The 56,437-nt window shown below is 64.2% G+C and carries 53 protein-coding genes (1 of these 53 cut by a window edge); 32 read left to right on the top strand and 21 right to left on the bottom strand.

All coding sequences use genetic code 11. The features are described 5' to 3' along the window. The 3 genes from AC13GI_RS16185 to AC13GI_RS16175 form a co-directional block, all read left to right on the top strand. Positions 1-266, top strand: the final stretch of a protein-coding gene (locus AC13GI_RS16185) for a hypothetical protein (protein WP_482996830.1). It extends 1,180 nt beyond the left edge of the window; only the last 266 of its 1,446 coding nucleotides appear in the window; the start codon falls outside the window, past its left edge; it ends in the stop codon at positions 264-266. A gap of 123 nt (positions 267-389) precedes the next feature. Next, entirely contained in the window at positions 390-3,512 is a 3,123-nt protein-coding gene (locus tag AC13GI_RS16180) for a hypothetical protein (protein WP_482996829.1), read from the top strand. Between the two features lie 240 nt (positions 3,513-3,752). Next, the gene (locus AC13GI_RS16175) at positions 3,753-5,405 is read left to right on the top strand and encodes a hypothetical protein (RefSeq protein WP_482996828.1); all 1,653 of its coding nucleotides are present in this window, start codon (positions 3,753-3,755) and stop codon (positions 5,403-5,405) included. Positions 5,406-5,732: 327 nt separating this feature from the next. Here AC13GI_RS16175 and AC13GI_RS16170 read toward each other — a convergent pair whose 3' ends face one another. From AC13GI_RS16170 to AC13GI_RS16155, 4 genes are all read right to left on the bottom strand, one after another. Next, a complete protein-coding gene (locus AC13GI_RS16170) occupies positions 5,733-6,461 on the bottom strand; it encodes a hypothetical protein (protein WP_482996827.1) in 729 nt (242 codons plus the stop codon). Between the two features lie 118 nt (positions 6,462-6,579). Then, on the bottom strand, positions 6,580-6,933 hold the full coding sequence (locus AC13GI_RS16165) for an AAA family ATPase (RefSeq protein ID WP_312660139.1): 354 nt from the start codon (positions 6,931-6,933) through the stop codon (positions 6,580-6,582). 248 nt (positions 6,934-7,181) lie between these two features. Beyond that, the gene (locus AC13GI_RS16160; RefSeq protein ID WP_482996826.1) at positions 7,182-7,538 is read right to left on the bottom strand and encodes a hypothetical protein; all 357 of its coding nucleotides are present in this window, start codon (positions 7,536-7,538) and stop codon (positions 7,182-7,184) included. Between the two features lie 553 nt (positions 7,539-8,091). Continuing rightward, the gene (locus AC13GI_RS16155) at positions 8,092-9,009 is read right to left on the bottom strand and encodes a LysR family transcriptional regulator (RefSeq protein WP_482996825.1); all 918 of its coding nucleotides are present in this window, start codon (positions 9,007-9,009) and stop codon (positions 8,092-8,094) included. A gap of 96 nt (positions 9,010-9,105) precedes the next feature. On the opposite strand from AC13GI_RS16155, the gene AC13GI_RS16150 reads away from it, so the two are divergent. From AC13GI_RS16150 to AC13GI_RS16125, 6 genes are all read left to right on the top strand, one after another. Further along, positions 9,106-9,945 (top strand): type 1 glutamine amidotransferase domain-containing protein, encoded by an 840-nt coding sequence (locus tag AC13GI_RS16150; protein WP_482996824.1) that lies wholly within the window; start codon positions 9,106-9,108, stop codon positions 9,943-9,945. Between the two features lie 853 nt (positions 9,946-10,798). Beyond that, positions 10,799-11,440, top strand: a complete 642-nt coding sequence (locus AC13GI_RS16145; protein WP_482996823.1) for a DUF1629 domain-containing protein — start codon at positions 10,799-10,801, stop codon at positions 11,438-11,440. Between the two features lie 139 nt (positions 11,441-11,579). After that, the gene (locus AC13GI_RS16140) at positions 11,580-12,221 is read left to right on the top strand and encodes a DUF1629 domain-containing protein (protein ID WP_482996822.1); all 642 of its coding nucleotides are present in this window, start codon (positions 11,580-11,582) and stop codon (positions 12,219-12,221) included. A gap of 35 nt (positions 12,222-12,256) precedes the next feature. Beyond that, positions 12,257-15,667 (top strand): XVIPCD domain-containing protein, encoded by a 3,411-nt coding sequence (locus tag AC13GI_RS16135; RefSeq protein WP_482996821.1) that lies wholly within the window; start codon positions 12,257-12,259, stop codon positions 15,665-15,667. Positions 15,668-15,834: 167 nt separating this feature from the next. Next, positions 15,835-16,245: a hypothetical protein gene (locus tag AC13GI_RS16130; RefSeq protein WP_482996820.1), complete on the top strand. Its 411-nt coding sequence runs from the start codon at positions 15,835-15,837 to the stop codon at positions 16,243-16,245. 88 nt (positions 16,246-16,333) lie between these two features. Beyond that, positions 16,334-17,116 (top strand): 3-hydroxybutyrate dehydrogenase, encoded by a 783-nt coding sequence (locus AC13GI_RS16125; RefSeq protein ID WP_482996819.1) that lies wholly within the window; start codon positions 16,334-16,336, stop codon positions 17,114-17,116. Here AC13GI_RS16125 and AC13GI_RS16120 read toward each other — a convergent pair. The 6 genes from AC13GI_RS16120 to AC13GI_RS16095 form a co-directional block, all read right to left on the bottom strand. Beyond that, positions 17,113-17,877: a COG4705 family protein gene (locus AC13GI_RS16120; protein ID WP_482996818.1), complete on the bottom strand. Its 765-nt coding sequence runs from the start codon at positions 17,875-17,877 to the stop codon at positions 17,113-17,115. The two genes, AC13GI_RS16125 and AC13GI_RS16120, sit on opposite strands and share 4 nt — an antisense overlap. 189 nt (positions 17,878-18,066) lie before the next feature. Next, positions 18,067-18,594, bottom strand: a complete 528-nt coding sequence (locus AC13GI_RS16115) for a hypothetical protein (protein WP_482996817.1) — start codon at positions 18,592-18,594, stop codon at positions 18,067-18,069. Between the two features lie 119 nt (positions 18,595-18,713). Further along, positions 18,714-19,154 (bottom strand): chemotaxis protein CheW, encoded by a 441-nt coding sequence (locus AC13GI_RS16110; protein ID WP_482996816.1) that lies wholly within the window; start codon positions 19,152-19,154, stop codon positions 18,714-18,716. Between the two features lie 171 nt (positions 19,155-19,325). Then, positions 19,326-19,784, bottom strand: a complete 459-nt coding sequence (locus AC13GI_RS16105; protein ID WP_482996815.1) for an SRPBCC family protein — start codon at positions 19,782-19,784, stop codon at positions 19,326-19,328. A gap of 2 nt (positions 19,785-19,786) precedes the next feature. Then, positions 19,787-20,101 (bottom strand): ArsR/SmtB family transcription factor, encoded by a 315-nt coding sequence (locus AC13GI_RS16100; protein WP_100436164.1) that lies wholly within the window; start codon positions 20,099-20,101, stop codon positions 19,787-19,789. Positions 20,102-20,109: 8 nt separating this feature from the next. Next, on the bottom strand, positions 20,110-20,565 hold the full coding sequence (locus tag AC13GI_RS16095) for an SRPBCC family protein (RefSeq protein ID WP_482996814.1): 456 nt from the start codon (positions 20,563-20,565) through the stop codon (positions 20,110-20,112). Positions 20,566-20,730: 165 nt separating this feature from the next. Here AC13GI_RS16095 and AC13GI_RS16090 point away from each other — a divergent pair, with 165 nt between their 5' ends. Further along, complete coding sequence (locus AC13GI_RS16090; RefSeq protein WP_482996813.1) at positions 20,731-21,255, top strand: GNAT family N-acetyltransferase; 525 nt, start codon at positions 20,731-20,733, stop codon at positions 21,253-21,255. A 12-nt stretch (positions 21,256-21,267) separates the two neighbouring features. Here the strand turns inward: AC13GI_RS16090 and AC13GI_RS16085 are convergent, their stop codons facing one another. Next, positions 21,268-21,723, bottom strand: coding sequence for a MarR family winged helix-turn-helix transcriptional regulator (locus tag AC13GI_RS16085; RefSeq protein WP_482996812.1), 456 nt, complete (start codon positions 21,721-21,723; stop codon positions 21,268-21,270). A 70-nt stretch (positions 21,724-21,793) separates the two neighbouring features. On the opposite strand from AC13GI_RS16085, the gene AC13GI_RS16080 reads away from it, so the two are divergent. After that, the gene (locus tag AC13GI_RS16080; protein ID WP_482996811.1) at positions 21,794-22,900 is read left to right on the top strand and encodes an FAD-dependent oxidoreductase; all 1,107 of its coding nucleotides are present in this window, start codon (positions 21,794-21,796) and stop codon (positions 22,898-22,900) included. 118 nt (positions 22,901-23,018) lie between these two features. Next, positions 23,019-24,788: an oleate hydratase gene (locus AC13GI_RS16075; RefSeq protein WP_482996810.1), complete on the top strand. Its 1,770-nt coding sequence runs from the start codon at positions 23,019-23,021 to the stop codon at positions 24,786-24,788. Positions 24,789-24,881: 93 nt separating this feature from the next. Here AC13GI_RS16075 and AC13GI_RS16070 read toward each other — a convergent pair whose 3' ends face one another. Then, positions 24,882-25,721 (bottom strand): oxidoreductase, encoded by an 840-nt coding sequence (locus tag AC13GI_RS16070; RefSeq protein ID WP_482996809.1) that lies wholly within the window; start codon positions 25,719-25,721, stop codon positions 24,882-24,884. Positions 25,722-25,822: 101 nt separating this feature from the next. On the opposite strand from AC13GI_RS16070, the gene AC13GI_RS16065 reads away from it, so the two are divergent. From AC13GI_RS16065 to AC13GI_RS16055, 3 genes are all read left to right on the top strand, one after another. After that, the gene (locus AC13GI_RS16065; protein WP_482996808.1) at positions 25,823-26,776 is read left to right on the top strand and encodes an AraC family transcriptional regulator; all 954 of its coding nucleotides are present in this window, start codon (positions 25,823-25,825) and stop codon (positions 26,774-26,776) included. A 127-nt stretch (positions 26,777-26,903) separates the two neighbouring features. Beyond that, positions 26,904-27,491, top strand: a complete 588-nt coding sequence (locus AC13GI_RS16060; RefSeq protein WP_482996807.1) for a TetR/AcrR family transcriptional regulator — start codon at positions 26,904-26,906, stop codon at positions 27,489-27,491. A gap of 90 nt (positions 27,492-27,581) precedes the next feature. After that, entirely contained in the window at positions 27,582-28,085 is a 504-nt protein-coding gene (locus tag AC13GI_RS16055) for a hypothetical protein (protein ID WP_482996806.1), read from the top strand. 108 nt (positions 28,086-28,193) lie between these two features. On the opposite strand, the gene AC13GI_RS16050 is transcribed toward AC13GI_RS16055, so the two are convergent. The 3 genes from AC13GI_RS16050 to ftrA form a co-directional block, all read right to left on the bottom strand. Then, a complete protein-coding gene (locus AC13GI_RS16050; RefSeq protein WP_482996805.1) occupies positions 28,194-28,478 on the bottom strand; it encodes a type II toxin-antitoxin system RelE/ParE family toxin in 285 nt (94 codons plus the stop codon). Next, positions 28,475-28,759: a CopG family ribbon-helix-helix protein gene (locus AC13GI_RS16045; protein WP_380657856.1), complete on the bottom strand. Its 285-nt coding sequence runs from the start codon at positions 28,757-28,759 to the stop codon at positions 28,475-28,477. The genes AC13GI_RS16050 and AC13GI_RS16045 overlap by 4 nt, the downstream gene beginning before the upstream one ends. Positions 28,760-28,939: 180 nt before the next feature. After that, positions 28,940-29,941, bottom strand: coding sequence for a transcriptional regulator FtrA (gene ftrA, locus AC13GI_RS16040; RefSeq protein ID WP_100552342.1), 1,002 nt, complete (start codon positions 29,939-29,941; stop codon positions 28,940-28,942). A 340-nt stretch (positions 29,942-30,281) separates the two neighbouring features. On the opposite strand from ftrA, the gene AC13GI_RS16035 reads away from it, so the two are divergent. The 10 genes from AC13GI_RS16035 (at position 30,282) to AC13GI_RS15990 (ending at position 41,916) form a co-directional block, all read left to right on the top strand. Next, complete coding sequence (locus AC13GI_RS16035; protein ID WP_482996804.1) at positions 30,282-32,858, top strand: TonB-dependent receptor plug domain-containing protein; 2,577 nt, start codon at positions 30,282-30,284, stop codon at positions 32,856-32,858. Between the two features lie 52 nt (positions 32,859-32,910). Then, entirely contained in the window at positions 32,911-33,492 is a 582-nt protein-coding gene (gene msuE, locus AC13GI_RS16030) for an FMN reductase (protein WP_482996803.1), read from the top strand. A gap of 3 nt (positions 33,493-33,495) precedes the next feature. Then, on the top strand, positions 33,496-34,521 hold the full coding sequence (locus AC13GI_RS16025) for an LLM class flavin-dependent oxidoreductase (protein WP_482996802.1): 1,026 nt from the start codon (positions 33,496-33,498) through the stop codon (positions 34,519-34,521). Between the two features lie 166 nt (positions 34,522-34,687). After that, on the top strand, positions 34,688-35,050 hold the full coding sequence (locus AC13GI_RS16020; protein ID WP_191078940.1) for a DUF3088 family protein: 363 nt from the start codon (positions 34,688-34,690) through the stop codon (positions 35,048-35,050). Positions 35,051-35,064: 14 nt separating this feature from the next. After that, complete coding sequence (locus AC13GI_RS16015; RefSeq protein WP_251477910.1) at positions 35,065-36,042, top strand: LLM class flavin-dependent oxidoreductase; 978 nt, start codon at positions 35,065-35,067, stop codon at positions 36,040-36,042. A 16-nt stretch (positions 36,043-36,058) separates the two neighbouring features. Next, positions 36,059-37,402 carry an LLM class flavin-dependent oxidoreductase gene (locus tag AC13GI_RS16010; protein WP_482996801.1) on the top strand — a complete coding sequence of 448 codons (1,344 nt, stop codon included), beginning with the start codon at positions 36,059-36,061 and terminating at the stop codon, positions 37,400-37,402. 4 nt (positions 37,403-37,406) lie between these two features. Next, positions 37,407-38,627 (top strand): M20 aminoacylase family protein, encoded by a 1,221-nt coding sequence (locus tag AC13GI_RS16005; RefSeq protein WP_482996800.1) that lies wholly within the window; start codon positions 37,407-37,409, stop codon positions 38,625-38,627. Then, positions 38,624-39,184 (top strand): GNAT family N-acetyltransferase, encoded by a 561-nt coding sequence (locus tag AC13GI_RS16000; RefSeq protein ID WP_099821299.1) that lies wholly within the window; start codon positions 38,624-38,626, stop codon positions 39,182-39,184. The genes AC13GI_RS16005 and AC13GI_RS16000 overlap by 4 nt, the downstream gene beginning before the upstream one ends. After that, positions 39,181-40,923, top strand: coding sequence for an amino acid ABC transporter permease/ATP-binding protein (locus tag AC13GI_RS15995; protein ID WP_482996799.1), 1,743 nt, complete (start codon positions 39,181-39,183; stop codon positions 40,921-40,923). Before AC13GI_RS16000 ends, AC13GI_RS15995 begins: the two co-directional genes overlap by 4 nt. 18 nt (positions 40,924-40,941) lie before the next feature. Beyond that, positions 40,942-41,916 (top strand): ABC transporter substrate-binding protein, encoded by a 975-nt coding sequence (locus tag AC13GI_RS15990; RefSeq protein ID WP_099821301.1) that lies wholly within the window; start codon positions 40,942-40,944, stop codon positions 41,914-41,916. Positions 41,917-41,995: 79 nt separating this feature from the next. Here AC13GI_RS15990 and AC13GI_RS15985 read toward each other — a convergent pair whose 3' ends face one another. Both AC13GI_RS15985 and AC13GI_RS15980 read right to left on the bottom strand, forming a co-directional pair. Further along, positions 41,996-42,424, bottom strand: coding sequence for an Imm1 family immunity protein (locus tag AC13GI_RS15985; protein ID WP_482996798.1), 429 nt, complete (start codon positions 42,422-42,424; stop codon positions 41,996-41,998). Next, the gene (locus AC13GI_RS15980; protein ID WP_482996797.1) at positions 42,387-45,512 is read right to left on the bottom strand and encodes a discoidin domain-containing protein; all 3,126 of its coding nucleotides are present in this window, start codon (positions 45,510-45,512) and stop codon (positions 42,387-42,389) included. The genes AC13GI_RS15985 and AC13GI_RS15980 overlap by 38 nt, the downstream gene beginning before the upstream one ends. A 582-nt stretch (positions 45,513-46,094) precedes the next feature. Between AC13GI_RS15980 and AC13GI_RS15975 the strand changes: the two genes are divergently transcribed. Next, a complete protein-coding gene (locus AC13GI_RS15975) occupies positions 46,095-46,595 on the top strand; it encodes a helix-turn-helix transcriptional regulator (RefSeq protein ID WP_482996845.1) in 501 nt (166 codons plus the stop codon). Between the two features lie 21 nt (positions 46,596-46,616). Here the strand turns inward: AC13GI_RS15975 and AC13GI_RS15970 are convergent, their stop codons facing one another. After that, positions 46,617-47,693, bottom strand: a complete 1,077-nt coding sequence (locus AC13GI_RS15970; protein WP_099821305.1) for an MBL fold metallo-hydrolase — start codon at positions 47,691-47,693, stop codon at positions 46,617-46,619. A 103-nt stretch (positions 47,694-47,796) separates the two neighbouring features. Between AC13GI_RS15970 and AC13GI_RS15965 the strand changes: the two genes are divergently transcribed. Beyond that, the gene (locus AC13GI_RS15965; protein ID WP_099821306.1) at positions 47,797-48,408 is read left to right on the top strand and encodes a TetR/AcrR family transcriptional regulator; all 612 of its coding nucleotides are present in this window, start codon (positions 47,797-47,799) and stop codon (positions 48,406-48,408) included. Positions 48,409-48,424: 16 nt separating this feature from the next. Here the strand turns inward: AC13GI_RS15965 and AC13GI_RS15960 are convergent, their stop codons facing one another. Then, on the bottom strand, positions 48,425-49,057 hold the full coding sequence (locus tag AC13GI_RS15960) for a TetR/AcrR family transcriptional regulator (protein ID WP_482996796.1): 633 nt from the start codon (positions 49,055-49,057) through the stop codon (positions 48,425-48,427). Between the two features lie 103 nt (positions 49,058-49,160). Here AC13GI_RS15960 and AC13GI_RS15955 point away from each other — a divergent pair, with 103 nt between their 5' ends. Beyond that, positions 49,161-49,820 (top strand): O-methyltransferase, encoded by a 660-nt coding sequence (locus AC13GI_RS15955; RefSeq protein WP_482996795.1) that lies wholly within the window; start codon positions 49,161-49,163, stop codon positions 49,818-49,820. 7 nt (positions 49,821-49,827) lie between these two features. Here AC13GI_RS15955 and AC13GI_RS15950 read toward each other — a convergent pair whose 3' ends face one another. Beyond that, a complete protein-coding gene (locus AC13GI_RS15950; protein ID WP_482996844.1) occupies positions 49,828-51,768 on the bottom strand; it encodes an EAL domain-containing protein in 1,941 nt (646 codons plus the stop codon). A 99-nt stretch (positions 51,769-51,867) separates the two neighbouring features. Continuing rightward, a complete protein-coding gene (locus tag AC13GI_RS15945) occupies positions 51,868-52,584 on the bottom strand; it encodes an SDR family NAD(P)-dependent oxidoreductase (RefSeq protein WP_482996794.1) in 717 nt (238 codons plus the stop codon). 101 nt (positions 52,585-52,685) lie between these two features. Here AC13GI_RS15945 and AC13GI_RS15940 point away from each other — a divergent pair, with 101 nt between their 5' ends. The 4 genes from AC13GI_RS15940 to AC13GI_RS15925 all read left to right on the top strand — a co-directional run bounded on the left by AC13GI_RS15940 (position 52,686) and on the right by AC13GI_RS15925 (position 56,335). After that, positions 52,686-53,459, top strand: a complete 774-nt coding sequence (locus tag AC13GI_RS15940) for an APH(3')-II family aminoglycoside O-phosphotransferase (protein ID WP_482996843.1) — start codon at positions 52,686-52,688, stop codon at positions 53,457-53,459. A gap of 147 nt (positions 53,460-53,606) precedes the next feature. After that, positions 53,607-54,197, top strand: coding sequence for a TetR/AcrR family transcriptional regulator (locus tag AC13GI_RS15935; RefSeq protein ID WP_482996793.1), 591 nt, complete (start codon positions 53,607-53,609; stop codon positions 54,195-54,197). Next, on the top strand, positions 54,194-55,228 hold the full coding sequence (locus tag AC13GI_RS15930; protein ID WP_482996792.1) for a DUF418 domain-containing protein: 1,035 nt from the start codon (positions 54,194-54,196) through the stop codon (positions 55,226-55,228). Before AC13GI_RS15935 ends, AC13GI_RS15930 begins: the two co-directional genes overlap by 4 nt. Before the next feature lie 99 nt (positions 55,229-55,327). After that, on the top strand, positions 55,328-56,335 hold the full coding sequence (locus AC13GI_RS15925) for a phosphotransferase (RefSeq protein ID WP_482996791.1): 1,008 nt from the start codon (positions 55,328-55,330) through the stop codon (positions 56,333-56,335). Positions 56,336-56,437: the final 102 nt, after the last annotated feature.

Here is a 56,437-nt window from a genome sequence, read left to right as displayed (position 1 = left end):
ATGGGAAGCTCACTGTTGATGCTGCAGTCAATACTGTTTATCGCGAAGGGCGCAACAAGCTCGCGCATGGCGAGATGTCAGGGCTGCTAGAGGATCTTGCGGAGCCGCGCGCAGTCGGTGAAGCGCTACTGACAGCTCTGTTCGATGCTGTGACCCCGGTGCTCGCTGATCTCCTCAAGAACGAACCAAATCTGTTTAAGGTTGATGAGAAGCCTGCATATCGTCTGCTTGTGGCAAGACTGGCAGCGAAGAAAGCAACTGCTTGAGGGCTGATATCAACCTAGGCAAGTGGGAAAGGTGCGGTGCCGGGTACCAGGCACAGGCAGTCGAAGAGTCGACTGCAGTGACGCAGCGATTTCCTTCAAAGCACCAACAAAGCGACCTATGCAATGGACTTTATTGACAAACAGATTCCCCCGCCAAAGTCGTGGGAGAAATTCGAAGATTTGACTCGCGCACTGTTTGCCGCAGTGTGGAGGACGCCCCTCGCCCAAAAGAACGGTCGGTCTGGCCAACAACAGCACGGTGTTGATGTCTATGGAACGCCGCAGGCTACACCCGGAAAGAATTTTGGCGTGCAGTGCAAAGGGAAGAACGAAGGCTACGGAGCCAAAGCGACTATCGTGGAGTTCAATGCAGAACTCGCCAAGGCGGAGAAGTTCAAACCAACGCTTGGACATTGGACGTTTGCTACCACAGCGCCCAACGACGCACGACTTCAAGAACATGCCCGACTCGTGTCCGAGCAGCGCGTTAAGGAAGGGAAATTTCCTGTAGTTGCCATTGGATGGGACACGATTCAAGCGCTGCTGTCCAGTCATCAGGCAGTGGTCGAAGAAATCTATCCCGAGCATGCAGGCGATCTCCCAAAAATCATGGCAGCGCTGCGTGCGCTACCAGGAGCCGACGAACTCGATCAGATCCGTCGGAGCCTCATTGCGTTCGCGCCACGATCAGCAGCAGTCAATATTGAGGCGTCTGTGTGGTCCGAGGTTCAGTTCGAAATGGCACGTGATCTTGGGCCTGCACTGATGGGGCGTTCACTCGGGCCCGCAGATGTCGCGGCTTGTCCCACACTTCCGGAGGTAGCTCTGCTGACTGCCGACTTGGAGCGCGCCGGATCTGCTCGACTAGCGGGTGTGCCGGGAGCTGGGAAATCAATCTCAATCCTTCAAGTGGCACGCCAAATGCATGGCCGCGGATGGCGGGTTCTACGTTTAGCTGACCCGATTGGAAAGGTGCCTCCTTTTGACGAGAGCCCAAAACCGACCCTCTACATCGTTGATGACGCACACCTGACCCGCCCCGCATTGCTTAGTGAGTTGGAAGAGCGGGCCACTGCATCGCGATGGGTGTTGAGCGCGTACACGATCTCTGAAGACAAGGGCGGCTTTCCGGGTGCCATCCAGCTTGATGCTAAGCGCGCGGTCCGGGTTATTGCGGAGGGTTTGCGGGCTTCCCCCGAAGCGACGCTTGCCGCTGTTCGTCGCGCCGATGATCGGATCGGCGATCGTCCAGGAGATGAGCAGCTCGATCTGCGCCTCGAGCAGGCTGCGGAGCAAGCGCTCTATCCGTGGCAATTTTGTTTCATCCTCGGAGGAGGATGGCGGCGAGCGAGTGCATTGGCAAGTTCCGCGCGTGCAGCAGGAGCGGACTTGGTGCTCGCCGCTGCGGCAATTCGCCAGTTGGCAGCACGTGATGCGCATTGTTCGCGCGAAGCGTTGCTGCAATTGGTCGGGGACGCGTTGCCGAACTCTGATGGCAATGCCGCGATTGCTTGGCTTGTAGCGCAACGATTTTTACTAAGTGTCGATGATCTTCGCTGTCCACATCAGCGTCTCGCTAGCGTCCTCCTTGCACGTATTCTGGACGGTCAGACAGCCAAAGAGCGCCAGACGATTGCCACTATGCTCAGAACAGTGCTCGCCGACGTTGAGATGCCGCTCGGCGGCCTAGGTGTGCTGCTTGGCGAACTTTCGTCCGCTGGCGAATACGGTATGTGGCGTCGTCTTGTGCAGCCGGCATGGCTTACTCCCGTTCTAGAACGCTGCTGGGTAGCGACGGAACCACTTGGCATTCGGCATGCCTGTTGGTTACTCAGCAACTTGCATGGCTATCTGCCCGAAGAGATGAATGTGATTGCCGATCACAAGGAAACCCTTGCAGAGTGGATACAGGCGGCGCCCGAAGGCGCATGCTATGCGATTGGCCGCGTGATTAATCATGTGCTCAATACCAATAGGGCACTTGGCGAAAGCATCGTCGCGCTAGCTGATCCACGCACATTGGCGACGGCGATCAGTGTCGCAGCCCCGTTGCATGCTGGTGAGATCGCCAATTTGCTTTCGATGATGGGTGCTGGCAGGGATGATGTGTGGAAGGCCTGCTATCTTGAACACGTCGACCACGACGCGTGCCATCGTATCGTGTCAACATGGCCGCAGGACGCCTACCTGTCGGTCGTCGCCGATTTTTGCGAGCATTTCTGCTACTTCGAACCAGAATTCGGGTTCACGCTGATTGAAGCACTGATCCCGGCCATCGCCGATCGACTACGTGCCGCTCCACAAGACGCGTTCGACGAACTGCGCGATATCGTGTGGAACGCGTTGCGGCTTTACGATCCGCTTCACATCTATGTAGGCAAGTTGGCACCTTCTCGGCGAATGCGGCAGGTAGGGCGAAAGATCTGCAGGTGCTGGTCGCCGAATGATCTCGCAATGAGTTTGTCGCGTAGCACGCAACGAAACTTCCAAGCAGCCGCAGGGCTTCTTAGCTTCATGCATAGGGCGTCGCCAAAGCAGTTCGAGGCGACGGTATTAGCGCTCGATTGGGGCGAGATCGACCAAGCGATAGGCCCAGATTGGGCGGAAAATATTGGCGATGCAAGAATGCTGCTCGGGGTCGCGTACGCCGTACCTGCGGCGAGACTCGCAATCCAAGCGATGGTTAAATGCAATGAACCGCGTATCGTCAGCATGTCGACACATCTCGCAGCGATCGCTCCTGCTAGCGCGCTACGTCATATAGCGGCGGGCAAGCGCATTGCGCTCTGCCATTGGGGCCACGTCGATTGGCAACTGGGAGCATTAGTCCTGGCGAGGATGGTTCAGTCGGAGCCAGCACTAGTTTCCGCTTTACTCGAACCGCACTACGGTGGGTTGGCGGAGGCGTTGTCGCAGCCCAGCCCCACTTTCTACAATGAAGGACTATTGTTTCTACGCCTTCTCGCGCAGGTTGAGGCTAGTGGCCTAACTCGGGTGCTAGATCAAATCGATGTAAAAAGGGCAAAGCTGGGCTGGCGTGACGCGCTTCGCGGTCGGGAGAACAGTCGTGAGCCTGGCGCAAAGGCGCAGGCGCGGCAGGTTGCTTCTTTGCTGGTCCATCATGCGTTGGATCGCGGTGATGCAGTTGGCGAGCTTGCGCGCCAACTGCGGCACGACTTTCCCCGTCAATCTTTACCGGCTGCAAAGATTCTTGAGCCGATTGAATTGAGTGACATGAATGAATGACCCGTTGTGCCATTGCCTAACGATGGGGCTTCGGTGACGTGATGTCATGTTGCCGGCGGGCGAGGTGCCACGACAGCAAAGCCTGTATTTCTTGACCACTATTGAGACCTCCCAAGAAGAATCATGCCGTTTGACTATCTAGCAGCATTTCCCATCCCGGCTAACGTACTGCCCCCAAGGCTGCGCGGCCTGCTTGAGCCTGTCGGCTTGTCGCCAGACCAAGTCGTGGAGGTGGCCTCCATGCACGAATCCGATCCACATGGGGAGCAAGCCGAACACCTACATCTGCTAATGGCCGTGGTTCCCGGGGTGGATGAGGGGCCCATAGAAGTTCCATCTGAAGCCGGCAATGGTGTGGTCGAATATTCCGTTCCTGCAGGTGATAAGCGTGGTTGCTCCGCCAATTTCTCTCCGTCAGTATCGGGGTATGACTACATTGTTGCGGCGTGGGGTAACGGCTCTTTCTACACCTTCAATCTAGCTGAGAAAGTCTGGATGACGCTTGGACTGACACCCCGTTGTGTCGGGAATGATCAGCAACGTCTGGTCTACGACGACCTGGGCCTCCCAGAGATTGGTGTGGCAGAGGGAGAGGTGTCCAGTGACTATCACTGGAGCTTGAAGAGATCAGTCAGTTGGCGCATGTCGAATGAGTACCTTCGTCGCTACCTTTGGCTGCGTGGCGCCCGGGGCGTGCGGGTCTTCTACTACTCAGCCTTGCTACCAGACGTCCCCGAAGTCCGCGCAATCATGGGAGGAGAGTCTCATGTAGTTCGCAAGCCTGCCGAAGGGGTCGCTTGGCATGAATTGGACATCCGCGAGCACAGGGGCAGGCTTCTGCTTCAGCTATGGGCTTCGGTCGAGGCGGTGATGCCAGATCTCTGTCCAGAGCAGACCGCTGAAGGCATTCAGTGGCCTGGCGATGCTGAGCCCATGACTCACGCGCGCGCGAACGCCTTGGTGGGACACGATCCGGTCTATCTTGACGATCGGTTTCTCGAGAAGTACGAACAGAGTGTTTTCTACGACTCGACGCCAGCTTATGTCTGGGGTAGATGGTTCTGTAGCCCATCGTACCGGGGGCAGTGGAGTTTTACTGAATGCCGGCGAGTCGGAAGAAATCTCATTCAGGTGCCGATGCGGGAGTTGTATAAGCCAAAGCCAGATCGCGAAATCGTGCTTGCTCGATCATTTGCGATCGATCCGGCCGACTTGGCGCACGTGGATCTGGAAGAAGAGCATGTGGTCGCCAAGGTGCAGCGGCTGCTCGATGTGCTTCTACGATTGGGCGATGGCCTTTCCGCACTCGGTGTAACCGTGGGATTGAATAAGTCAGCAGTAGAGCTGACCGGCTTTGATCGTGCAGAGGTGGCAGCTAATGGTTGGCTGGCCTATCCGGCGCTCGGTCGGTTGGCCCAGGTTGCTCCGCTGAGCATGACGCAGCAGATGTTCCTCGCTCGCTGCAAAGGCTTGCACGAGGTGTGGCAGCGCGTTCCAAACGGCCACCTCAAGTCATTGTTGGAGCGAGCTGGGTGTCCGAAGGGGGCTGTCAAGGAGCTGGGAAGCCTTCGGTTGCTGCAGGCTCTTCTAAACATCATCGAAAGGCTGAACGCTCACGAGGAGGCAGGCGATGCCTTTGCCTCAGGCAAAGAGCCAGAGGGTTGGAACGACCGCAATGAAGCCATGGCCCCCTTGTTCTTGAACAACGATCTCAGAATCGCCGATGCGCACGAGGCAGTGGAGCAATGCTTGACGACCTTGCAGCGGCTAGGCTTCGACACAGCTAACGTCAACGCAGGCTACGGACGAGCGCTCGATTTCGTGTTGGACGGCGTCATCAATGCCTTGGGAGCAGTGGCCGCCGCTATCGAGAGGTTGTTAAGGCGAGCGTAGGCTGACCTGTAAAAAATCAGGGGAGGGGACAAGGCTCGCCGTCTCCTGTATTCTTGCTACGTGATCGATGATGCTGTTGCCAGAGTCGCCGCCCCGCAAATCGCTCCATCTCCCGCGCCAGCAAAAGATCTGCGCTTCTGACGGTAAAGGCGACGGTAAAGACCCATGTCCATCACAGCCAAGTCCTTTAATCATGCGGGTTTGGACGACCTGTTGATGATCGAGTGGGGATGAGTTGAAAGAACGAGGGCGCCGAAAGGCGCCCTTGTTGTTTGTGGGACGTCGCTGGGCCGCTGGGGCTCTCTCGATCCGTTTGTAAGCTCCAGCTCAACGATGGATGGTTTTTCTCTTTGTGGAATTGTAATTCAGGATTCCATTGGTGACCTGCGCGCCTTCGAAGAGGTGTGAAGTGCCCTTGTAGTGGATGAAGAGCTGGCGCGCGTCTTCCCTTCTCGCAGGATCCGGCTCCTCGAGAATTCCTTCAATGTGCATAAGAATCCATGTGCACAATCTGGCATCATCCATTGCGGTACGAAGGTTGGCGCTGGTGATCAGCTTTACGCTCCGAATAAATCGGATTGCGGCGTCATGAACTTCTTGGGCTGTTGCATCTGCCACGTGCCAAATCCGCCCAGTGGCCATTAATAGTCTCGCCTGTTCGTCCAGGCTGGAAAAGATGATGCCGTCGCCATAATCTTCGCTGGATGCCCATATTTCGTGCGAAAGCACGTTTCTGAGTTCGTATAATCCGCGAAATAATGATCTCGCATAATTGAATGCCGATAGTACAATTGGATCATGCTCGCTATAGGGGAACGAGCACAAGAAGTCTATTCTAGCCTTTGGGCTAGGGAATTCCTTAAGCGTACGCTTTGCCGCAAGAAGCTCGGACCCATGTGTCACGTAAATTATCTTTTGAAGAAGATGTTGCAATAGTGTGCATGACTGGATGACGGAGGAGCTTAGGTCGGTAAAATGGGAGGGAATATCGATGTCAGCGCCAGTGCGCAATGAGATTGTTGTCCTTTCGACGATCGATCCGTAGTAGCTTTTCATGATTTGCTGGCTGCTGTGGTCAGGGGGTGTTATGCCCCCGTTATGCCTTCTTATTAAAAAATCGAGCTAGACTGAATTCGTCAGCGATAAGATAATTCTGCAATCAGGCGGTGTTGGTTCAGAAGGCCACGTCGTATGAGAAGGTAAGATCCATTCGCATCCGAGGTGCGAGACGTCGGGCAATCGCGTACTTTCGCTCTGACTCGACCGTGGCCAGCAGTGCAGATTCGATCCGTTTGAAGTCTCTTTGACGAATCTGCGAGAGGTCGTGTAAGGAGATGCCCGACATCTTGGGTGTTGCCACACCTTCTGGTGTCCGAGGTTTCGTGAAGAGCCGAAGCGCATCCATGACGGACGTCTTGCCGCTGTTGTTAGGCCCAACGAGAATGGTCGTTGTGTCTTCGTCAGCCAGATTTATCGTCAATCGGTGAAGCACCCGAAAATTCCGGATCGATATGGTCTTCAGTCGCATAACAACGCCTTCCTTGGAGCGTGCTAGTCCGCCATCCAGAGTATAGGAGGCCTGATCCCGTGAGAACAGTCAGATTGCATATCGTCGGTATCGGTGTTTTTGGGGGTCTCACTTCGAACGCACCTATGTCACTTCATTCGCTCGGGCTTGGTTTGGAAATATGTTAAACAACGTATTTTCCCGAGGTGATTGATTACTAGTCAGTCAGAGGTTGCGGTGCATTTCTGGGCGGCTGGGGATGGCCGCGATCACTCCGGCCTCACCTCCCGACAAGCCCACTCAGCTAACCCTCGGCAAGCCAGGAACAGCCCATCAACCACCCCCTCATCCAGATGCCGCTCTGGCTCCGCTGCCACCCGACAGCGATCTGCCGAATGCAGCACCTCCAGCACTGTCAGCAGCCCCACCAACGCGCGCTCGGTCCTCGCCAGGCTCATGCGTCGCCCAGGTGACACATCGTTCTCCGGCCAGGGTAGTCCATCTGAGCCCTCGCAGCCGCGTATGCGCTTGAGGATGCCGAGCAGGGAGTTCAGGTCGGGCAGCGGGGTGTCGTCGTTGATGGGCTCAACGGCGGTGTACGAAGAGAAGGTGTCGGATTCGTTCATGGCGTCGGTTTCCTTGGCTGTGCTTAACAGCGCCACCGCGTAAGCGGGTGGCGGACGATGCGTGGCTGCAAACCGGGACGAAGTAGTGCCATGACCGGTGGGCCCGAAGACCCCCACGCACCGCCCGCCATAAAGGCCGACGGATTGCCCGCCGGCGCCGGTTAAGGACGGCGCCGACGGGCAAGCGTAAACAACAGGCACATCGAACGTCACGGGTTTGCAGACCCGGTGCCACCCGTTGTCGGTGGCGCGCCATGGTGTCTACGCGGTCGCTTCGAATGCAAATTGAAATTCGCGAGGAAATCGCGGGATTCGAGAGCGAAGAACTATTGTTGCACGCGCCAGTCGTGCAGCACGCGACGCCACGAGACGCATTCGCGCAGATGCCCTGCGGAGTACGAATCAAAGTGGCGTAATCGCCCATGCCGCAAGCGCATAGCGCGACGGCCTTCTTTACAACAGTTCTTAGTCAGCCTCGGCAGACAACGGCACGCGATTAGCCGCACACCACAAAAATCGGTTCAAACCCGACACCGTTAACAAGCTCACAGCTTCAACCAACGCCATCCTTAGCCGCATTCCCCACCAGCAACTCAATCATCGCCCGCGCCGCCGCCGACTGCCGCCGATGCGGCGCATAGATCACCGAGAACGGCCGCGATCTCCCGCGCAGCTGCGGCAGCACCTCCACCAGCTGCCCACGCCGCAACCGCTCGCGCACGATGAACTCATAGCTCTGGCAGATGCCGATGCCCTGTTCGGCCAGCGACACCACGCCCAGCACATCGTCGGAGGTCTCGATGGACGAACTCGGCAGCCAGTCCACGTCGCGCCCACCGTCGCGGAAGATCCAAGGCGCCAACCGCCCGGTGCGCGGCATCACGAAGGGCAGGCACAGGTGCTGCTGCAGATCCTCCAGCGTCTGCGGCGTGCCGCGGCGCTGCAGGTAGTCCGGCGCGGCCACCAGCAGCAGTGGGGCGTCTTCCAGCTTACGCGCCACCAGCCCGCTGTCCGGCAGCTGGCCCAGGCGGATGGCCAAGTCGAAGCCTTCGGCCACCAGGTCTACGTTGCGGTTGGTGATGTTCAGTTCCACCTGCACCTGCGGGTACTGCTGCGCAAAGCGCGCCAGCACGGGCGGCAGCCGATAGTGGCCATAGGTGGTGGGCACGCTCAGACGCACGCGGCCGGCCAGCGCGCCGTCCTGGCCCTGGACGGCGCGCTCGGCGTCGTCCAGCAGGCCGAAGGCGGTGCGGACCTGTTCCCGATAGAGCCGCCCGGCGTCGGTCAGGCCCACGCGGCGGGTGGTCCGCTGCAGCAGCTGCCGGCCCAGCCGCGCTTCCAGGCGGGTGACCGCGCGGCTCAGCACCGAGGGCGTGGTGGACAGCGCCACCGCGCCGGCCGTGAACGAGCCGTGCTCGACCACCGCCAGGAACACCTCCACATCGCCCAGGTAGTCGAACTTGCGGCTCATTTGGCTCTCCCGGGAACAGATGTTTTGCGATGGGGCCAATTTATCGCCGCTGGGGCGATGAATAAAGTGGCGGCCATTCCCCGATAGGAGCTCCCCATGAACCTGATGACCCGGCTGGCCGCAGCGCTGGCCCTGACCCTGGCCGCCAGCGGCGCGCAGGCCGCCAACGTGCTGGTGGTGCTGTCCGACGAAAACCACCTGGACCTGAAGGACGGCAAGGTGCTGTCCACCGGCTTCTATCTCAACGAGTTGATGCAGCCGGTCAAGCTGCTGCTGGACGCGGGCCACGAGGTGACCTTCGCCACGCCGCAGGGGCGGGCGCCGACGGTGGATGCGTCCTCGGTGACGCCGGCGTACTTCGGCAACGATGCCGCGCAGCTGACGCTGCACAAGGAGCTGCTGGAGAAGCTGGCGTTGACCTCGCCGACCGCCTCGCCGGTGGTCAGCCTGGCGCGCGTCGAGCAGCGGGGTTACGCGCGCTTCGATGCGGTCTACATTCCCGGTGGCCACGCGCCGATGCAGGACCTGCTGAAGAGCCCGGCGCTGGGCCGGTTGCTGGCCGACTTCCACCAGCGCAACAAGACCACCGCGCTGGTCTGCCACGGGCCGATCGCGCTGCTGTCCACGTTGCCGGATGCTGCGGGTTTCGTGGCGACGCTGGATGCGGGTGTGATGCCGGCCACGCCGAAGTGGATCTACAGCGGCTACCAGATGACGGTGATCAGCAACCAGGAAGAAGAGCAGGCCAAGCCGCTGCTGGGCGGCGGTGAGATGAAGTTCTACCCGCAAACCGCGTTGGTGCGGGCGGGTGCGCGGTTCAGTGGCAACGCCACGCCGTGGACCGGGCATGTGGTGGTGGATCGTGAGCTGATTACCGGGCAGAACCCGGCTTCGGCGCTGGAGGTGGGGCAGCGGTTGGTGGAGCGGTTGAAGTAGGGCGGGGTCTTACCGTGGATCTTTCACAGGCCCATCTCTACCGTCGATGATCACTACGAGCTGCGGATGTTCCTGCTCAAAATCTCTCTTCTCCCTTTCTGCTTCTCTTGAATTCTCATAGTCCGCAATGGACCGGATCCCGCTCTCACCATAAGCTTTGGCGTTTTCCTCTTTCGCAGTACAAAGCCTTTTGTACTGCCAGATGAGCCTTTCAAGGTCCTCGTCGGAGTACAGACGGCGCAGGTCGTAGAAAGCGGGGTCTCTACCGGGCAGGTGTCAATCATCCTTGCGTTTGTGAGTGTCTTGGGGCGGTGCTAACGGCTGCACGAGCTGGAGGTATCCAATCTCGCAAAGCCGGAAGTGACCACCGCCATGCCGGGGGCAGGATACGTCGGTGTGATCACGATATGCATGACGACAATCGCGACGTCTCCAGTGAAGGGGAGGTCCAAACCGCCTGCCTCAACGCCGGGGCGGGCGTCATTTCCTTCGTTACGAATCGCCAACCAATGGACACCTATTGCCAAACATTCTGGGCAATGACGCCAACTGAATTGGACACGTCCGCCAGACGGAACAACAGAGCGAGCCGGGATTGGAGGTGAGACGGCGCTCGTATCGCGCTGATCTAGTCAGGGGCTGATGTCGTGATCGGCGCGCGTTGAATAGGATCTCCGTCACGCTGGCATTTCCAGTGTCTGGCCCACGGTTGCTTTGGTTCCTGGCCAAAGCCCATGGGCCCCACGCATTGCTTCACCTTGCCTACCGAGATGCAACTTGGCCCGCCAGTGGGTGGAGGGGTAGGCTACCCAAGACACTTCCGAAGACGCAGCCAAAGGGCAGGACGCAAAGAATGGAATCGACAATCACCAATCCACCTCGTAAGGGCGAGTTCTTCCAGCTGCAGCCAGATGTCCGACGAGGCGGAAAGGGCCACGGGGTGGTCTTTGAGAACGAGGACGCCCTACTTACCCCTCCCAGACTCATTTTGTTGCCTAAGACAGGTGGCTTCCCAGTGTTGCGCGAAACCCCGCGCTTGGTCTATCACCCTCGCGAAGGTGTACTCCCCGAGGATCTGGAAGGCGGGATGAGTGGCTATTGGCTGGTCTCCGAGCGCCTGCGTCAAGTGATGGAAGCGGTCGACCCTGATGCATTCGCCTTCGCCGATGTCGACTATCGCTTGGTCGACGGTTCAAAGGGGCCGACCTACTACCTCTGCGATGTGGTGCGTACGTTGGATGCCTTGGATGAGGAGGCATCTACACTCGACATCGAGATTAGTGATGAGTTTGAAGCCGGTAAGTATTACGGGCTCACGGGTGATGTCCGGCTGGCCTTCAAGCGTGAGGTTCTGGATTCGGCCCACGTGTTCAGATTGGCGTTCCATGGAGGGGTCTTCTGCGATCGCACATTCAAAGATGCCGTGGAGGCCGCCGGAATCGTCACGCCCAGGAAGTCCAACGGCCTCTGGTTCGAAGACGTTGTGAACTGCTGAGCCGGTGACATCGGCGACAGGGAAGGAACCTGGCCATGCCCACCTACCGTAGGTAGATGCAATCTTGGTCGTCAGTGGGTGAAGGGTTAGGCTACCTAGGACACTTTTGATAACGCAACGGCAAGGCAGGACGCATAGCATGGAATCAACATCCATCAATCAACCGCGTAAGGGCGAGTTCTTCCAGTTGCAGCCGGATGTTTGCCGAGGCGGCAAGGGGCATGGAGTGGTCTTTGAGAACGAGGACGCGCTACTTATCCCGCCCAGGCTCATTTTGTTGCCCAAGGCCGGTGGTTTCCCACCGCTGCGCGAAACCCCGCGCTTGGTCTATCACCCTCGTGAAGGTGTACTCCCCGAGGATCTGGAAGGCGGGATGAGTGGGTATTGGCTGGTCTCCGACCGCCTGCGTCAAGTGATGGAAGCGGTTGACCCCGACGCGTTCGCCTTCGCCGATACCGACTATCGCTTGGCCGATGGTTCCAAGGGGCCTACTTATTTTCTTTGCGATGTGGTGCGGACGTTGGATGCCCTGGATGAGGATGCCTCCCAACTCAACATCGTGATCAGTGACGACTTTGAGGCTGGCAAGTACTACCGCCTCACAGGTGACGTGCGGTTGGCCTTTAATCGCAAGGTCCTGGGTTCAGCGCATGTTTTTAGATTGCCCTTCCATGGAGGGGTCTTCTGTGATCGCATATTTAAGGATGCGGTGGAGGCTGCCGGAATCGTCACGCCCAGAAAGTCGAACGGACTCTGGTTTGAAGACGTTGTGAACTGCTGAGCCGGTGACATCGGCGACAGGGAAGGAACCTGACCATGCCCAACTACCGTACGCACCTCCAGGATCACCATGCCATCGAGCAGCAGACGCTCAATAACAGTCCACTGCTTGCCAAGCTGCAGAAGGCGGGAACATTCGATATCCACGCCGCAGAGAACCGCCTCTTCCTACCCGCCGACCCTCGGTTTGCTCATGCTTTAGGGGTCACCCCCCATAGTGGCGGTCCGCTTCGCGCCTATCAGCAGGGAATGCTAAACAGCTTAGATGAGTTGCAGCAAACTCGCGACGGGCAGGCCGCTTTGGAAGGGGATCCGTCAGCGATAGATCGGATCATCAGGCGCGTGGAGCAGCTTCGCGACACGGTCAAAGTCGGCCTGATCAACGGCGACTTGAACACCAACACTCCCCTTGGTCAAACCCCTGCGGAGACCACTCAAAGGGTCCGTTACTTCTTCGACAACATCCCCGCTTACTACCAGACCCACGCTCAGCAGATCGAGTCCTTGAAGGGCTTCAACGGCGTGGACCACGGCTGGGGCGCCATCGTGCATACCGAGCCGCGGATCGTCACTTCGCTGCATCAGTTCCAGGTCGATACCCGGCCGATCATTCGCGGTGGCAACATAGAACTGCAGCGCAGCGGGTTGTCGCTGGCCATTGCCAATGCCCACTACGATGGCCGTGTGAGCATGTCTCCCGGCGGCATCCTGGTAGTAGAGCGCACCCTGGGTGAGGAAGCGGCCTATCGCATTCGTGTACCGCGTGCACAGCAGGGCTTCGCCTCGATGGACCTGCTTCTCGGCGAAGCCTCGGCCAGCCCGCTGATCCGTGCCGGTGGTCTGTTGGCCTCTGGCGCCGATGCCGTTATGACGACGTGTCGCGTGTCCGAGCTGCTGCAGCAAGGCAATGGCACAGCCGCGCAGTCTGAGTTCAACCATGCACTCGCACGCAGTGGTGGCGGTTGGATGGGCGGCGTGGCAACGGCCTCGGTCATTGGTACGTCGAGCTTCGTGCCGGCGGCGGTGGTCGCTGCCGATGCGCTGTTCATGAGCAAGGCCTTCGACAAAGGCGCTGATCTGCTCGACAACCGCGCCGTCTACCGCCAGGAAGACAGTGCGCATGTGCAGTGGGAGTTCAACGGCCGCAACTGGCAGCGCGAAGCGAAGATGGCGCGTGCGGCCGATGGTTTGCCCGACGCCGCCGAGCATAGTGTCGGCGCCAGCTATGAGAAGGCGCGTGAGTTGGGTGCCAAAGCCAGTGTGCGTGCCGTAGAGCTGGCACTGGGCAAAGCACATGAGCCGCAGAATCCCTTCAGCATCCCGGCAGGGCCGCAGGATGTGAAAGGTCTGGACAATCAGAACTGGCAGCGTGATCCGCAGACCGAGCAGTGGACCCGTCAGGTGAAGACGGCCGTGGTAGGCGCCAACGACCGTGGCGTGTACGAATCCCAGATCGCCACGCCGGAGCGCGCTGCAGAACTGAACCAGCAGGCGGTGCAGCGTATCGAAGACAACATTGCCCATGGCAAGGCCGCGATCGCGGCCAGCTATCTGGAAACCCGCGCCGCCACCCGTGCCAGCGATTTCGTGCCGTTGGTACCCGATGCTGTGGAGACTGCGCGCGCCCGGCCCGATGCCATCCTGGGTTCGGACAATACGATGTACCAGCGCGACACCACCGGGCAGTGGAACCATGATGGCAAGGTGGCCCAAGGGAACCTTGCGTTGGAACTGGAGCTGACACGCACGATCCAGCAACCCTCGCTGGAACGGTTCGAGCGCACGGTGGCTGCACTGGAAGCCCGGCCTCCGCCGACCAACGCCGAACTGAACCAATACGAGCAGCGCCATGCCTATGCCTCGGCGGGCGTTGCGCCAACGCCAGTGTGGCAGGAGGCGATCGCGTTGGCCACGGCGCGCACGCGTGAGCAGCACGGCATTACCGGCGCTACGATGCAGGAGCTGGGTCCTGCCGTTGACGGCCATGCCGGCGAATCCCGGCCGATCACGCACTACCAGGTGGGGCAGGACGGCGTGGCCCGACCGGTGGCGGTGACCACCACCGAGGAGCTGCAGGCGGCATGGGGGGAAGTACGTGCACGTGCAGGCGAGCAGCAGGCACCTGTGCCGGAAACCCCGGAGCTGCGCATCGCTGCGTTGTCACCGCGCGAGCAGGAGGCTTACCAGCAAGCGCTGCAGGAGGCCAATCGCCAGGGCGCAGCCACCGTGGATGCGGGACAGGCGGCGCTGGCGGCAGCGCAGCACGTAAGCGGCAGTGCAACGGCACCTTCCGATGCGCTTGAAGCGGTGGAGGCGGCTCAGCGCGAAGATGCGCTGCATCGGCCGCTGGCCCCTGCTGAACCGGTTGCGGCTGCACCGCCGCTGGTAATGCGGCCACCACCGGAGCCCAAACCCGAAGCTGCTGTAACCAAGCAACCTGCGGAGCCGGACACCGCATCGTCATCCGGCCAGTTCGAGGCTGAGCATCGGCGCGACACGTATGCAGCAGAAGTGCGGCACCCGCCGTCGCTCGCTGCAACGGGTATGCCAGCGGTCACGCACGGCACTGCCATGCACAACGCGGCCACGCCCGAACCGACCCGAATTCCTACGCCCGATCCGGTGCTGCGGCAGGTGAACGCATTGCCCCGCATCACCGAGTCAGCGCAGCAGACTGGCCCGGCAGCGCATGAACCCTTTGCCCATGCCATGCCGCCGGAAGCGCAGCCCTCGGCAACGCCTCCGCAGGAAAGTACTTCGCAGCAAGTTGAAAGATGCCATGAGGTGCAGCCAACCACCGAATCATTGCCGTCACCCGCCACGCAGCACGCGTCCATCGAACGGCCCACTGCCGACCATGCAGAGACGTTGCCTGAAAACGAGCAATCCCTCATGCAGGTCCCGGTTGCGCCGGTGACTGCATGGGCTGAGCCCACGACCGCTCCGACCACGCATCCGGCCTATGCAGTGGCGAGCGATGCCGATCCGGTGCAGGTCGCTCGCGATGAGAAGCCCGATCCCACCCGCCCGGGCCACACCGACCACGCGCTCTACCAGCAGATCTGCGAGGGGGTGCAAGCCTTGGATGCCAAGCACGGACGCAGATTCGACGCGACCAGCGAGCGGATGGCAGCCAGCCTGCTGGTGCTGGCCAAGGACAACGATCTGGAGCGGGTCGACCACGTGCTGTTGAGCAACGCCACTGCAGACAAGCCGGCCGGGCATACCCTGTTCGTGGCGCAGGGCGAACCAGGCAACCCGGCTCACCTGCGGGCTGCGATGCCGACGGAACTGGCTGCACAGACCTCGGTGGAAGAGTCGATGCAGCAGTTCGACGTGGTGAGCCAAGAGGCCCATCAACGGGCTCTGGCCAATCAACTTGAGCAGCAGATGGAAGATCAGCGGGTACAACACGATATCCAGATTCGCGCTGCCAGTGGCGGGTGAAACTGGGTCTTTCTCATCCGCAGTTTGGCCTGTCCTACCTTGGGCTCAGCCAACCAGCATTCCAATCCTGTCATCGGTGTCCAGATCATTTGGCAGGGGTGTCGAAGTGCTTGGCTATATGTGTGTGGGTCTACTGCTGCTTGATCGCCTGAGTGGAGGAGCAATTCATGAGTGATTGGAGCCGCGTCACTGTAACCTTCGCAGAACCGATAGTGTACGAGGGGCGTCCAGGGTCCACAGGTCGGGAGTTTCACGTCAACTTGGGCGAGCTTGGGATCCGCCCCAGTGGCTATTCCTTGATAGATCGCTTCAACCTTCCCCTCGTGTCGCATCCGCATGCGCTCGCTGATTGGTCGCGAGAGATCACCGAGGCTGAATATCTCGATCTTGTAGGCCCACCTGACATAGAGTCCATGCTGGCCAAGCATCCCGGCTTGCGAAGGAGGATGGAATGGCGGAGCGAGCCTGGACAGGAAGATCACTGTGGTCAGATTGAGCAGATTTTCCACCTCGTTTCGGAATTCAAGCGAGGCAATCGCGCCCTGCGCTATCGGCTCACCGTTTCCGATATGGGGTGATTCCACGCGGAATTTCCATAGGCTTGTGGCAGGGCTAAGACCGCCACACCGGCTACACTTACTGCCTACGCCCGATGGAAGCTCGCCCATGTTCAATGGAAAAGTCGCGGTAGTTACCGGCTCCACCAGCGGTATCGGTCTTGGCATTGCCACTGCGCTGGCGCGGCAAGGCGCCGACATCGTGCTGAATGGATTTGGCGATGCGCAGGAGATCGAACGCATCCGCTCCGGCCTGGAAGCCGAATTCGGCGTACGGGTGGCGCATGATGGCGCCGACCTTTCGCGTGGCGAGGCAGTGCGGGAGATGGTCGACCGTGCCGTCGCGAAGATGGGGCGCATCGACATCCTGGTGAACAACGCGGGCATCCAGCACACCGCGTCGATCGAGGAGTTTCCCGTAGCGAAGTGGGATGCGATCCTCGCGCTGAATCTCTCGGCGGTGTTCCACTCAACGGCGGCGGCCTTGCCCTACATGAAGCAGCAGGGATCCGGTCGCATCATCAACATCGCGTCGGTGCACGGGCTGGTGGGCTCGGTGAACAAGTCGGCCTATGTGGCGGCCAAGCATGGCGTGGTTGGGTTCACCAAGGTAACGGCGTTGGAGAACGCGGGCACGGGCATCACCGCCAATGCCATCTGCCCGGGGTGGGTGCGAACGGCGCTGGTCGAGCAGCAGATCACGGCATTGGCGGAGCGCGAGGGAACGGATCAGGAGTCCGCGGCTCGCGCGCTGCTGGCCGAGAAGCAGCCCTCATTGCAGTTCGTGACGCCTGAGCAGCTGGGGGAGATGGTGGTGTTCCTGGCCTCGGATGCCGCGGCCCAGATCACCGGCACGGCGCTACCGGTGGATGGGGGCTGGACCGCCCGTTAGTTTGCCGGTTGCGCGCGTCGCTGCAGCATCGGCACCGCCACCAGCGTTACCAGGATGGTGAACAGCACCAGCGACGAACCGACCGTACCGAAGCCCAGGCCGCCCTTTTCCATCGGCTTGGTGAGCAGGTCGCCGAAGGTCGCTCCGAACGGACGCGTCAGCACGAATGCGATCCAGAACAGCACCACCCGGTTGACGCCTTTGATGCGGGTGGCCAGCGCGGTAAGCGCGATGAGGCTGCCGATCAGCAGCGCGCCGCCGGTGAAGCCCAGCCCGGAATCATCAGCGAGGAAATCGCCCAACGCGGTGCCGAGCGTGTTGGAAAACAGCACGGCGGTCCAGTAGAAGCCTTCGGCGCGGCGTGACTCGATGTGGCTGACCGAGATCGACTTTTCCGATAGCCGCCACGCCAGCAGTACGAGCGCCAGACAGCCGGCCAGCAGGCTGGCACCAGTGGCGTAGCCCAGCCCCAGCGTGCGGTCGATCAGGTCGGACATGGTGGTGCCGGCGGTGCTGGTAGCCAACACGACCGACCAGAACAGCAGCGGGTGGAAGCGCCGCGCCGACAGCTGCACGGCCAGCAGGCCAGCGAAGAGGGTCAACAGGATGGCCGAGCTGGCCACATAACCCAGATTGAGCGTCATCGACAGCAGGTCGCCGGCGGTCTCGCCGAGGGTGGTGGCGGCGATCTTCATCACCCAGAAGCCGAGGGTGACCGCCGCCACTTTGCTGTGCAGGGAACCTGCGTCTAAAGCGCTCATCGAGGATTGCCTGGATTGTCTGCAGGCGATGCTGTGATGGGTGCCGTCGGAGGGCGGTCGGAAGCGGGTTTGGCGTGAGTGAGTGCGAGGGCAGCGTTCAGCCGGCGGCCAGTGCCTCGGCCAAGCAGGGGTTTTCTCGCCATCGGAGCGGAGACGCCTCAGGATCGCAAGCGATCCTGAGGCCCTCTTCTAGTTCACGTTAAGTCGTGACAATGTCCCAGCAGCCGGGGTGATCTCAACCCTGCGCACGCAACCGAACTCCGTGCCCTTGAACCAGAATGCGATGACTGAATCTCCCACTTGGGTTCCGAGCGTATTCCATTCAAGATCACTCGCGGCGTGATTTATCACCAGAATGCTGGGATACCGTTTGCGGATCGAAGAGAACGGTATGCAACTGCCTGAAAGATCGAATGAAACCGCATCGGCATGATTGTTCTTGCCCATCACAACAGCGACGTTATCGGCAAACAGTGACGGGCCAATCTCCGCGCGCCGTGCTTGTGCTGCATTTGAGCTGGAGATATCTGTGCGTGCAATGGAAGGGGGAATGAGCTTCTGCAGATCACGCCCATCGCCTGGTAACGCAATGGCAATTCTCTCTGTCAGGCTCCAGAACTTCTGCTGTGCCTCTGGAATCGCCTTCGGCTCGGAGGCCGAAACGCCGGAGGAGAACATTGCGGCTGAAAATACTAGTGCACTTGTGAAGAATCTCATCGTGCAGACTGCCTCCGGAGTATGATCACAGCAAGCATGGTAGCCCCGCGCCACGACGGCGATTGTGGCCGCTGTGCTCGCCGGGCATGGCCCGGCGCTAGCGTGTGGGGTTACCAGCGTTACCGAAGCCGTGCGGGATCGATCAGGGGAATCTCGCCGAGGGCGCCCAACGCGATGCGATGGCTGCAGAACGCGAACGGTGTGCCGTTGGTGGGCTGCATCTTAGACCGTGGCACGCTTTCGATGTCCCGCACTTCGTCCACGGCCAGAGCGAAGGTCTCCGCGCCGGCCTGCACCAGCAGCATGGTCGGGCAGCCATGGGCGAACCCGCTCAAACCAATGGCTTGGCGCAGGTCGACCACCGGCAGGGCGTGGCCGCGCACGGTGAGGTGCGGGCACGTACCACTGCCGGGGCGATCAAAGGTTTCCGGGCCGCGGATTTCAATCGCGGCTTCGACATCGATGGCAAACAGGTGGGTACCGGCCCGCACAACAACAACTTCAATGAAGGCCGGCGACGACGGGGCCGGTTCACCGGCCGAAGGGGAAGAGGGCTGCAAGAGGAACCTGTGGAAGGGTATTTAGACTGCGTCGCAATGATGCCGTGTTGACGTGGTGTAACGCGTGCTTGACGGGTGAGCGGCCAACACGCGTTGCATGCGTCGTTCAGCGGAATCAAGGTGCCTTCACGGGTTGGCTTGGGCCGGGGGATTGCCAGCCATGGGCTGGCATTACTGGGGTTTGGCGAAGACGTCCAGGCCTTTGCCGGTTTCCAGCAGCGACTTCAGGCTCGACAGCACGATCGGCCAGCCCTGACGGATGCCGGTATCCATGCCGCTACCCGGTTCCAGCTCGTCATGGGTCACCGTCAGCTTGACCATGTCCTCATAGGGCACGATCTCGAACGTCACCCGGCTGTAGGCCTTCGGGTTGTCTGCCTGCGAGGCGGCTGCCCAGGTGATCACCAGCCGCGAGGGTGGGGTGTTTTCCACCACTTCGCCCACCAGCTCGACCTTGCGTTCGTCGTTGGCGCGCACGTGTTGCCAGCGCGACCCGGGCTTCCAGTCCGATACGTTTTCATGGCCCCAGTAGGTGCGGGCAATCTCCGGTCGGGTGATGGCCTCGAACACCTTCTGCGGCGTGGAGGCGATATAGATCACGTGGATGAAACGGGTGGATTCAACGCTCATCGTCATTCTCCTTCCAGTTCCTGTTTGAGGTCATGCAGCAGGCTCAGGCGCTGCTGCTCGAACTTGCTTACCCAGCGCGTATAGACGTCGTGCAGCGGCACTGGGTTGATGAAGTGCAGCTTCTCGCGGCCGCGCCTGACGGTGCTGATCAGGTTGGCGTCTTCCAGCAGGCCAAGGTGCTGGGTGACCGATTGCCGGGCCATCTGCAGGTGCTCGCAGAGCTGCCCGAGCGTCTGCCCGTTGCGCTCGCACAGCAGGTCCAGCAGCGTGCGGCGCGTGGGGTCGGCCAGTGCCTTGAACACCTTGTCTGCATCCATGGGGGCCTTCAGTTCCAGTTGTCGATCTTGATGTCGTGCGGGCTGGGCTGGCCGTGGCCGGTTTCCAACAGGGATTTCAGGCTCATCAGGAAGATGGTCCACTTGGTGCTGCAGTGGTGCATGAATTCCACGCGTTCTTTCCAGCCTTCGTGAGTGAACAGCACGATGCAGTAGTCGCCGTCCTGGTGCAGGGCGAAACGCGCGGTGGTGCCGATCCATTCCGGTGGGCCGTCGATGAATTCCCACAGCACCAGCTCGTTGGGCTGCAGTTGCAGCAGCTTCATCTGCATGGCGCCGATCTGCACGCCGTTGGCGGTGAAGCGGGAGGTGACGGTGCCGCCGGGGTGGCGGTCGCCGGTGGTGTCTTCGGCCCACCAGGCGGCGATGCCTTCGGGGCTGACCAGGGCCTGGTAGACCTGGGCCGATGGGGCGTTGACGCCGACTCTATGTGCGATATCCACCATGACTGCGGCTCCACGGTGGGCGGCGGGGTGCCGTCCGTGGGATCACAATAGGCAGGTAAATGCCTGCATGTCAAGTGCGATGGTGAGGCGCGGGGTCGATACACTGGGTGCTTGCCAGGCATGGCCTGGCACTACTGGATTTGCGGGACGTCAGGGAGTGCGTGCGTGACTGAAGTTGGAAAGGACATCTTGAACATCCGTCGCGCCAGTGTGGCCGATGCGGCTGCGGTGCTGGGCTTGTTCGATGAGGTGATTGCGTGGTTCGTGGCCATCGGCAATCCGCAGCAGTGGGGCACCGAGCCGTGGTCGTCCATTCCGCGCCGTATCACCCAGGTGACCGATGCCTGCGCACTGCCCGGTGCGTGGGTGGCGGAAACCGCGCAGGGTGAGGTGCGCGCGTTCCTGGCGTTGGGTGAGGCCATGCCGTATGTGCCTGCGGCGACCGAACCCGAGTTGTACGTACGCGCGCTGATTGCTTCGCGCGATGCGCGGGTGCGTGGTATCGGTCGTCGCTTGATGGCGTTCGCCGACGAGCAGGCTCGCGCGGCGGGATTGGATTACCTGCGCGTGGATTGCTATGGCGGTGGCAGTGGCGAGCTGGTGCGCTTCTACGAATCGTGCGGTTACGAGCGGCTGTCGACCTTCAACGTGGATGGCTGGCCGGGACAGGTGTTGGGCCGTCGTCTGTGAACTGACGGCGTCTCAGTTCTCTGCGTCCTGCAGCGCCGCATGCAGTTTGTCGGTGATCTGTTGCAGCGCGGCCAGATCGTCGGCTGAGAGGTGGTCGAGGAAATTCCGGCGCACGCTGATGACATGGACCGGCCGTGCTGCGCTCAGCTGCGTGCGGCCTTCTGCGGTCATGCGGATCACCACGACGTTGTCGCTGTCGGTGTCGCGCTCGATCAGGCCGCGGCCGGCCATGCGGGTGAGCTGGTGCGAGAGCCGGGTCTTGTCCCATTCCAGGTAGTCCAGCAGTTCGCGCTGGCGGCGGCAGCGATCCTTTGCCTTGCTCAGTTCCATCAGCACGACGAAGTCCGCACTGGAGAGCCCGGTGCTGCGGGTGATGTCGTGGACGATGCGGCCGGAGGTGATTTCGGCCATGCGTCGGAAGCCGCGCCAGGCGGCCCACTCGTCGGGGGTGATGGTGGGTGGGGTCATGCGCTCACGTTGCACGTGTCCGGTTGACGTGTCAACCGGAACGTTCTACGGTTGATATATCAACCATTCCATGGGCCGCCTCATGCTGCAGCATCCGCGTATCGCCATCATCGGCGGAGGCCCCGCCGGCCTGACCGCCGCCCTCATCCTGCATCGCGGCGGCCACCGCGTGTGCGTGTACGAGGGCGAGTCGTCGGGGCAGCAGCGCACCCAGGGCGGCACGCTGGATCTGCACGAGGATTCCGGCCAGGTGGCGCTGCAGCGCGCCGGTCTGCTGGACGCATTCCGGGCCGTGGCGCGCCACGAGGGACAGGAACAGCGGACAGGCGATCCGTGGACCGGAGAGATTGTCGCCGGTGGATTCGGGCCGGAGGGAAGCATGGACAAGCCGGAGATCGACCGCGGCGACCTGCGCCAGCTGCTGCTGGGTGCGCTGCCGACCGACACGGTGCAGTGGGGCCATTGCCTGACCGAGCTAGTGCTTGCACAGGCAGGCCACCACAGCCTGCGCTTTGCCAACGGCGTGCAGGCCGAGGCGGACATCGTGATCGGTGCCGATGGTGCGTGGTCGAAAGTGCGGGCAGCGCTGAGTGCCTGCCAGCCGTTGCCGACCGGCATTACCTTCTTTGAAGGTTGGATCACGCAGCCTGAGGCGGATATCGGGGCCATGGTGGGGCAGGGCAGCCTGTTCTGCTTTGGCGGCGAGGAGGCGCTGTTCGTGCAGCGCAACAGCGGTGATCGGTTCTGCGTGTATGCGGCGCTGAAGCGGCCTTCTGATTGGCTTGATGCGCAGATCGCGCAGCAAGGCATGCGTGCGCTGGTCACAGGAAGCTACACCGGCTGGGCACCGAACCTGCGGCGGCTGCTGGAGGCGTGCACCGACTTCGTGCGGCGGCCGATCTACAGCCTGCCGGCGGATTTCCGTTGGACACCGCGCAACGGCGTGACGCTGATCGGCGATGCAGCCCATCTGATGCCGCCGGTGGGCGTGGGCGTGAACCTGGCGATGCTGGATGCCTCGGATGTGGCGATGGCGTTGTGCGCGCAGCCGGACGCAGTGACTGCTATCCGCCAGGCCGAAGCGGTGGTCTGCGAGCGCGCCAGTGCGCTGATGCCGGATGCCATCGAGGGGTTCCAACGCTGGTTCACTACCGAAGCGACGGCTGACCGCGGTTGAGCCGCTTGCAACGCAGGGGCAGCAAGCACCTGCGTCACTGCGTCGCAGTCTCTCTGCAGGATGCGGTACATCGGTTCAGCGCTAGAGTGGGCACACCCCATCCAGGAAGGAGACGCGCATGTACTACAGCAGTGGCAACTACGAGGCCTTCGCACGCCCGCGCAAGCCGGCGGGCGTGGACAACAAGACGGCCTGGTTCGTCGGCTCGGGCCTGGCTTCGTTGGCCGGTGCGGCGTTCCTGGTGCGCGATGGGCGCATGCCCGGCGAGCGCATCACCATCCTGGAACAGCAGCAGATTGCTGGTGGCGCGCTCGATGGCCTGAAGGTGCCGGAGAAGGGTTTCGTGATCCGCGGCGGCCGCGAGATGGAAGACCATTTCGAGTGCCTGTGGGATCTGTTCCGCTCGATTCCGTCGCTGGAGATCGACGATGCCAGTGTGCTGGATGAGTTCTACTGGCTGAACAAGGACGACCCGAACTATTCGCTGCAGCGTGCCACCGTCAACCGGGGCGAGGACGCGCATACCGATGGCCTGTTCACCCTGAGCGAGCAGGCGCAGAAGGACATCATCGCGCTGTTCCTGGCCACCCGGCAGGAGATGGAAAACAAGCGCATCAACGAAGTGCTGGGCCGCGATTTCCTCGACAGCAATTTCTGGCTGTACTGGCGCACAATGTTCGCGTTCGAGGAATGGCACTCGGCGCTGGAGATGAAGCTGTACCTGCATCGCTTCATCCACCATATCGGCGGGCTGCCGGACTTCTCTGCGCTGAAGTTCACCAAGTACAACCAGTACGAATCGCTGGTGCTGCCGTTGGTGAAGTGGCTGCAGGAGCGCGGCGTGCAGTTCCAGTACGGCACTGAAGTGACCGATGTGGACTTCGCGCTGCAGGAAGGGCGCAAGCAGGCCACGCGCATCCACTGGACGCAGGATGGCCAGGCCGGTGGCGTCGATCTGGGCGCGGACGATCTGCTGTTCATGACGATCGGCTCGCTTACCGAGAATTCCGACAACGGCGACCACCACACCGCCGCGCGCTTGAATGAAGGCCCGGCACCGGCATGGGACCTGTGGCGGCGCATCGCAGCCAAGGATGCGGCGTTCGGGCACCCGGATGTGTTCGGCGCGCATATAGCGGAAACCAAGTGGGAATCGGCGACGGTGACCACGCTGGACGCGCGCATTCCGGCGTACATCGAGAAGATTGCCAAGCGCGATCCGTTCAGTGGCAGGGTGGTGACCGGCGGCATCGTGAGCGTGCGCGATTCACGCTGGCTGATGAGCTGGACGGTGAACCGCCAGCCGCACTTCAAGAACCAGCCGAAGGACCAGATCGTGGTGTGGGTGTATTCGCTGTTTGTGGATACACCGGGCGATTACGTGAACAAGCCGATGCAGGACTGCACGGGCGAGGAGATCACCCGCGAGTGGCTGTACCACCTGGGTGTGCCGGTGGACGAGATCGACGAGCTGGCGGCGACCGGGGCGAAGACGGTGCCGGTGATGATGCCGTACATCACCGCGTTCTTCATGCCGCGCCAGGCCGGTGACCGCCCGGACGTGGTGCCGGAGGGCGCGGTGAACTTTGCCTTCATCGGCCAGTTTGCCGAATCGAAGCAGCGCGACTGCATCTTCACCACCGAGTATTCGGTGCGTACGCCGATGGAAGCGGTGTACACGCTGCTGGGCATCGAGCGCGGCGTGCCGGAGGTGTTCAATTCCACCTACGACGTGCGCACGCTGCTGGCGGCGACCGGCCGCCTGCGCGATGGCAAGGAACTGGACATTCCGGGACCGGCGTTCCTGCGCAACCTGCTGATGAACAAGCTGGACAAGACCCAGATTGGTGGGTTGCTGCGTGAGTTCAAGCTGGTGCAGGACGACTGAGCGAGCGGGGCGTAGGTAGGGCCGGGCCATGCCCGGCGGTTTCTTTCGGCGCCGCTTCGCTCGCCGGGCATGGCCCGGCGCTACCGCCTGCACTTACATCCCGCCGTCGGTCGAGCGGCTCAGCTGTTCCCAAGCGTCGATGCTGCCGGTCATCGATGTCAGCTTTGCCCGTACCAGCTGCACTGCATCGCTGCCCAGCAGCAGGTGCGTGGGTGGGTTGGGGTTGTCGATCACCTGCAGCATGGCCTGCGCGGCCTTGATCGGGGCGCCCAGCTGATGGCCGCTCTTTTCCTCGCGTGCGCGGCGGATCGGGTCGAACAGTGCGTCGTAGTCGCCGATGCTGCGCGAGGCCCGCACCATCGAACGACCGGCCCAATCGGTGCGGAACGAACCCGGCGCGATAGCGGTCACGTGGATGCCGAACGGCGCGACTTCCTTGCCCAGCACTTCGCTGATGCCTTCCAGCGCGAACTTGCTGCCGCAGTACCAGGCGATGCCGGGCAGGGTGATGAAGCCGCCCATGGAGGTGATGTTGAGGATGTGGCCGCGACGGCGCGCGCGCATGTGCGGCAGCACGGCCTTGATCAGCGCGGCGGGGCCGAAGACGTTCACTTCGAACTGATGGCGCAGTTCGTCCAGCGTGGATTCTTCGAGGATGCCTTCGTGGCCGTAGCCGGCGTTGTTGACCAGCACGTCGATGGCGCCGATGTTGCTTTCGATATCGGTGATGAGTGCATCGATGGTGCCGGCATCGGTGACGTCCAGCAGGCGGCCGAAGGCGCGGCCGGGGGCGAGTGCCTCGAATTGCTGGCGGGCCGATTCGCTGCGCACGGTGCCGACCACGCGATGGCCGGCCAGCAGCGCCTGCTGTGCGAGGGCGCGGCCGAAGCCGCTGCTGACGCCGGTGATGAGGAGGAGGCGGGATACGGTCATGGGCGAGGGCTCGTGGCTGGGGTCTTGCACGTTAGTGGTTGAGTGCGGGGTAGCCCAGGCCTAAGATTCGGTCGTTCTTGCCTATTCCTATGGGGCGCCCGATGCGATTGACCGATGATCCGCTGCAGCATCCCGCACAGGCGCGCATGGTCGGCCTGTTGCAGGCGCTGGCGGTGGACGAGGGCTACACGCTGACGGCACTGCCTGGTGTGCGCCTGCTGCGCTCGAACCGGCCACTGGCGCGCACGCCGGTGCTGTACGACCCGGGCATCGTGATCGTCTGCCAGGGCGTGAAGCGCGGCTATCTGGGCGGGCAGGTCTACCAGTACGACGCGCAGCACTACCTGGCGGTGTCGGTGCCGGTGCCGTTCACCATGGAAACCGAGGCCACGGCGGAGGCGCCGCTGCTGGCGATCTACCTGCATCTGGACCTGCAACTGGCGGCGGATCTGCTGATTGAACTGGGCGAGCGCACCGCCAGCACTGAAGTGCCCGCACAGAGCATGATGTCCAGCCCGATGCAGGGCGCGATGCAGGCCACCGTGCTGCGCTTGCTGGAAGCGCTGGCCGATCCGTTGGAGGCAGACGTGCTGGGGCCCTCGCTGGTGCGCGAGCTGTATTTCCGGGTGCTGACCGGCGCACAGGGTGGGGCGATGCGCGAGGCGCTGGCCATGCGCGGGCGCTTCGGCCGCATCGGCAAAGTGCTGCGGCATATCCATGCGGCCTATTCGACGGCGCTGGATGTTGACGCGCTGGCGGCGCAGGCGGAGATGAGCGTGGCCACGTTCCATGATCACTTCCGCAGCATTACCGGCACCTCGCCGATGCAGTACGTGAAGTCCACGCGGCTGCACCAGGCGCGGCTGCTGATGCTGCGGCAAGGCATGACGGCCGAGGCGGCATCGCTGGCGGTGGGGTACGCCAGCCCGTCGCAGTTCAACCGGGAGTTCAAGCGCCTGTTCGGGTTGCCGCCGGCCGCCGAGGTGGCGCGCATGCGGCGAAGTTTTGCGTTGCCGCCGGCGCCGGCCGATGCGGTGTATGTGTCTTCGCATTGACCGTCTCGTTCGCCGGGCATGGCCCGGCGCTACCTGACACGGGCTTCCCTGGTAGCGCCGGGCCATGCCCGGCGAGCGCAGCGGAGGGCGGTTGACATTGATTCTACCTACTAGTAGGTTTGCACCCATGAAAGAGTCGCTCTCCCCCAAGGCCCACGAGATCCTGGCCCAGGCCCGTTCGCTGCTGGAAGCCGGTGGCTACAACGGTTTCAGCTACGCCGACGTGTCCGCGCGGGTGAACATCAGCAAGGCCAGCATCCACCACCATTTCCCCAGCAAGGCCGACCTGGTGCGTACGGTGGTGGAGCTGTACCGGGCGGAGGCACGCGAGGGCCTGGCGCTGCTGGACCGGCAGCTGGGCGACCCGCTGCAGGAGCTCAATGCGTACGTGGACTACTGGTCGGCCTGCATTGCCGGTGGCACGGCGTCGTTCTGCATCTGCACGATGCTGGCCGCCGAGATGCCGATGATTCCGCTGGAAGTTGCCGACGAAGTGCGCGGGCACTTCGAGGATCTGACCAGCTGGCTGACCGTGACGCTGGAAAAGGGTGTGGCCCGCGGCCAGCTGCGTCTGCAGGGTACGCCCGCGGACGAGGCGAAGGCCTTCATGGCGTCGGTGCATGGCGCGATGCTGGCTGCACGCGGCTTTGGTGATGCAGCGACGTTCGCGGCGCTGGCACGGTTGTCGATTGCCCGGGTGAGCGCGGCGGTCTGAGTGATTCCCGGAAGGCCTGCGCGAAGCGGGTCTTCTTTTTGTCCGTAATGCCTACCTACTAGTAGGTTAATAATTCCAGCAGAGGTTGCCATGAGTCATCCGCTGTCTCCCCTGGGCGTCGTGCACACCGCGATCAGCCTGATTCCCATCGTCGCCGGCGTTTACGGATTCATCCGCCATCGCGCCATTGATCCGGCTACCCGCGCGGGCAAGCTCTATCTGCTGGGATTGGTGCTGTCGGTGGTGACGTCATTCACCGTCTCCAGCACCGGGGGCCTCAATCCAGGCCATGCGTTTGGTGTGGTGATCCTGCTGATTGCATTCGGTGGCGTGCTGGCGGCGCGGCTGCGGTTCCTTGGCCGGTTGGCGCCTTATCTGTCGACGTTCGCGCTGTCTTTCAGCTTCCTGCTGTCGCTGGTGCCGGGCGTGAATGAAACGCTGACGCGACTGCCGGTGGCGCATCCGATTGCCGCGGCACCATTGGCGCCGGTGATCCTGCAGACGCTGCTGGGATGTGCAGCGGTGTTTGCGATCGGCTTCGTGGCGCAGTGCTGGCGGATTCATGCACGGCAGCGGGTAGCGTCAAGCCGTTGAGTTCGTTCCTGTGCAGACCTTCAGATTGGCGGTTTCCGTTGGCCTGTCCACAAGAAGGTTCACCCGCTGTGGCAAGCAGGTCCAACTTTTCCGTCAATGCGGGGGGAATCAGTTGCGCTCCGCATGAGCACGTGCGGTGTGCAGCAGGCGAAGCACCCGCACCTGCGTATCGACGATGTCGTACACAAGAATGTAATTGGAATGAAGCACCCATTCACGGGTGTTTGCTACCCGGCCATTCCTGCCGATGTTTGGATGCTCACCGAGCCGGGCGGACTTTTGGCCGAACAGCGTGTCCAGCGCCAAGGCGGCAGCCGGATTATCCGCTTCGATGAATGCATAGATTGACTCGCGATCCTCGATTGCCTGCGTTGTCCAGAGCAGTTCTTTCACCTCGATTTTTCGAGCCTGCGCTTGGTCGCCGCTCGGCGTGCGGCAAATCTGGCCTCAACCTCGGCTGCGGGTATCAGGTGCCCGGCATCTGCGGCCTCCAATCCGACCTGAACCTGCTCGCGGATGCGCGCTTCCTGCTCGCTGTCCTCCTGTTGCTGCACAAAGGCGCGCATGAAATCACGAAGTAGTTGCGCACTGGTGCGGTCCCGCGCCTTTGCGGCATTGCCGAAGGCTTCCTTCAGTGATTCGTCCACACGGAATGTGAAAGTTGCTTCGTTCACGGCGTTGTCTTCATGTGTTACATGGTATGTACACCGTAGCACGGCTGATCCTTTGGACCATGAACGGCTGCGGGGCACGGCCCGCCGAGGACTTCTGCTCGAGTCGGATTGCTCGAACCCGAGGCTACAGCGCCTGCAGCGCTCACGCGAGGCTGTAAGCGTCAAGCGCTTCCGGCCCTATCAACAACCCACGAGCCGGTCGGCGCTGATGCCACTGCGGTGCTGGTTGCGGTATTCGATGGGGCTGGCGTCGACCATGCCACGGAAGTGCCGACGGAACGATTCCTGCGAACCGAAGCCCGCCTGTTCGGCCACCCATTGCAGTGGCCGATCGGTGGTTTCCAGCAGCTCGCGGGCGTAGGCCACGCGTTCGCGGATGAGCCAGTCGATGGGCGACAGGCCGGTGGCTTCGAGGAACTGGCGCTGCAGGGTGCGCTGGCTCAGCGCGGCCTGTTCGGCGAGGCTGCCCAGCGAATGCGGCTCGCGCAGATTGCGCCGCATCCATTCCATCAGTTTCGCCAGCCGCGTGGGCTCGCCCAGCGGGATCGCGCGGCTGACGCGCTGGCTGCGTTCGGCATCGCGCCACGGCGCCAGCACCAGCCGCTCCGCTACGAGGTTGGCCACGCGTGCACCGTAATCCTTGCGCACCATGTGCAGCATCATGTCCATGCCGGTGGCCGACCCGGCCGAGGTGATGATGCTGCCGGCGTCCACATACAGCACGTCGTCGCGTACGTGGATGCGCGGGAACTCGCGGGCCAGTGTTTCGGTGAGCCGCCAGTGGGTGGTGGCCTGGCGGCCATCGAGCAGACCAGCCCACGCGAGCACGAACGCGCCGGAGCAGATGGAGGTGATGCGGGCGCCGCGCGCATGGGCGCGGGTGAGGGCATCGAGCAGGGCCTGCGGTGGGCGCTCGCTGGGTTCGCGCCAGCCGGGAATGACGATGATGTCGGCGTCGTCGACCGCACTCAGATCGTAGGGCAGCTGTACCTGTGCGCTGCCGAGCATGCGCAGTGCACCGGGCTCGCCAGCGCAGAGCTGGGTGCGGTACCAGGCCACGCCCAGTTCGGGGCGGATGGGTGCGAACAGGCCGACCGCGCAGCCGAATTCGAACAGGCCCTGGCCGTGGCAGGCCACGATGGCGACGGTGGGCGCGTTCGGTTCGGCAGGCAGGGTGGGCATGGCTTGATGCTACCGACGCAGGCGCGTGCCGCTGAGTGGCGCGCGGGCATGAGGTGATACCGGCGGGGTATATGGAGCGGTCGCTCCCTTCTTGTAGAGCCGAGCCCACGCTCGGCTCAATACCGGAAGGGGTGGATGCATTCTGACGCGGTCGCGAAGAGCAGCCGAGCGTGGGCTCGGCTCTACAGACAGTAGTGCACCGGCGCGGCCGCCTAACCTCATTACCAGCAGTCATGTGGCTGGCGCGATGTGACGGTCACATGACGCGATATCCGCTGTTGCGCGTTGGGCGTGGGCCCTTGAATGGAGGTGTGTCTCCGGCCCACCCCCACGAGCCCCCATGCCTGCTGCCCATATTCCTGCGCTGTCCACGCTCTCCCTTCTGATTGCGGCCGCCCTGGCCGCTGCCCCGGCGTATGCGGCTGATGCCGATGCGCCGTCGGCGACCACTGCCACTTCTGCGAACCTTGCCGCGTCCACGCTGGATGCGGTGGTGGTGACCGGCTCGCGAACCAGTACGCGCACAGTGAAAAACAGTTCGACACCGATCGACGTGGTATCGGCTGAAGACCTGGCGGCTACCGGCCAGGCCAATCTGCTTGAAGCCCTGCAGCGCAGCCTGCCATCGCTGAGCCAGATTGGTGGCTATCAAAGTGACCAGGAAAGCCTGATCCGTGGCTACCAGCTGCGCAACCTGTCGCCGGGTTACACGCTGGTGTTGGTGAACGGCAAGCGCCGCAACGCCAGTGCGTACGTCAGTGGTGCCAACGGCGGCGGCTATCCGGGCCACGCCTGGGCCGATCTGGCGCTGATTCCGGTATCGGCCATCGACCACGTAGAGGTGCTGCGTGATGGCGCATCGGCCATCTACGGTTCGGACGCGATCACCGGGGTGATCAACGTGATCCTGAAATCGCAGGCGCACGGTGGCGATGTGTCGGTGGAGAGCGGGCAGAGCACCGATGGCGACGGCAGCCGCACCAGCGTGCGCGCCAACATCGGTCTGCCCTGGGGCGAGGATGGCTTCATCAACCTGTCCGGTGAGAGCACGCGCCAGCACCATGCGATACGCACGCGGCGCTACATCGATGGCTACCTGAGCTATCCCGCGGTGGACGGCAACGGCAACCTGGTGGCGCTGCGACCGAACAACCGGCTGCCGGCCGGAGCGGCGCCGAACCCGGCCGAGGCCGGACGCGATGCGGAGGCCAACATCATCCTCAGCTCGCCGTCTTATGCGTTGAAGGCCTTCGCGGTGAACGTGGGCCATGGGCTGGGTGAGAACGCGCAGTTCTACGCCAATGCCACCGCCAGCGACCGTACCGCGCAGGCGATCCAGAACTTCCGGCTGCCGGCAACGATCTTCACCACCTACAGAGCGCCGGGCGTGCTGAGCGTGTTTCCCGACGGCTTCCTGCCGGTGCTGGAAACCAAGGAGAAGCAGTACACCGGCACGGCCGGGGTGAAGGGCCAGGTTGCCGGCTGGGACTACGACGTCAGCCTGACCGGCAACCGCAATACGGTACGTACCTACACGCGCAATTCGGTGAACTATTCGCTGCCATACCCCGGCTCGCCCACCGACTTCTACGACGGCAAGCTGGACTACCAGCAGGGCATCGCCAACCTCGACCTGCGTCGCAGCTTCGAGGTGGCGGCCTTCGCATCGCCGCTGGAAGTGAGTGCCGGTGCCGAGTACCAGCACGAGCAGTACGAGCGCGGGGCAGGGCAGTGGGAGTCGTACACCGGCTTCGGTGCAGCCGCCTTCGTAGGTTATTCCACCGCCGATGCGGTGAAGGCCACCCGCAACAGCAAGGCGGTGTACGCAGGTGCGGCGACCAACATCACCTCGCGCTGGTACCTGGATGCGGCCGCGCGCTGGGAAGACCATTCCGACTTCGGCACGGTATCGACCGGTCGGTTGACCACGCGCTTCGACCTCACCGATGCGCTGGGTGTACGTGCCACGGTCAGCAACGGCTTCCACGCGCCGAGCCTGGGGGCGCAGTTCTACCAGGCCACCGGCAGCTGCCCGTGCGGTACAACGCTGGTGGCGCAGGTCGCTTCGCCGGCAGCGGTGGCGCTGGGCGCCACGCCGCTGAAGCCGGAGAAAGCCACCAACTACAGCCTCGGCGTGACCTGGGACCCGAGCCCGGCCTTCCATCTGGCGGTGGATGCGTACCAGATCGACATCCGCGGCCAGCTCGGTCAGTCCAGCCAGATCGGCTACAACGCGCAGGACCCGGCGCGGGTGACCGACAACAGCGGCACGGTGCTGACCGCCGCGCAGAAGAACACGATTGATGCGCTGCTGGGTACGGCCGGCATCAGCATCCTGCCCGGCGATGCGTTCTACGCCAGCTATTTCACCAACGTGGGCGACACCCGCACGCGCGGTGTGGAGCTGACCCTGGAAGCGAACCAGGAAACACAGTGGGGCAAGCTGCGCTGGAGCTATGCGGCCAACGTGGGCCGCACCACCATCCAGAAGGTGAGCGCGATTCCGCAGGCGCTGCAGGGGCTGCCGAACATCAACCTGCTGACCAAGTCGAGCGAGTACGCGCTGCGCTTCCGCACGCCGTCGTACACGCAGGTGGCGGGGCTGGGCTGGCAGAACGGGCGCTGGCGTTCGAACGTGGACTTCACCTACTACGGCCCGATCAAGCGCCTGAACAACGGCGTGGAGTACAAGCAGCCGCCGGTGCTGGTGACCAACCTGTCCGGTGGTGTGGAGTTGGGTGCGGGCTGGAGCGCCGCGCTGGGCATCAACAACCTGTTCGACAAGCGCACCCGCAAGGTGCCCGCGTACGCACGCAGCGCCACCGACGTGGCCAGCATCGAGACCACCTGGGACAGCGGTGATGTGCTGAGCAACGTCGGCACGTTCTGGTACGGGCGCGTCAACTACCGGTTCTGAGGTTCATGCAACACGCAGCCGAGCGTGGCTCGGCGCTACATGGGAGCGTTTCATGTCATCTGCATTGAATGTGGTTGCGTTGATTGGTTCGCCGACGGCGTCGGCCAACTCGCGCACGTTGCTGCTGGTGCGGCATTTGCTGGAAGAGCTGCGCGAGCGGGTCAACATCAGCGTGGAGCTGGTCGAGCTGGCACCGATCGCGCGCTCGCTCGGGCAGGCGCTGCAGCGTAGTGAAGTGGAGCCACAGGTGGAGCGCGCGCTGGCCACGATTGAATCGGCGCAGCTGCTGGTAGCGGCCACGCCGGTGTATCGCGGGTCCTATCCGGGCCTGTTCAAGCACCTTATCGACTTCATCGAGCTGGACGCGCTGGTGGATACACCGGTGCTGCTGGCCGCGACCGGTGGCAGCGAGCGCCACGCGCTGGTGATCGACCATCAGCTGCGGCCGCTTTTCAGCTTCCTGCAGGCGCATACGTTGCCGATCGGGGTGTATGCCACGCCGGCCGACTTCGACGGCGACCAGATCAACAGTACTGCACTGCAGGCGCGCATCCAACTGGCGGCCGAGCGTGCAGCGGGACACGTGGCGCCACTGGCGGCAACGCTGCCGGCGCCGCTGCGCAGGATCGCCTAGGACGTGGCGGTGCAGCTGCGGCACCTGGCGTTCCTCACGCCCGGAAGCTATCTGCCTGAACAACCGCGCGCGGGCCTGGACGCGACGTTGGCGCTGATCGCGTTTGCCGAACAGCTGGGCTATGACGGCGCGTGGGTGCGCCACCGCCACCTGGAGCCGGGCATCAGCTCGGCAGCGGTGTTCCTGGCGGCGGCCAGCCAGCACACCACGCGCATCGAGCTGGGCAGTGCGGTGATCCAGCTGGGCTATGAAACACCGTTCCGTCTGGCCGAGGATCTGTCGTTGCTGGACGCGCTGGCCGGTGGCCGGCTGCAGGTGGGCGTCAGTACCGGCGCGCCGCCACACGGGGAACTGGTTGGGCCACTGTTGTACGACAGCGACCCTGCGCACATCGACTTTTCCCATGGCCGGGTAGCGCGGTTGCTGGAGGCGCTGCGTGGCGAGCCGTTGGGTGCCGCCGACGCCGAGGTCGGCAATGCGGCCACGCGCTATCGTCCGCGACTGCAGCCGCATGCGCCGGGGCTGGTGGACCGGGTCTGGTATGGCGCTGGCTCTCTGCAGTCGGCGCGTTCGGCGGGTGCGCAGGGGCTGCATCTGCTGCTGGGCAACGTCAACCGCGCCGAGCTGAGTGATGACTTCTTCGGTGCCCAGCTGCAGCACCTGCAGGCCTATCGCGCGGCACTGCCGTTGGGCAGCACGCGTCGCGTGGCGGTAGGGCGGGTGCTGGTGCCCACCGAGGATGTGGATGCGGCCACGCGCCAGCGGATCGACGCCTTCAGTGCGCAGCGGCATGCGCGCACTCTGGCGCCGCAAGGGCCACGCCGCACCATGTTCGCGCCCGACGTGGTCGGCAGCACGGCGCAGATCATCGCGCGGTTGCAGGCCGATCCGCTGCTGCAGCAGGTGGACGAGCTTCGCGTGGAGCTGCCCTATGAGCTGCCCGAGCAGGACTACCGGCGCATCCTCACCACGGTGATCGAGGACATCGCGCCGGCGCTGGGTTGGCGCGCGCCCGCGCAAGCGGCGTGATGCTACCAGCGCCCATAACGGCCGGCAGTCTGCTTATTGCCAACCTGCATCTGCATGGCCGGATCCGACCGTGGATTGTCGAGTTCTGGCGCTGGCATCCGGCCTTCCTTCTCTAGCATCAATGTCGAAGCGGCAGTGCATTGCCGGCCCCTACGAGGACGATTCCGTGGCTGTAGACGCAACCCACAAACCCATCCTGTTCCTGCTGGACCGCGAGTTCGAGGACGGCCAGTTGCCCGGACAACGCTTCTTCTGCCGGCACAGCCTGCTGCTGGAAGGTGCGCTGTCGAGCATCGACGGCCTCGACGCGCAACTGGATGTGCGCCGCATCGGCTTCAGCCGGCCGCGCCGCGAGGTGATCGCCGAGATCGGCGAGCAGGACCAGTCGCTGCCGAAGCTGGTGCTGCCGCAGGGCGTGGTCAATGAGTACGCCAGTGGTGAGTACCAGCAGCGCCAGTACATCTCCGGTGCCGAACCGATCCTGGCGGCACTGAACGGCCTGCTGGGCATTCCCGTGGCCCATCCCTGAGCGAGGACGTGACGATGAGCTACCTCACCAGCGTGTTGGACAAGAGCCCGGTGGCCGACGGCAGCACGCCGGAACAGGCGCTGCGCAACAGCCTGCAACTGGCGCAGCGCGCCGAGCAGCTGGGCTATCACCGCTACTGGTTTGCCGAGCACCACGCGGCGCCGACGCTGGCCAGCCCGGCACCGGAAGTGCTGGCGGCGTGGGTGCTGGCGCAGACCCGGCGCATCCGCATCGGCAGTGGCGGGGTGATGCTGCGCCACTACGCACCGTACAAGGTGGCCGAGAACTTCAACCTGCTGGCCGCATTGGCGCCGGGGCGGGTGGATCTGGGCGTGGGCAAGGCACCGGGCGGTCTGCCGGCATCGACTGCCGCATTGGCCGCCGGTCGCCCGGCATTCGCCGATTTCGACCAGCAGCTGCGCGACCTGGAAGGGTATCTGTCCGATGCGCAGGCCGATGCGCAGGCGCGGCCGATTCCGCAGACGGCGCCGGAGCGCTTCCTGCTGGGCGCCAGCCCGCAGAGCGCGCGGCAGGCGGCCGAACTTGGCTGGCGCTTCGTGTATGCCGCGCACTTCGACGGCGACCCGAAACACATCGAGGCCGCCTTCGAGGCATATCGCGCGGTGTCCACGCATGCACCCCTGCTGGCAACCGTGGCCTTCGCCGCGCCCACCAGCGAGGCCGCTGCGCGCCATATCGGCGCGTTGCGGGTCTACAAGCTGCACCTGGGCCCCGGACAGACGGTGAACCTGCCCAGCCCCGAGGCCGCTGCCGAGTACGCACGGCAGGTGGGTGTCACTGACTTCCGCGTCGAAGAAACACGCCCCAGCGTGCTCTCAGGCGACGCGCAGCACGTACGCAGCGAGCTGGATGCGCTGCACCGGCGCTTCGGCGTGGGTGAATTCATCCTCGACGCGCCGGTGGCCGACCTCGACGCACGCCTGACGTCCCTTGAACTGCTGTCGCCCGCACCCCGCGCGGCGGTGGCCTGACTGCTGGAGCGACCCCATGAGCACGACCCCGCGTCCCATCCCGTTCGGCATCATGCTGCAGGGCCCCGGCAGCCATATGCATGCCTGGAAGCATCCGTCCAACGCGCCCGATGCCAGCGTCAACCTGGGCTATTACATCGATATCGCGCGTACCGCCGAGGACAACGGCATCGCCTTCGGCTTCGTTGCTGACGGCCTGTACATCAACGAGAAGTCGATCCCGCATTTCCTCAACCGTTTCGAGCCGATCTCGCTGCTGTCGGCACTGGCGACGGCAACGAAGAAGATCGGTCTGGCCGGCACGCTGTCCACCTCGTACAGCGATCCGTTCACCGTGGCGCGCCAGTTCGCGTCGCTGGACCTGCTCAGTGGTGGCCGCGCCGGCTGGAACGTGGTGACCTCGCCGCTGGAAGGTTCGGGCCGCAACTACGGCCGCCCGCATCCGGAACACGCGCTGCGCTACCAGATTGCCGATGAGTACCTTGAGGTGGTGCAGGGCCTGTGGGATTCGTGGGATGACGATGCATTCGTTCGCGACCGCGACAGCGGCACGTTCTTCGCACCGGAGAAGTTCCGTCGCCTCGACCACAAAGGCCACTTCTTCCAGGTGGAAGGCCCGCTCAACATCCAGCGCTCGCCGCAGGGGCAGCCGGTGATCTTCCAGGCCGGTTCGTCCGACGATGGCATTGCGCTGGCCGGCAAGTTCGCCGATGCGGTGTTCACCCACGCGCCGTCGCTGGAGGAGACCCGTGCGTTCACCCAGAAGGTGAAGAATTCGGCGATCGCCCATGGCCGCAGCGCCGGTGACGTCAAGATCTTCCCGGGCATCGGCCCGATCGTTGGCCGTACGGCGGAAGAAGCCGAGGCCAAGTACCAGGCGATTGCTGCGCTGGCCGGGCTGGATGATGCCTTGGCGTATCTCGGCCGCTTCTTCGACCACCACGACTTCAGCCAGTACGACCCGGACGCGCTGTTCCCGGAGCTGGGCGATATCGGTGCCAATTCCTTCCGCTCCACCACCGACCGCATCAAGCAGGACGCGCGCGAGCAGGGCCTGAGCCTGCGCCAGGTGGCACTGCAGGCAGTGAGCCCGCGGCCGAACTTCATTGGGACGCCGGAGCACGTAGCCGACGAACTGATCCGCTGGTTCGACGCCGGCGCCAGCGATGGCTTCATCCTCGGCTTCGCCGCGCAGCGCGAAGGCCTGGATGATTTCGTAACGCTGGTGTTGCCGCTGCTGGAAGCGCGCGGCTACCACCGCAGCGAGCTCGAAGGACAGACCCTGCGCGACCACCTGGGCCTGCCACGCAAGGCAAGCCGGTATGCGACCGACGCCGAGCCGGCGCGCAAGGTGGGATAAGGCAATGAGCGGAGATACTTCGGTAGCGCCCGGCCATGCCCGGCGGAATGCGCCGGCAACGGGCGTACTGCCCGAGATCGCGGCACGTGCCGACGAGGCCATCGCGATCCGCCATGACCTGCACCAGCACCCGGAACTGGCCTTCGAAGAACACCGCACCAGTGCCCGCGTGGCGGAACTGCTGCAGCAATGGGGCTACGCGGTCAGCACCGGCATCGGTGGCACCGGTGTGGTCGGTACGCTGCAGCGCGGGCAGGGCAGTCGCCGGTTGGGCCTGCGCGCCGACATCGATGCGCTGCCGATCCATGAAGAATCCGGGCTGGCCTATGCCAGCCAGCGCGAAGGGCTGATGCACGCCTGCGGCCACGATGGCCACACCGCCATCCTGCTGTCGGCCGCCCACTACCTGGCGCATCACGGGCGATTCGACGGCACGTTGCAGCTGGTGTTCCAGCCGGCCGAGGAAACCGGGTCAGGTGCTTCGAAGATGATCGCCGATGGCCTGTTCGAACGCTTCCCGGTTGATGCTATCTATGGCCTGCACAACTGGCCGGGCGTACCGGTTGGTCACTTCGGCTTCGTCGACGGACCGGCGATGGCCTCGGTGGACTGGGCGCGGCTGCGGGTGATCGGCAAGGGTGGTCACGGCGCCGAGCCGCAGGGCAGCGTCGACCCGATCCTGGCCGCTGCACACATCATCACCGCGCTGCAGAGCGTGGTGTCGCGCAATGTCGACCCGCGGCAGATGGGTGTGGTCACCGTCGGTTCGATCCACGGTGGGCAGGCCGCCAACGTGATTCCCGATGTGGTTGAGCTGAAGCTGACCGTGCGCGCGTACCTGCCGGAGGTGCGCGATACGCTGCGTCGGCGGGTGACCGACATTGCCGAGCAGACCGCCGCCGCGTTTGGTGCGCGTGCCGAGATCGAATTCCCGCGCGGCTTCCCCAGCGTGATCAATCACCCGGAGCAGACCGCCTACATCCGCGAGGTGGCGGTGCAGGGCTTCGGCGCCGGGCAGGTGGTGGAGTCCTTCGCACCGCGTACCGCCAGCGAGGACTTCGCTTTCCTGCTGCAGGCGCGGCCGGGCAGTTTCGTATTCGTCGGCAACGGCGACAGCGCGCCGCTGCACAGCCCGCGCTATGTGTTCAACGATGCGGCCATCGCCCCGGCGGCCAGCCTGTGGGCGCGCCTGGCCGAGCACTACCTGGTGGAGGACGTGGCATGAGCGTGCGGTACGACAACGATCGCTTTCTGTACACCACGGTGGATGACCCGTTGGCGCGGCCGCTGTTTGACGGCCTGGAACAGGAATACGACAACCGGTACGCGGACGTGCGCCGTCGGATTGGTGGCAGCGCCCGCGAAGAGCTGCAGCGCTATCCTGCGGAGGCCTTCGCGGCCCCGGTGGGTGCGTTCGTGCTGCTGCTGCGCGACGGCGTAGCAATCTCCGGCGGCGCGTTCATGCCGCATCGCGATGAGGATACCGCCGAATTCAAACGCATCTGGACGCTGCCCGGCCTGCGCCGGCAGGGCATCGCCCGCCGCGTATTGCAGGAACTGGAAGACCAGGCCGCGCGGCAGGGCTATCGGCGCGTGTTCCTGACCACCGGCTTCCGCCAGCCGGAGGCGGTTGGCCTGTACCTCAGCCACGGCTACACCGCGCTGTTCGACCTGGATGCTGACCCGGAAACCATCGCGCACCTGCCGTTCGAAAAACAGCTGGTGCGGCAGCCGCAGGTGGGCGTCACGCCCGACATCGCACTGCACGGAGCGGTGGCATGAGCACGCCGTCCACCGCTATCGAGGGCATTCCCCGCCAGCCGGCCGCAACGCTGAAGATCGTGCCGGCGCGGCACCCGCTGCAGGTGATCGGGACGGTGCTGGCACTGGCGCTGATCCTGATCGGACTGCAGTCGGTGCTGGGCAACCCGCGTTGGGGCTGGGGCACGTTCGCCGAATGGTTCTTCGCCCGCCCGGTACTGGAAGGACTGGGGCGGACCTTGCTGCTGACCGCGCTCGGTACCGGCCTCGGCTTCGCGCTGGGCACCCTGCTGGCCCTGGCCCGAGTCTCCGGCTCACCGCTGCTGTCGGCGGTGTCGTGGGGCTACGTGTGGCTGTTCCGTTCGATCCCGCTGCTGGTGCTGTTGCTGCTGCTGAACAACCTGGGCTACCTGTACAGCACCATCGAACTGGGCGTGCCGTTCACCGGCATCAGCCTGTTCTCGTACCCGACCACGCAGTTGATCGGCGTGTTCACTGCGGCGGTACTCGGCCTCACCTTGAACCAGGCGGCGTTTTCGGCGGAAGTGATCCGTGGCGGCATCCTGTCGGTCGACCACGGCCAGTACGAAGCGGCCGCCGCGTTGGGCCTGCCGCGCGGCCGTCAGGTGCGCCGCATCATCCTGCCGCAGGCGATGCGTTCGATCCTGCCGGCGGCGTTCAACGATGTGATCGGGCTGGCCAAGAGCACGTCGGTGGTCTACGTGCTGGCGCTGCCGGAGTTGTTCTATACCGTGCAGGTGATCTACCGCCGCAACCTGGAGGTGGTGCCGCTGCTGATGGTGGCCACGGTCTGGTACCTGGTGATCCTGACGGTGCTGTCGCTGCTGCAACGGCGGGTGGAGCAGCGTTTCGCCCGCGGCCAGCTGCAGCATGAGCGCAACGTGTCGCGGGTACCGTCGACGCCACCGCGTCCCGTAGCGCCGCCCAGCGCACGGGTACCCAGTCGCGCGGCCTTTGCCGTGCCGATCGAGGCGGGCACTGGCGCTGCCGTTTCATTGCAGGGTGTGGGCAAGGCCTTCGGCGAGCAGACGGTGCTGGATGACGTGCATCTGGAGCTGAAGGCCGGCAGCGTGACCGTGTTGATCGGTCCGTCCGGGGCCGGCAAGTCCACGCTGCTGCGGCTGATCAATCATCTTGAACGCGCTGACAGTGGCTTCGTCACCGTGGGCGGCCAGCTGATCGGCTATCGCCGCGACGGCGACACGCTGTACGAGCTGCCGGAAAGCGAGATCCGCCGGCGCCGCGCCGAAGTCGGCATGGTGTTCCAGGGCTTCAACCTGTTCCCGCACATGACCGCGCTGGAGAACATCATCGAAGCGCCCATCGCGGTACGCGGCATTTCGCGGGCCCAGGCCGAGCAGCAGGCGCGCACGCTGCTGGAGCGGGTGGGGTTGGCCGACAAGGCCGATGCCTTCCCACGCCAGCTGTCCGGTGGCCAGCAGCAGCGCGTGGCCATTGCCCGCGCGCTGGCGCTGCAGCCGAAGGTGCTGCTGTTCGACGAGCCCACCTCCGCGCTGGACCCGGAGCTGGTGTCGGAGGTGCTGAGCGTGATCGAGGAACTGGCCAGTTCCGGCACAACGCTGGTGATCGTCACCCACGAACTGGGCTTCGCCCGTCGCGTGGCCGACCACGTAGTGATGATGGACCAGGGCCGGGTGATCGAGCAGGGCACGCCGGACGCGCTGTTTGAACACCCGCGCCAGCAACGCACCGCCGATTTCCTGGCCAAGACCCTGTAACCCCTTTCGAGAAACCCCATGAGCCCAGCATCGCAGCGACGTCCCGCACGCAGCACCCTGTTGATCGTCGGTGTGCTGGTCATAGGCATCGCCGGCATCGTCTACTCGCGCGTACGCCAGGGCCCCGATGGCGTGCCCGTTGCGGCGACATCACTTGCAGCCAGCAACGCGGAGATACTGAAGGGCACGCCCGATCCGAAGGCACAAGCGCTGATTCCGGCCGGCTACCGTTTCGTCACACCGGGTGCGTTCACCATCGCTACCCATCCCGGCCAGCTGCCGTTGGCGGACTACGGTGCCGACAGCAAGGAAGTGGTGGGCGTGGAGCCCGATATCGCACGATTGATCGCAGACGGCCTCGGCCTGAAGCTGGTGGTGGTGCCGGTGGCCTGGGCCGACTGGCCGCTGGGGCTGGAATCGGGCAAGTACGATGCGGTGCTGTCGAACGTGACGGTCACTGAAGAGCGCAAGAAGAAGTTCGATTTCTCCAGCTACCGTTTCGATCTGCTGGGCATCTATACCCGCACCGATGGGCCGATCCAGAAGATCGCCACGCCCGCCGACGTGGCCGGGCTGAAAGTGGTGGTGGGGGCGAGCACCAACCAGGACCAGATCCTGCGCCAATGGGACAAGCAGAACATTGCCGCGGGCCTGAAACCGGTGGAGTACCAGTACTTCGATGACGCGGTGATCGGGCGGCTGGCGGTGATCACCGGTCGCGCGGATGTGTCGTTCGAGCCGAATGCTACCGGCGCCTATTCGGCACGTGATGGCAAGGTGCGCCGGGTCGGCCTGTTCCCGGGCGGCTGGCCGGATGCGGCGGCGATCTCGGTGACCACCCGCAAGGGCAGCGGCCTGGCCGACGCGGTGACCCAGGCACTGAACACCCAGATCAGCAGCGGCACCTACGCGAAGGTGCTGGCGCGCTGGAACGTAGCCGAAGAGGCGGTGCCGCAGTCGCAGACCAATCCGCCGGGGTTGCCGGGGTTTTGATGCAGGCGTGCCAACCAACGGTTGGCACCCACCGGAATGCCAGGCGGGGCACGCCGCCCAAGGTCGGCCTCTACCGGAGTCAGGACTGCCAATCGATGTGTTGCGGGCGGGCGCCTCGATTGCCGTGGAAGAAGCGGATCGCAGCGAAGCACGCCTCGATGTCGATGCACCATGCCAGCGGATAGCCATCCACCTGACCGTTGTCGAGCCGGAAATAGGCGTTGCCGGCGCGGTGTTCGTTTCCACAGGAATGGAAGCCGTCGTCGCCGGGCTCGCGCAGGTACATCAGCCACGCGTGCTCCGCATTGCGCAGCATGCACAGCGATGGGCCGTCGGGCACCGATGCCCACAGCTCGAGTTGGGGCATGGATGCGGCCAGCGCCAGTGCACTGGCCAGCTGTTGGTCAGTGGCGGCGGCAACCGGGCCGCCATTGAGTAGAAGTTCGATCACTTCGGTTCCTGCATTGGCGTCACTGCCAGCGTGCCTCAAGCATACGGAACGGGCCATCGAGCAGCACCCCGTCCTTGTCGAAAATCTGTACCGATCGCCCGTCGACGCGCACGTCCTTCGGCAGGGTGCGGCTCGGCCACCACACACGTACCGGCGTGCCCTTGCGCAGTCCCTTGCCGAGCGAGACGGTCAAGAGGCCATCGCCCTGGCGCGCCTGCAGCTGCAACGTGCCATAGGCAGTGGGCAGGCGGTCCACGGCCAGTCCTTCACCGGCCACCCAGGAAGGCGGCGTACCCGGCAGCAGCGACAGCGCATCATCGTCCTCGCGCATCAGCATGCCGAACAGGGTGCGGCCGTATTCGGCGCCGATCCAGGTGTGCGGCATGTCGCCGAGGTAGCGCGGGAAACGCAGCCGCGAATGCACGACCTCGGCAAGCACCTGCCATTCCAGCGGCCTGCGATCGTGCAGCAGGCCCTGCAGCAGTTCGTCGGCCGCTTCAGGCTGGCCCAGGTGCACGTAGCTCAGCACGTTGCGGATTTCATACGGTGTGTAGGCATACAGCGCACCGGGCTGGTTGCGCTTGCGCACATCGTCCAGGTAACGGGCGAAGGTGGTGCGCAGGGCCTCGGCGGGCAGCACGCTCTGTGCGCCGGTCGGGTCCAGTGCGATCGACACACCGGTCGGGTCGCCATCGCCGAGGTCGGCCGACGAGGGAATGAAGTCGATGCCCTTCCATGCCATCGTTGCGCGGATCGAGGCATGCAGGGCGTCATACAACGCCTTGTACTGTTCGCGTGCCCACTTCGCGGTTTCGTGGTCGCCCAGTGATTCGGCCAGCCACGCACCGTCATGCCAGCCCTTCAGGCCCCAGTAGTCGTCCCAGTAGCTGTGGGTGGGCGAGGGGTAGCCCTCGTGGCTGATCGAAGGCGCAAGAATGCCGGCGAAGCGCTCCGGTGCGGGCTGGTCGGCCATATAGCCCGGCACCAGCGTGCGTTCGCGCAGTTCCTGCAGGAAGCGCAGTGCGGCCTTCACCTTGGGCAGATAGGTACGCACGCTTTCCGGCCCGCCATCCAGCCGTGCAACGTCGGCCACCAGGGTGACGTACTGGCCTTGGCTGTCGTACTCGATGTCCGAGCCGAAGCCGGTATTGACGCTGCCATCGTCGTTGAGGATCGGCGACACCAGGCCGTTGCCGTGCACGCCGTGTTCGCTGTACCAGGCCAGGTAGTCGCGTGCCACCTTGGCTTCGCCCATGCGCAGCAGCACGGCCGAGGTGGCCATGCCATCGCGGATGAAGGAGCGGTTGTAGTTGCGTGGGCCGGGCTGCATCGCCGGGCCGGTCTGGTTGATCAGCATGTACGCGGCCTGCGCGCGCAGCATGTCCACCAGCGACGGGTCGGGCAGGCGCAGGCCGACCTGGCCCAGGCGTGCCTGCCAATCGGCGGAGGCGCGGCTGGCCAGCGTGTCGAAGGCCTTGTCGCCATCGCGCGGCAGCGAGGCGAGGTCGAGGGCCGCTGCCTGCGGCAGCACGCCATTGGCATCGGCGGTGGCGGTACCGAGCGGGAAGGCCACCACCACCGCATCGCTGGCACCGGGTGCCAGGCGGACGCGATAGCTCAACGCCGCCGCTGCCAGCCCTGCGGCATCGCTTGCCTGTTGTGCGGCAGGCAGTTGCCCGCTGGCGATGGCCGAGGTGATCTCGGTGTCGCCTTCGTTGCCGAAGGGCGCGGCGCCGGCGGCATCCACCGCAGTGAGTGACTGCAGCAGGGTACGGCCATTGACGCGCACGGCGTTGCCTGCAACGGCCACTTCGCGGATCGGCGACAGCCCGCCGTTCTGCCACGGCGGGTTCATCTGCATCGGTCGCACCGCGAGGGTCAGCGTGCCTTCGACGGCCGTGCTGCCGGTGTTGCGCAGGCGATGGCGCACGAAGGTGACCGGTTGCCCATCGCGCTCGATGGCGAAGGCCTCGCTGTGCAGTTCCAGCCCCGGTTGCGGTGACCAGGTGGCCGATGGCATCGGCTTCCAGCCATCGCGAAGCGCGTGCTGCACCGGTTGTTCGGCGGCACCCGCCGCGCGGCCATCGGCATTGCGCCAGATCGGCTGCACCAGCGGTGCGCCCTTGTAGGCCTCGATGTTGCCGTATTCGTCGAAGATCGATTTCTGCCGGCCCGCATGCACGCCGACTGCGGTCCAGTAGGTCTGCTGCATGTGCAACGAGGCAGGGAACAACGCGCGCTGCGCGCCACTGGCGGCGATCTGGTAGCGCTTCATCGGCGTCATCACCGCCTTCGGGCCGAGCAGGCGGATGCGTTTGACCTGGGGGGCATCGCCTTCCACGGTCAACCGCAGTGCCTGCAGGTCGAGTGGCGCGTCGGCCGCCAGCCAGCTCTGCTGCCGGGTCGCCGCCTGCGCATCGCGCGCCAGTTCGTGCCAGCGGCCTTGCGCATCCTGTGCCTGCAGGCGTGCAGCGCCATGCACGTTGGCCCAGTCCACCGCCAGCCCGGTGCTGGGCTGTGCACGGGGCAGGGTGATGTCGAGCGTATGGATGCCGCCCTTGCCAGCGGGGATGGCCACCGAGCCGCCACCCTGCCACAGCGCCGCGGACTGGGCGGCATCCAGCCCGGTCACGCGTGCAGTGAGCGCGGCATCGAGCGGTTCCATTTCGAAGATGGAGACGCCCCAGTCGGAGGTGCGCTGCGGGCTGGCCAGGCGCAGATAGCGGGCCTGGCGCGGTGCGAAATACAGGGTCTCGATGCCGCCCAGCGAATCGCCCATGACATAGGCGGTCTGCCACTGCTTGCCATCGAGCGAGGTCTGCAGTGAATAGCCTTCGGGGTTGGAGACATCCCAGGTGAGACGGGCACCGGCCAGCATCGCCGGTTTGCCGAGATCGATCTGGAACCAGTGGCCGGGACTGAACGCTCCACCGGTCACCGTCTTCGGATCGTTGTCGATCAGGTGGCGGATCGCCATCGCCGGAACCTGCTGCGATGACGCGCTGGCCTGCCATTGCGCGCGCGGTGGCAGGTTCTTTGCGGTGGCGGTGGCGGTGGCGGCCAGTGAGAGGCCGAGCAGCAGGGCCGCGGCAAGGCGCCGGTTCGGCAGGCGGGGAGCGGTCCAGCGGTCAGCGCACAACGTCATTGCGAAGGCCTCACATCAGCAGGGCCCGGGAACGGGCGGGCCTACGCTAGCAAGGGATGTAACCGGTTACATGACGCGTCGCAATATTTCTCGGATGCGTTCCGGCCCGAGGTTTCATGAATGCGCACAGATCCGTTCGCGCAACCAGTGATGTGCCGGATCGCGATGCACGCTGCGTGTACGCCCTGACGGGGATGGCTCTGGAACCCGGGCGGAGAGGCTGTAGGGTCGAAGCGACCAAGCCCACCCATTATAGGTTGTCACTTGACAACCTGTGCAATCACATCCAGAGTTCGAGGGAAAGGAATGCCCCGTTCGCGCCATCCAGACAAAGACATTGAAGCGGCTCTCCGTTTCGCCGAATCGCGTGGATGGAGGCTGCGGATCGGCGGCAGTCATGCCTGGGAACGAATGTACTGTCCCTACAACGACAAGGACTGCCGATGTGGCGAATTCTGTGTGGTGAGCATATGGAGCACGCCCCGGAATGCCTTGAACCATGCGCGAGCCTTGTGTCGCGCTGTCGAGAACTGCAGCCGTGAGCGATGACGCACCCGGCATCCTCCCAAGGACACGTCGATGATGGAATTCACCTTCATTCTCAAATATCGTCTGCCGGATTCAGGTACCGACGCTGGCTCGCTTGAGCAACGCCTTGCCGATGCCGGCTGTGATGATGCGCTGCTGGGCATTGGCAGGCCGGGCAGGTTGGCGGTTGAATTCTGCCGCCAGGCGGCCAGTGCGCGGGAGGCCGTGCTTTCCGCGCTGGCAGACGTCCAGCGTGCCGTACCCGATGCAGAGCTGATCGAAGTCAGTCCCGATCTGGTAGGGCTGACGGACGTTGCTGATCTGCTGGGCATGTCACGGCAGAACATGCGCAAGTTGCTGCTCGCGCACCCGCAGACGTTTCCGGCACCGGTGCACGAGGGCAGCGCGTCGATCTGGCACCTGGCCGATATTCTTTCGTGGATGCAGGCGCGCGGCAGCCAGAAGGTCAGCAGCGAGCTGGCGGAGCTCGCTGCTGCGGCGCTTCAGATCAATGTGGCGAAGGAGCAGGAGCGGCTGATTAGCCATCCCGGCTGAGGGTCGCTGCGCGACAGGCCGTTACAGTTCCACCCGTTCCCACCAGCGCGTTCCCGCGGTCGGTGCCTGCATGTCCAATACCTCGCCCATCATCGGCGTGGCCACCGGCACGTTCTTTGCCGCAGCCAATGCGCTGATGCGTTCGAACGGCTGCTGCCACTCGTGCAGGGCCAGGTCGAAGGTGCCGTTGTGGATCGGCAGCAGCCACTTGCCGCGCAGGTCCAGGTGCGCCTGCAGGGTCTGTTCGGGCTGCATGTGCACGAACGCCCAGCGCTGATCGTAGGCGCCGGTTTCGATCATCGTCAGGTCGAACGGACCGTACTTCTCGCCGATGGCCTTGAAGCCATCGAAGTAGCCGGTGTCGCCGCTGAAGAAGATGCGGAAGTCGCCGTCCTGGATCACCCACGAGGCCCACAGGCTGCGATCGCTGTCACCCAGACCGCGGCCGGAAAAATGCTGGCCGGGCGTGGCGGTCAGGCGCAGGCCAGCGGCTTCGGTGGACTGCCACCAGTCCAGTTGTTCAACCTTGGCCGCATCCACGCCCCAGGCAATCAGCTGATCGCCCACACCCAGCGGCGCGATGAAGCGCGCGGTCTTGCCGGCCAGCTTCATCACGGCCGCGTGGTCGAGGTGGTCGTAGTGATTATGCGAGAGGATGACGCCGGCAATCGGCGGCAGTTCGTCGATGCTGATCGGCGGTGCATGGAAGCGCGCCGGGCCCATCCATTGCACCGGTGAGGCGCGTTCGGAGAACACCGGATCGGTCAGCCAGTACTGGCCGCGCAGCTTCAGCAGGATCGTCGAATGGCCCAGGCGGAACAGGCTGCGGTCAGGTGCCGCGTCCAGCGTGGCGCGGTCCAGCGCCTGCACCGGAATGGGGTGGTTGGGCACGGTGCCCTTGGGCTTGTTGAACAGGAAGGTCCACCAGATCTCCAGGCCGTCGCGCAGGCCCATCGCCGGCTTCGGCAGGGCGTTGCGGAACTTGCCTTCGCGGTACTGCGGCGAATCGGGGAAGTCGGGGAGGGACCAGGATTTGCAGAAGGTATAAGCGGTCACGGCGAGGATTCCGAGCAGGAGGACAAGGAGCAGGCGCTTCATGGGTGACGTCCGCAGGGTACACTGCACAGTGTAGTTTCCAGATTTCGGAAAGTACACTGCCGGGTGTAAAATAGGGGAATCCGTTCAGCTGTCTGGTCCCGCCATGTCCCGTGCCCCGCAACGCCTTACCGACCGCAAACGCGAGGCCATCGTCCGCGCGGCGGTGGAGGAGTTCCGTTCGGCCGGCTACGAGGCGACCAGCATGGATCGCATCGCGGCGGTGGCGGGTGTCTCCAAGCGCACCGTCTACAACCACTTCCCCAGCAAAGAAGAACTGTTCGCGCTGATCCTGGAAGAGCTGTGGCACAGCAGCGTGGCCAGCGTCGAGTTGCCTTACCGCGCCGACCAGCCGCTGGAGGTGCAGCTGCTGCAGCTGCTGCGGCAGAAACTGGACCTGCTGGGTGATGCCAACTTCATCGATCTGGCGCGGGTGGCGATGGCCGAGATCATCCATTCGCCCGAGCGTGCGCAGGCGATCGTCTGCCGCATGGGCGAGAAGGAGAGTGGCGTCAGCGCGTGGATCCGTGCGGCGATTGCCGATGGGCGGCTGCGCGAGGTCGATCCGGAATTTGCCGGCCATCAGCTGCAGGGGCTGGTGAAGAGCTTCGCGTTCTGGCCGCAGGTGACGATGGGCCAGGCGCCGCTGGCACCGGCCGAACGCACGCGCGTTGCGGAGTCGGCGGTGGCGATGTTCCTGGGCTTCTACGCGGTGTAAATCCGGGACTGCGAGATCAGTGCGCGCCCAGATGCCGGAGGTAGGCGCAGAACATGTCGGCCACCGCATCGGCATAGCTGCGTATCTGCGCTGCGGTGCGCGGTTCACTGGAAAATTCGCGGCCGGTGGCACCCAGCGTGGTGTCGATCAGATCAACTGCCAGCTGCCGTGTGGCCGCCGGGGCCTGCGGCAGCACCTCGGCGATGAACGCGAGCATCGCATCGTCGGTTTCGCTGCGCGCTTCCTGTGCTTCCGGCGCATCGCGGTACAGCGGCGCCGCATCGTTCAGTGCGCCGCGGGTCTGCGCTTCTTCGCATTCGGATTCGATGAACGCATGCACCAGCGTGCGCAGGCGCTGCAGGTGCTGTTGCCGCGCGTCCTGCAGGATGTCGCGCAGCATCGCGCCGGTCTGCTGCCACTCGTCGTGCTGCAGGCGGAACAGGATCGCTGCTTTGTTGGGGAAGTACTGGTACAGCGAGCCGACGCTGACGCCGGCGCGTTCGGCTACCCGCGCGGTGGTGAACCGGGGGGCACCCTCGTGCTTCAAAACCTGAGCAGCGGCTTCGAGGATGGCCGCGACCAGGTCGTTCGATCGTGACTGGCGAGGCTGTTTTCTCGAGGAAATCTGCGGGGGACGGCGTTCGGACATGGGGCTTTTCCAATGCGAATAGGCGGGACGGGGGATCGTCCGTATTCTTGATTGCGACGAATCATTCGCATTCTAACCCCGCCACCGAAAGGAACATCCGTCCATGTCCACCCTGATTTCCGCCCCGGTCGCGCCCCTGCTGGCGCGCCTGTTCACCGAAGCCGACAGCGCGCTCAGCCCGGGCCTGACCGCCGTTTCCGCCGAAGAGCGGCAGCGACTGCTCGGCAGCCGCACCGAATACCGGCGCCTGTACGGCGAGCTGCTGAAGGACCTGTGGCTGCCGGTATCGCCGCAAACCGGCAACCTGCTGTACCTGCTGGCGCGCAGCAGTGGCGCGCGCAGCATCGTCGAGTTCGGTACCTCGTTCGGCATCTCCAGCATCCATCTGGCCGCGGCGCTGCGTGACAACGGCGGTGGCCGGCTGATCACCACCGAGTTCGAGCCGGAGAAGGCGCGCCGCGCCGCCGCCCACCTGCGTGAAGCGGGCCTGGACGACCTGGTGGAGATCCGCGTGGGCGATGCGCTGGAGACGCTGACGGTGGATCTGCCCGATACGATCGACCTGGTGCTGCTCGATGGTGCCAAGGTGCTGTACGACGATGTGCTGGACCTGCTGCAGGATCGTCTGCGCCCGGGCGCGCTGGTGGTGGCCGACAATGCCGACGACAGCCCGCGCTACCAGCAGCGCATGCGCTCGGGCAGCGCCGGCTATCTGTCGCTACCGTTCGCTGAGGATGTGGAACTGTCGATGCGCCTTGCCTGAAAGGCCCTCACGCCAGCTGCCGGAACTGTTCCGGCGGCAGGGCGTGTGCATACAGATAGCCCTGGCCGACATCCACTCCCAGCGCGCGCAGCAGGTGTTCCTGTGCCGTGGTTTCGGTGCCTTCGGCGACGACGACGGCGCCGCAGCGGTGCGCCACCTCCACGATGAAGCGGACGATGGACTGCGATTTGGCATCGGATAGCGTGGCGATCAGCGCCCGCTCGATCTTGACCTCGGCCACTGACAGCTGTGACAGCAGGATCAGCGTCGAATAGCCAGCGCCGAAGTCGTCCAGTGACAGGCTCATGCCAGCGGCCAATAGAACGACGACGTTGGCGTCGACGACGTCGCGCTCGACGATCTCGGTCCACTCGACGATTTCCAGCCGCAACATCGCGCCGGGTATGCGCTGCTGCTCCAGCAAGCTGCACAGGCGCGCGCCGAAGCCGGGTTGGCGCAGCGATTCGGCGGACACGTTCACCGCGATCGTCAGCGTGTGCCCGTCATCCCTGCAGCGGCCAAGGAAGGCGGTGGCCGCCTGCAGCGTGGCCCATTCCAGTTCGGCCAGGCGACCGCGGCGGCGCAGCAGCGAAACCACCCGCATCGGCGCAATCAGGTGACCGTCGCCATCGCGCATCCGCAACAGCGCTTCGGCGCCGACCAGGTGGCGGTCATGCAGGCGGAACTTCGGCTGGTAGTACAGCGGTGCGTCGGCGTGCTGCAGCCAGTGGTCCAGTGCGGTCTCGATCAGTGCATCCACTTCGCTGTCGCGCTGGATCGGATCGTCGAAGAACACCACGCCGGAGTCGATCGTGTTCAAGGCCAGGGTGACGGCGCGGAACGGGATGGAGCTGTCGTCCTGCGTGGGTGGCTGCAACTCGACCACCGCGCAGCGGAACACCGGGCGGAAGCCCGGCCAGTCATCGCCGATCACCGTGGACAACCGGTCGGCCAGCGCAGGCAGTTCGGTATCCGCGCGGAGATCGGCAAGGCTGGCGTCCAACAGCAGGATCGCCAGCGCGCTGTCACCGAACTGATAGACCTCCATCGTGCCGGTCGGCCTTGCGTGCAGCAGGGTGCGATGCACGGCTTCGGCGTTGTGCCGATTCCACACGCCACTGTCATTCAGCGGGCCATAGCGCAGCAGCAGGTCCTGCAGGTTGCCCATCTCGGTCACGATCAGGCACGCATTGCCATGGTCTTCGCTGCTGCGCCAGTGGCGTTGCAGGCGCTCGTCGAGGGCGCGCAGGTTGGGCAGGCCGCTGACCGGATCGATGCGCATCCAGGCATGTTCGCGTTGGCGCTGGGCATCGATCTGCGCGTCGTTGTAGACCAGTGCGAATACCGCCGCCAGCACCAGCAGTGACACCGGCAGGGCAAGCAGCCGCTGGGTGGCCAGTTCCAGCAGGGGCAGCTGCGCGCTGCCGATGATCGCCACGCCCAGCGCCAGGCCAAGCAGGGTCACCGCGATGCGCACCCCCCAGGCCTGCAGGATCAGCCGTAGCGACAGGTGGGTGAGCATGCGCGGGTACATCCACCCACGCAGCCAGATGCCTGCAAGTACCTGCAGCGCCGATTCCAGGCTGACGGGCAGGAAGTACTGGGCGCCGGAGAACTGGTAGCGCGCCAGCAGGCTGGCCAGCAGGCAGGTCACGCCGCCGCGCCAGCCACCCAGCAGGCCGCTGATCAGCAGGATGTCGATGCCGAGGTTGAGCTTGACCACACCTTGCGCGTAGCCGGCCACGAACCAGGAATTGAACAGATGGATCAGGCCGAGAATCACGCCGATGTAGACGCGGCGCCCTTCGATGGCTTCACCGCGGCGGCGGGTGGCGATCAGGAACACGCCGATCATGCCGATCACTGCGGTTGCCTGCAGCAGGTACAGCGGCAGGCTGGGCAGGGCGCTGTCCAGGATCCGGGTCGAAACCCGTGATAGCGCATCCATAGCCATAGCCGGTCCTGTGTGCGGCCAACTGCCAGTAGCCGCAGGGTAAACCACGGCCGCGTCTGCGGCCAAACCGGGGATGCCAGCGTGCGCTGGGTGCTAGTAACGCGGATCGGCGATCGCAGGCAGCACCAGCTCGCGGACGAAACTGGAGGGCGACAGATGCAGCAGGGCGCGCATCATCGACACCACGTCGTGCACCGGCACGTACTCGCCATTGCCGCGCGCGGCCGCCTGCTGCAGGGGCACCGACAGTGCATCGTCGGTGTTCAGGTAGCCCAGCTGCAGCGTCGTCACGGCCAGCCGCTGCTGGCGGAAGCCTTCGCGCAGGGCGTCGGCGATGCCGTTGAGGGCGAACTTGGACGCCCCGAAGGCCACCTCGGGGCGGCCACTGCGCGGCAGCGCCGAGGTCGAGCCGGTCAACACCAGCTGCGGGCGGCGTCCGCCGAGCACGCGCGGCAGCAGCTGCTTGAGCAGCAGCAGGGTGGCGGTGATGTTGACGTCCACCAGCTGCGCCAGCGCGCTGTCACGTTCGTTGAGGAAATCGTAGTCGTCACTGAATGCGGTCTCCTCCCAGATGCCGAGATTGTGGATGAGCACATCGAGATCCGGCGGCGCCTGCGCTGCGATGCTGGCGGCCGCCCGTGCCGGCTGGCTCAGGTCTGCTTCTATCCAGTGCAGGTCGACGCCCTCGCTGCAGTCCAGCTGCGTGGGGCGTGTGCGCGACACGCCGATGACGGTATCGCCGGGCTGGCAGAGGCCTTCCACGAAGGCGCGGCCGAGGCCTTTGCTGGCGCCGATGACCATGAGTTTCATGCGATGTCCTTTGCTGTGCAGTGTCCGCTTCGGAGAGAATCCAGGCTGTGACCGGGGCCGGAGCGGTGGAGATGGAAGCAGGATCAAGCGATGGCGATGTCATGCCCTTGCCGTCGCAGTGGCGCAGCGCGCTGCGCGATGCAGAGATCGAGATGCAGTGCATCGGCGTATCGCGCGCGGATGTGGCACGGGTGCGACGTCCGGGGCTGCCGGATGCGTTCCTGAAATCGGAAGTGATCGATGCCTTCAGCGAGCTGGAGGGCGAGATCCTGCGTCTGCACTGGCTGCGGGCACAGGGACAGCCGGTGCCCACGGTGCTGGATACGGCGGAGGAGGGCGGTCGCCGCTGGCTGCTGATGAGTGCGTTGCCCGGCCATGACCTGGCATCGTCGCCGACGCTGGAGCCGGCCCAGGTGGTCGTGCTGCTGGCTGACGCGCTGCGCGCCCTGCATGCGCTGCCAGTCGCCGCGTGTCCGTTCGATCATCGCCTGGCATCGCGCTTGCCGGCGGTAGCCGCGCGCGTGGCGGCGGGGCAGGTCGATGCGGATGATTTCGACGATGAACGCCTTGGGCAGAGCGCGGAGCAGGTCTATGCCGAACTGCTGGCAACCCGTCCGGCGGATGAGGATCTGGTGGTAGCGCACGGCGATGCGTGCCTGCCGAATCTGCTGGCGGTCGACGGCCGCTTCAGCGGCTTCATCGATTGTGGCCGGCTGGGCGTGGCTGATCGTTGCCAGGACCTGGCGTTGGCCGCGCGCAGCCTGGTCCACAATTACGGCGACACCCGTTGGGTCGCACCGCTGCTGGTCCGTTATGGCATGCCCGCCGATGAAGATCGACTGGCGTTCTACCGGCTGCTGGACGAATTCTTCTAGGGGCATGCCAGATCCACAGGCGCTGCAGGGCGCGGCAGGATCGCTCCTCAACTGCGGTTGAGGTCAAGCGCGGCGGCCTGAACGGCGACTGGCCGGAGGCTTTGGCTGCCCTGTTAAATGGACGAACGTTCGTTCATTGTTTGCGGCATGAACCGAACCGACCGCAATGAGCAGCGTGCATCGCAGATCCTGCAGGCTGCCCTGCAGTGTTTTCTGGCCAAGGGCTTCCACCAGACCAGCATGCGCGACATCGCGCAGGCGGCGGGCGTCAGCCTAGGCAATCTCTACAACCACTTTCCCGGCAAGGAGGCGCTGATCCTGGCTACGGCCGAAGCCGAACAGGATGAACTGCAGCCCCTGTTGCAACGGTTGACGGACTGCAATGGCGAACGGGCGCAGGTGCAGGGATTCCTGCAGGATTTCCATGCCTTGTGTCGGCAGCCGGAATGGGCGCTGCTGAGTGTGGAAGTGCTGGCCGAGAGCGCGCGCAATCCGCCGGTGGCGGCGGCATTCGCGGGCAACCGCGCGCAGTTGCAGCGGGGGCTGGCCGAGGCCCTGCAGCAGGTCGCAAGGCGTGAGCGCCGCCGTCCTGCGCTGCCGGCGACGCTGCAGGCGCAGGTATTGCTGGATGCGATCGAAAGCGATGCGCTGCGGCAGGGGTTGGGCGAGGCGCGCGCTGCGGATGCCGACGTGCTTGATCCTGGCCTGCTGGCGGCGCTGCTCGGAGGCCGTTCGTGAGCAGTGACGATCGGCGGTTGCATGGACTGGACCTCGCGCGCTATCTCGCGCTGGCCGGCATGGTGCTGGTCAACTTCCGTCTGGCGATGGCCGTCGAGGCCGATGGTGGCGGGCTGCTTGCTGGATTTTTCCGCCTGCTGGAAGGCAAGGCCTCGGCCACCTTCGTGACCCTGGCCGGGGTGGGGTTGGTGCTGGCCACGCAGCGGCAAGCGTGGTGGCAGGCGAGCATGCAGACCTGGCGACGGGCCGTGTTCCTGGCCGTACTCGGCCTGCTCAACCTGACCGTGTTTCCCGCCGACATCCTGCACTACTACGCGGTGTACTTCGCGGTGGCGGTGCTGTGGCTGCGCGCGTCGCCCCGTGTTCTGCTGGGCAGCATGGCTGCCTTGGCGTTGGTCTCGTTCTGGGCCCTGCTGCGCTGGGACTACAGCCAGGGCTGGAACTGGCAGACGCTGGCTTACGAAGGTCTATGGCAATGGCCGGGTGCGATGCGCAACCTGTTGTTCAACGGCTTCCATCCCGTGCTGCCGTGGTTGTGCTTCTTCCTGCTGGGCATGCTGCTGGCGCGGCTGCCGCTGTCGCAGCCACGGGTGCAGCGCGCCCTGCTGTTGCTCGGTCTGTTGTTGATGGGCGCCGGCCAGGCGTTGCATCAATGGGGCCACGGCACGGTGTGGCAGCTGTGGCTGGCGACGCAGCCGATGCCGCCCGGTCCGGCGTATCTGCTGACCGGCGCAGGTGCGGCGTGTGCATTGATCGCCGCGTGCCTGTGGTTGGTGCGGCTGCATCCCGGTGATTGGCTGGAGCCGTTCACCGCAGCCGGACGGATGACGCTGAGCCTGTACGTGGCGCACATCCTGATTGGCATGGGCGTGCTGGAATCGCTCGGTCTGCTGGATGGAAGCGCCAGCCTGTCGTGGGTGTTGATGGCCGCGTTGCTGTTCGTGATGCTGGCTACCGCAGCAGCCTGGTTGTGGTCATGGCAGTTCGCGCGCGGTCCGTTGGAAGCGGTGATGCGACGCGTCGCTGGCTAGTTATTTCGTCGCAGGACACCGATGTTGTGACCCGTTAGCCTGTGCGGATGCAGGGCCATCTGCGATAGTAGGTGTCGTCACCAGAGCACGCCTGCCTCCATGTCATTCGCTTCGGCGCAGCAGATCGTAGAGGTCCTGCAGCAGTCCTACGACATCAACGCGACGGCGGTGGTGCCGCGTCCGGTGGGCGCCGACGCCAATGCGTGCGTGTTCCGCATCGACGCCCGTCATGACCACTGGTGGTTGAAGTGCCGCAACTTCCAGGTTGCGCCAGCGGTCTGGGACAGCCTGCACTGGCTGCGCGGCACATTGGGCATCGAAGAGATCGTGGCGCCCTGGCCGGCATTGGCCGGCGGTGCCTCGGTGCAGCGCTGGGGCCTGCAGTTCACGTTGTTCCCCTATATCGAAGGGCAGTCGGGCTTCGAGGCACCGCTGAGCCGTGCGCAATGGCGCCGGCTGGGCGAGGTGCTGCGGCGCCTGCATGAGGCCGGGATTCCGCCGGCGCTGCGCCAGGCATTGCCGACGCTGCGGCTTGAAACCGCGGCGGTCGATACGGTGGGTGCGTGGTTGCAGGATCCCTCGACGCTGGCGCAGGCGCAGGATCGATCCGGCAGTGCGTTCCTGGCGCTGTGGCAGCAGCAGCGGCCGCGCATCGCCGAACTTCACCAGCGTGCTGAAGCACTGCGTCGTGCGTTGCAGGACGAAGCACCCGCACTTTGTCTGTGCCACACCGATCTGCACGCCGGCAATCTGCTGATGGGGCAGGACGATGCGCTGCACCTGATCGACTGGGACGGCCTGGCGCTGGCCCCGCGCGAGCGCGACCTGATGTTTGTTGGCGCTGCGGTGGGTGGCCGCTGGGGGCGTGAGCATCCGCTGGGCTTCGCCGAGGGATATGGCGACGACCTCGGCGATCCGCGCTGGATCGCATGGTATCGGCACTGGCGCATCCTGCAGGACCTGATCGAATTCGAGCAGATGCTGCTGGGCCCCGGCGCGGCGCAGCGCTCGCTGCAGCAGCACCGGCAATCACTGCACTACCTGGGCGAGCAGTTCGCGCCGGGCAATGTATTCGATGCGGCCGAGCGCGCGTATCGGGTGCTGTAGGGGTTACGGCCGGGCTGCGCCCGGCACCTGCAGAGGCCGAAGCCGAAGCAACAGCAACTGCCGAAGCAACAGCAACCGCGGGCATTCCGTGGGAGGGCGGGG

It is taken from the genome of Stenotrophomonas sp. 82F1 (assembly GCF_056861525.1).
The sequence above is the reverse complement of the archived record's forward strand: the minus strand, read 5'-3'. Positions and strand labels throughout refer to the sequence as shown.

What these genes read in the sequence shown, in the direction of transcription:
- AC13GI_RS15925 (WP_482996791.1), top strand. Translation starts at nt 55,328, where the DNA reads ATGTCATTCGCTTCGGCGCAGCAGATCGTAGAGGTCCTGCAGCAGTCC.
- ftrA (WP_100552342.1), bottom strand. Translation starts at nt 29,941, where the DNA reads ATGCCCACCCTGCCTGCCGAACCGAACGCGCCCACCGTCGCCATCGTG.
- AC13GI_RS15995 (WP_482996799.1), top strand. Translation starts at nt 39,181, where the DNA reads ATGAGCACGCCGTCCACCGCTATCGAGGGCATTCCCCGCCAGCCGGCC.
- AC13GI_RS16115 (WP_482996817.1), bottom strand. Translation starts at nt 18,594, where the DNA reads ATGAGATTCTTCACAAGTGCACTAGTATTTTCAGCCGCAATGTTCTCC.
- AC13GI_RS16175 (WP_482996828.1), top strand. Translation starts at nt 3,753, where the DNA reads ATGCACGAATCCGATCCACATGGGGAGCAAGCCGAACACCTACATCTG.
- AC13GI_RS15975 (WP_482996845.1), top strand. Translation starts at nt 46,095, where the DNA reads ATGGAATTCACCTTCATTCTCAAATATCGTCTGCCGGATTCAGGTACC.
- AC13GI_RS16095 (WP_482996814.1), bottom strand. Translation starts at nt 20,565, where the DNA reads ATGGTGGATATCGCACATAGAGTCGGCGTCAACGCCCCATCGGCCCAG.
- AC13GI_RS16080 (WP_482996811.1), top strand. Translation starts at nt 21,794, where the DNA reads ATGGGCCGCCTCATGCTGCAGCATCCGCGTATCGCCATCATCGGCGGA.
- AC13GI_RS15950 (WP_482996844.1), bottom strand. Translation starts at nt 51,768, where the DNA reads ATGGATGCGCTATCACGGGTTTCGACCCGGATCCTGGACAGCGCCCTG.
- AC13GI_RS15940 (WP_482996843.1), top strand. Translation starts at nt 52,686, where the DNA reads ATGCCCTTGCCGTCGCAGTGGCGCAGCGCGCTGCGCGATGCAGAGATC.
- AC13GI_RS16075 (WP_482996810.1), top strand. Translation starts at nt 23,019, where the DNA reads ATGTACTACAGCAGTGGCAACTACGAGGCCTTCGCACGCCCGCGCAAG.
- AC13GI_RS15990 (WP_099821301.1), top strand. Translation starts at nt 40,942, where the DNA reads ATGAGCCCAGCATCGCAGCGACGTCCCGCACGCAGCACCCTGTTGATC.
- AC13GI_RS15980 (WP_482996797.1), bottom strand. Translation starts at nt 45,512, where the DNA reads ATGACGTTGTGCGCTGACCGCTGGACCGCTCCCCGCCTGCCGAACCGG.
- AC13GI_RS16010 (WP_482996801.1), top strand. Translation starts at nt 36,059, where the DNA reads ATGAGCACGACCCCGCGTCCCATCCCGTTCGGCATCATGCTGCAGGGC.
- msuE (WP_482996803.1), top strand. Translation starts at nt 32,911, where the DNA reads ATGTCATCTGCATTGAATGTGGTTGCGTTGATTGGTTCGCCGACGGCG.
- AC13GI_RS15970 (WP_099821305.1), bottom strand. Translation starts at nt 47,693, where the DNA reads ATGAAGCGCCTGCTCCTTGTCCTCCTGCTCGGAATCCTCGCCGTGACC.
- AC13GI_RS15960 (WP_482996796.1), bottom strand. Translation starts at nt 49,057, where the DNA reads ATGTCCGAACGCCGTCCCCCGCAGATTTCCTCGAGAAAACAGCCTCGC.
- AC13GI_RS16100 (WP_100436164.1), bottom strand. Translation starts at nt 20,101, where the DNA reads ATGGATGCAGACAAGGTGTTCAAGGCACTGGCCGACCCCACGCGCCGC.
- AC13GI_RS16015 (WP_251477910.1), top strand. Translation starts at nt 35,065, where the DNA reads ATGAGCTACCTCACCAGCGTGTTGGACAAGAGCCCGGTGGCCGACGGC.
- AC13GI_RS16150 (WP_482996824.1), top strand. Translation starts at nt 9,106, where the DNA reads ATGAACCTGATGACCCGGCTGGCCGCAGCGCTGGCCCTGACCCTGGCC.
- AC13GI_RS16145 (WP_482996823.1), top strand. Translation starts at nt 10,799, where the DNA reads ATGGAATCGACAATCACCAATCCACCTCGTAAGGGCGAGTTCTTCCAG.
- AC13GI_RS16060 (WP_482996807.1), top strand. Translation starts at nt 26,904, where the DNA reads ATGAAAGAGTCGCTCTCCCCCAAGGCCCACGAGATCCTGGCCCAGGCC.
- AC13GI_RS16155 (WP_482996825.1), bottom strand. Translation starts at nt 9,009, where the DNA reads ATGAGCCGCAAGTTCGACTACCTGGGCGATGTGGAGGTGTTCCTGGCG.
- AC13GI_RS16160 (WP_482996826.1), bottom strand. Translation starts at nt 7,538, where the DNA reads ATGAACGAATCCGACACCTTCTCTTCGTACACCGCCGTTGAGCCCATC.
- AC13GI_RS16085 (WP_482996812.1), bottom strand. Translation starts at nt 21,723, where the DNA reads ATGACCCCACCCACCATCACCCCCGACGAGTGGGCCGCCTGGCGCGGC.
- AC13GI_RS16120 (WP_482996818.1), bottom strand. Translation starts at nt 17,877, where the DNA reads ATGAGCGCTTTAGACGCAGGTTCCCTGCACAGCAAAGTGGCGGCGGTC.
- AC13GI_RS16070 (WP_482996809.1), bottom strand. Translation starts at nt 25,721, where the DNA reads ATGACCGTATCCCGCCTCCTCCTCATCACCGGCGTCAGCAGCGGCTTC.
- AC13GI_RS16180 (WP_482996829.1), top strand. Translation starts at nt 390, where the DNA reads ATGGACTTTATTGACAAACAGATTCCCCCGCCAAAGTCGTGGGAGAAA.
- AC13GI_RS16165 (WP_312660139.1), bottom strand. Translation starts at nt 6,933, where the DNA reads ATGCGACTGAAGACCATATCGATCCGGAATTTTCGGGTGCTTCACCGA.
- AC13GI_RS16105 (WP_482996815.1), bottom strand. Translation starts at nt 19,784, where the DNA reads ATGAGCGTTGAATCCACCCGTTTCATCCACGTGATCTATATCGCCTCC.
- AC13GI_RS16140 (WP_482996822.1), top strand. Translation starts at nt 11,580, where the DNA reads ATGGAATCAACATCCATCAATCAACCGCGTAAGGGCGAGTTCTTCCAG.
- AC13GI_RS16170 (WP_482996827.1), bottom strand. Translation starts at nt 6,461, where the DNA reads ATGAAAAGCTACTACGGATCGATCGTCGAAAGGACAACAATCTCATTG.
- AC13GI_RS16055 (WP_482996806.1), top strand. Translation starts at nt 27,582, where the DNA reads ATGAGTCATCCGCTGTCTCCCCTGGGCGTCGTGCACACCGCGATCAGC.
- AC13GI_RS16125 (WP_482996819.1), top strand. Translation starts at nt 16,334, where the DNA reads ATGTTCAATGGAAAAGTCGCGGTAGTTACCGGCTCCACCAGCGGTATC.
- AC13GI_RS15955 (WP_482996795.1), top strand. Translation starts at nt 49,161, where the DNA reads ATGTCCACCCTGATTTCCGCCCCGGTCGCGCCCCTGCTGGCGCGCCTG.
- AC13GI_RS16130 (WP_482996820.1), top strand. Translation starts at nt 15,835, where the DNA reads ATGAGTGATTGGAGCCGCGTCACTGTAACCTTCGCAGAACCGATAGTG.
- AC13GI_RS16000 (WP_099821299.1), top strand. Translation starts at nt 38,624, where the DNA reads ATGAGCGTGCGGTACGACAACGATCGCTTTCTGTACACCACGGTGGAT.
- AC13GI_RS16065 (WP_482996808.1), top strand. Translation starts at nt 25,823, where the DNA reads ATGCGATTGACCGATGATCCGCTGCAGCATCCCGCACAGGCGCGCATG.
- AC13GI_RS16005 (WP_482996800.1), top strand. Translation starts at nt 37,407, where the DNA reads ATGAGCGGAGATACTTCGGTAGCGCCCGGCCATGCCCGGCGGAATGCG.
- AC13GI_RS16135 (WP_482996821.1), top strand. Translation starts at nt 12,257, where the DNA reads ATGCCCAACTACCGTACGCACCTCCAGGATCACCATGCCATCGAGCAG.
- AC13GI_RS15965 (WP_099821306.1), top strand. Translation starts at nt 47,797, where the DNA reads ATGTCCCGTGCCCCGCAACGCCTTACCGACCGCAAACGCGAGGCCATC.
- AC13GI_RS15985 (WP_482996798.1), bottom strand. Translation starts at nt 42,424, where the DNA reads ATGGCCCGTTCCGTATGCTTGAGGCACGCTGGCAGTGACGCCAATGCA.
- AC13GI_RS15935 (WP_482996793.1), top strand. Translation starts at nt 53,607, where the DNA reads ATGAACCGAACCGACCGCAATGAGCAGCGTGCATCGCAGATCCTGCAG.
- AC13GI_RS16035 (WP_482996804.1), top strand. Translation starts at nt 30,282, where the DNA reads ATGCCTGCTGCCCATATTCCTGCGCTGTCCACGCTCTCCCTTCTGATT.
- AC13GI_RS15945 (WP_482996794.1), bottom strand. Translation starts at nt 52,584, where the DNA reads ATGAAACTCATGGTCATCGGCGCCAGCAAAGGCCTCGGCCGCGCCTTC.